The 57,671-nt window shown below is 49.9% G+C and carries 52 protein-coding genes and 1 pseudogene (1 of these 53 running past the window's edge); 7 read left to right on the top strand and 46 right to left on the bottom strand.

What is annotated here, in order from left to right:
* From AC0YNZ_RS24435 to AC0YNZ_RS24420, 4 genes are all read right to left on the bottom strand, one after another.
* A protein-coding gene (locus AC0YNZ_RS24435; protein ID WP_475829093.1) for an urease accessory protein UreF crosses the window boundary here: on the bottom strand, nt 1–424 show its 5' portion. The gene continues 269 nt to the left of window position 1, outside the view; the window shows 424 of its 693 coding nt (coding positions 1–424); its start codon is at nt 422–424; its stop codon lies beyond the left edge, outside the window.
* Nucleotides 425–464: 40 nt separating this feature from the next.
* Nucleotides 465–2,180 (bottom strand): urease subunit alpha, encoded by a 1,716-nt coding sequence (gene ureC, locus AC0YNZ_RS24430; protein ID WP_475829092.1) that lies wholly within the window; start codon nt 2,178–2,180, stop codon nt 465–467.
* A complete protein-coding gene (locus AC0YNZ_RS24425) occupies nt 2,177–2,545 on the bottom strand; it encodes an urease subunit beta (RefSeq protein WP_110771575.1) in 369 nt (122 codons plus the stop codon). Before AC0YNZ_RS24425 ends, ureC begins: the two co-directional genes overlap by 4 nt.
* 87 nt (nt 2,546–2,632) lie before the next feature.
* Nucleotides 2,633–2,938, bottom strand: a complete 306-nt coding sequence (locus AC0YNZ_RS24420) for an urease subunit gamma (protein ID WP_110771574.1) — start codon at nt 2,936–2,938, stop codon at nt 2,633–2,635.
* Nucleotides 2,939–3,345: 407 nt separating this feature from the next.
* Between AC0YNZ_RS24420 and ilvD the strand changes: the two genes are divergently transcribed.
* Entirely contained in the window at nt 3,346–5,031 is a 1,686-nt protein-coding gene (ilvD, locus tag AC0YNZ_RS24415) for a dihydroxy-acid dehydratase (RefSeq protein ID WP_475829091.1), read from the top strand.
* Nucleotides 5,032–5,270: 239 nt separating this feature from the next.
* Here the strand turns inward: ilvD and AC0YNZ_RS24410 are convergent, their stop codons facing one another.
* Entirely contained in the window at nt 5,271–6,674 is a 1,404-nt protein-coding gene (locus tag AC0YNZ_RS24410; protein WP_475829090.1) for a polysaccharide deacetylase family protein, read from the bottom strand.
* Nucleotides 6,675–6,840: 166 nt separating this feature from the next.
* Between AC0YNZ_RS24410 and ytvI the strand changes: the two genes are divergently transcribed.
* Entirely contained in the window at nt 6,841–7,992 is a 1,152-nt protein-coding gene (gene ytvI, locus AC0YNZ_RS24405) for a sporulation integral membrane protein YtvI (RefSeq protein ID WP_475829089.1), read from the top strand.
* A 192-nt stretch (nt 7,993–8,184) separates the two neighbouring features.
* On the opposite strand, the gene AC0YNZ_RS24400 is transcribed toward ytvI, so the two are convergent.
* The 15 genes from AC0YNZ_RS24400 to cymR form a co-directional block, all read right to left on the bottom strand.
* Nucleotides 8,185–10,104, bottom strand: coding sequence for a peptidoglycan D,D-transpeptidase FtsI family protein (locus tag AC0YNZ_RS24400; RefSeq protein ID WP_475829088.1), 1,920 nt, complete (start codon nt 10,102–10,104; stop codon nt 8,185–8,187).
* Between the two features lie 229 nt (nt 10,105–10,333).
* A complete protein-coding gene (locus tag AC0YNZ_RS24395) occupies nt 10,334–12,553 on the bottom strand; it encodes a methyl-accepting chemotaxis protein (RefSeq protein WP_475829087.1) in 2,220 nt (739 codons plus the stop codon).
* A gap of 203 nt (nt 12,554–12,756) precedes the next feature.
* Nucleotides 12,757–14,019 carry a peptidase U32 family protein gene (locus AC0YNZ_RS24390; RefSeq protein ID WP_475829086.1) on the bottom strand — a complete coding sequence of 421 codons (1,263 nt, stop codon included), beginning with the start codon at nt 14,017–14,019 and terminating at the stop codon, nt 12,757–12,759.
* Between the two features lie 96 nt (nt 14,020–14,115).
* A complete protein-coding gene (locus tag AC0YNZ_RS24385; protein WP_475829085.1) occupies nt 14,116–15,048 on the bottom strand; it encodes a peptidase U32 family protein in 933 nt (310 codons plus the stop codon).
* A gap of 55 nt (nt 15,049–15,103) precedes the next feature.
* Nucleotides 15,104–16,219 (bottom strand): endolytic transglycosylase MltG, encoded by a 1,116-nt coding sequence (mltG, locus tag AC0YNZ_RS24380; protein ID WP_475829084.1) that lies wholly within the window; start codon nt 16,217–16,219, stop codon nt 15,104–15,106.
* Between the two features lie 203 nt (nt 16,220–16,422).
* Nucleotides 16,423–16,734, bottom strand: coding sequence for a DUF1292 domain-containing protein (locus tag AC0YNZ_RS24375; RefSeq protein ID WP_475829083.1), 312 nt, complete (start codon nt 16,732–16,734; stop codon nt 16,423–16,425).
* Nucleotides 16,734–17,030, bottom strand: coding sequence for a DUF1292 domain-containing protein (locus AC0YNZ_RS24370; protein ID WP_110771566.1), 297 nt, complete (start codon nt 17,028–17,030; stop codon nt 16,734–16,736). The genes AC0YNZ_RS24375 and AC0YNZ_RS24370 overlap by 1 nt, the downstream gene beginning before the upstream one ends.
* Before the next feature lie 8 nt (nt 17,031–17,038).
* Nucleotides 17,039–17,455 carry a Holliday junction resolvase RuvX gene (ruvX, locus tag AC0YNZ_RS24365; RefSeq protein WP_475829082.1) on the bottom strand — a complete coding sequence of 139 codons (417 nt, stop codon included), beginning with the start codon at nt 17,453–17,455 and terminating at the stop codon, nt 17,039–17,041.
* A gap of 26 nt (nt 17,456–17,481) precedes the next feature.
* Entirely contained in the window at nt 17,482–17,742 is a 261-nt protein-coding gene (locus AC0YNZ_RS24360) for an IreB family regulatory phosphoprotein (protein ID WP_054028150.1), read from the bottom strand.
* A 50-nt stretch (nt 17,743–17,792) separates the two neighbouring features.
* Entirely contained in the window at nt 17,793–20,426 is a 2,634-nt protein-coding gene (alaS, locus tag AC0YNZ_RS24355) for an alanine--tRNA ligase (RefSeq protein ID WP_475829081.1), read from the bottom strand.
* 346 nt (nt 20,427–20,772) lie between these two features.
* Nucleotides 20,773–21,843 carry an AI-2E family transporter gene (locus AC0YNZ_RS24350; protein ID WP_475829080.1) on the bottom strand — a complete coding sequence of 357 codons (1,071 nt, stop codon included), beginning with the start codon at nt 21,841–21,843 and terminating at the stop codon, nt 20,773–20,775.
* Between the two features lie 153 nt (nt 21,844–21,996).
* A complete protein-coding gene (locus AC0YNZ_RS24345; RefSeq protein ID WP_110771562.1) occupies nt 21,997–22,194 on the bottom strand; it encodes a hypothetical protein in 198 nt (65 codons plus the stop codon).
* Nucleotides 22,195–22,197: 3 nt separating this feature from the next.
* Nucleotides 22,198–22,743, bottom strand: coding sequence for a PRC-barrel domain-containing protein (locus AC0YNZ_RS24340; RefSeq protein WP_475829079.1), 546 nt, complete (start codon nt 22,741–22,743; stop codon nt 22,198–22,200).
* Between the two features lie 17 nt (nt 22,744–22,760).
* Nucleotides 22,761–23,915 carry a cysteine desulfurase family protein gene (locus AC0YNZ_RS24335; RefSeq protein WP_475829078.1) on the bottom strand — a complete coding sequence of 385 codons (1,155 nt, stop codon included), beginning with the start codon at nt 23,913–23,915 and terminating at the stop codon, nt 22,761–22,763.
* Between the two features lie 13 nt (nt 23,916–23,928).
* The gene (gene cymR / locus AC0YNZ_RS24330) at nt 23,929–24,348 is read right to left on the bottom strand and encodes a cysteine metabolism transcriptional regulator CymR (protein ID WP_110771559.1); all 420 of its coding nucleotides are present in this window, start codon (nt 24,346–24,348) and stop codon (nt 23,929–23,931) included.
* 202 nt (nt 24,349–24,550) lie between these two features.
* Between cymR and mnmA the strand changes: the two genes are divergently transcribed.
* On the top strand, nt 24,551–25,678 hold the full coding sequence (gene mnmA, locus AC0YNZ_RS24325) for a tRNA 2-thiouridine(34) synthase MnmA (RefSeq protein WP_475829077.1): 1,128 nt from the start codon (nt 24,551–24,553) through the stop codon (nt 25,676–25,678).
* Between the two features lie 88 nt (nt 25,679–25,766).
* Here the strand turns inward: mnmA and AC0YNZ_RS24320 are convergent, their stop codons facing one another.
* Nucleotides 25,767–27,110 carry a hemolysin family protein gene (locus tag AC0YNZ_RS24320; protein ID WP_475829076.1) on the bottom strand — a complete coding sequence of 448 codons (1,344 nt, stop codon included), beginning with the start codon at nt 27,108–27,110 and terminating at the stop codon, nt 25,767–25,769.
* A 376-nt stretch (nt 27,111–27,486) separates the two neighbouring features.
* Here AC0YNZ_RS24320 and AC0YNZ_RS24315 point away from each other — a divergent pair, with 376 nt between their 5' ends.
* Together AC0YNZ_RS24315 and AC0YNZ_RS24310 are read left to right on the top strand one after the other, a co-directional pair.
* On the top strand, nt 27,487–28,056 hold the full coding sequence (locus AC0YNZ_RS24315) for a copper resistance CopC family protein (RefSeq protein WP_475829075.1): 570 nt from the start codon (nt 27,487–27,489) through the stop codon (nt 28,054–28,056).
* Nucleotides 28,056–29,141, top strand: coding sequence for a copper resistance D family protein (locus tag AC0YNZ_RS24310; protein ID WP_475829074.1), 1,086 nt, complete (start codon nt 28,056–28,058; stop codon nt 29,139–29,141). Before AC0YNZ_RS24315 ends, AC0YNZ_RS24310 begins: the two co-directional genes overlap by 1 nt.
* A gap of 65 nt (nt 29,142–29,206) precedes the next feature.
* Here the strand turns inward: AC0YNZ_RS24310 and AC0YNZ_RS24305 are convergent, their stop codons facing one another.
* The 14 genes from AC0YNZ_RS24305 to AC0YNZ_RS24240 all read right to left on the bottom strand — a co-directional run bounded on the left by AC0YNZ_RS24305 (nt 29,207) and on the right by AC0YNZ_RS24240 (nt 45,217).
* The gene (locus AC0YNZ_RS24305; protein WP_475829073.1) at nt 29,207–30,511 is read right to left on the bottom strand and encodes a replication-associated recombination protein A; all 1,305 of its coding nucleotides are present in this window, start codon (nt 30,509–30,511) and stop codon (nt 29,207–29,209) included.
* A 176-nt stretch (nt 30,512–30,687) separates the two neighbouring features.
* Complete coding sequence (locus AC0YNZ_RS24300; protein WP_475829072.1) at nt 30,688–31,359, bottom strand: YdeI/OmpD-associated family protein; 672 nt, start codon at nt 31,357–31,359, stop codon at nt 30,688–30,690.
* Nucleotides 31,356–32,111, bottom strand: coding sequence for a tRNA threonylcarbamoyladenosine dehydratase (locus AC0YNZ_RS24295; RefSeq protein ID WP_056632945.1), 756 nt, complete (start codon nt 32,109–32,111; stop codon nt 31,356–31,358). The genes AC0YNZ_RS24300 and AC0YNZ_RS24295 overlap by 4 nt, the downstream gene beginning before the upstream one ends.
* 29 nt (nt 32,112–32,140) lie before the next feature.
* Entirely contained in the window at nt 32,141–33,955 is a 1,815-nt protein-coding gene (gene aspS / locus AC0YNZ_RS24290) for an aspartate--tRNA ligase (protein WP_475829071.1), read from the bottom strand.
* A 46-nt stretch (nt 33,956–34,001) separates the two neighbouring features.
* Complete coding sequence (hisS, locus tag AC0YNZ_RS24285) at nt 34,002–35,249, bottom strand: histidine--tRNA ligase (protein ID WP_475829070.1); 1,248 nt, start codon at nt 35,247–35,249, stop codon at nt 34,002–34,004.
* Nucleotides 35,250–35,989: 740 nt separating this feature from the next.
* Entirely contained in the window at nt 35,990–36,160 is a 171-nt protein-coding gene (locus tag AC0YNZ_RS24280; RefSeq protein ID WP_475829069.1) for a hypothetical protein, read from the bottom strand.
* Nucleotides 36,161–36,252: 92 nt separating this feature from the next.
* Nucleotides 36,253–36,696 carry a D-aminoacyl-tRNA deacylase gene (dtd, locus tag AC0YNZ_RS24275; RefSeq protein ID WP_475829068.1) on the bottom strand — a complete coding sequence of 148 codons (444 nt, stop codon included), beginning with the start codon at nt 36,694–36,696 and terminating at the stop codon, nt 36,253–36,255.
* 54 nt (nt 36,697–36,750) lie between these two features.
* Nucleotides 36,751–38,931, bottom strand: coding sequence for a RelA/SpoT family protein (locus AC0YNZ_RS24270; protein ID WP_475829067.1), 2,181 nt, complete (start codon nt 38,929–38,931; stop codon nt 36,751–36,753).
* A gap of 196 nt (nt 38,932–39,127) precedes the next feature.
* The gene (locus AC0YNZ_RS24265) at nt 39,128–39,658 is read right to left on the bottom strand and encodes an adenine phosphoribosyltransferase (RefSeq protein ID WP_110771548.1); all 531 of its coding nucleotides are present in this window, start codon (nt 39,656–39,658) and stop codon (nt 39,128–39,130) included.
* A gap of 34 nt (nt 39,659–39,692) precedes the next feature.
* Nucleotides 39,693–41,720 (bottom strand): single-stranded-DNA-specific exonuclease RecJ, encoded by a 2,028-nt coding sequence (gene recJ, locus AC0YNZ_RS24260; RefSeq protein ID WP_475829066.1) that lies wholly within the window; start codon nt 41,718–41,720, stop codon nt 39,693–39,695.
* Nucleotides 41,721–41,752: 32 nt separating this feature from the next.
* Entirely contained in the window at nt 41,753–42,667 is a 915-nt protein-coding gene (locus AC0YNZ_RS24255; protein ID WP_475829065.1) for a cation diffusion facilitator family transporter, read from the bottom strand.
* Between the two features lie 91 nt (nt 42,668–42,758).
* The gene (gene secF, locus AC0YNZ_RS24250; protein WP_475829064.1) at nt 42,759–43,673 is read right to left on the bottom strand and encodes a protein translocase subunit SecF; all 915 of its coding nucleotides are present in this window, start codon (nt 43,671–43,673) and stop codon (nt 42,759–42,761) included.
* Nucleotides 43,663–44,895 carry a protein translocase subunit SecD gene (gene secD / locus AC0YNZ_RS24245; RefSeq protein WP_475829063.1) on the bottom strand — a complete coding sequence of 411 codons (1,233 nt, stop codon included), beginning with the start codon at nt 44,893–44,895 and terminating at the stop codon, nt 43,663–43,665. The genes secF and secD overlap by 11 nt, the downstream gene beginning before the upstream one ends.
* 82 nt (nt 44,896–44,977) lie before the next feature.
* The gene (locus tag AC0YNZ_RS24240; protein ID WP_475829062.1) at nt 44,978–45,217 is read right to left on the bottom strand and encodes a post-transcriptional regulator; all 240 of its coding nucleotides are present in this window, start codon (nt 45,215–45,217) and stop codon (nt 44,978–44,980) included.
* A gap of 255 nt (nt 45,218–45,472) precedes the next feature.
* Here AC0YNZ_RS24240 and spoVB point away from each other — a divergent pair, with 255 nt between their 5' ends.
* Nucleotides 45,473–47,041: a stage V sporulation protein B gene (gene spoVB, locus AC0YNZ_RS24235; protein ID WP_475829061.1), complete on the top strand. Its 1,569-nt coding sequence runs from the start codon at nt 45,473–45,475 to the stop codon at nt 47,039–47,041.
* Nucleotides 47,042–47,096: 55 nt separating this feature from the next.
* Here the strand turns inward: spoVB and AC0YNZ_RS24230 are convergent, their stop codons facing one another.
* The gene (locus tag AC0YNZ_RS24230) at nt 47,097–47,798 is read right to left on the bottom strand and encodes a YetF domain-containing protein (protein ID WP_475829140.1); all 702 of its coding nucleotides are present in this window, start codon (nt 47,796–47,798) and stop codon (nt 47,097–47,099) included.
* A 289-nt stretch (nt 47,799–48,087) separates the two neighbouring features.
* Here AC0YNZ_RS24230 and AC0YNZ_RS24225 point away from each other — a divergent pair, with 289 nt between their 5' ends.
* Nucleotides 48,088–48,480, top strand: a complete 393-nt coding sequence (locus AC0YNZ_RS24225; protein ID WP_475829060.1) for a TIGR04086 family membrane protein — start codon at nt 48,088–48,090, stop codon at nt 48,478–48,480.
* 67 nt (nt 48,481–48,547) lie between these two features.
* Here the strand turns inward: AC0YNZ_RS24225 and yajC are convergent, their stop codons facing one another.
* From yajC to AC0YNZ_RS24175, 10 genes and pseudogenes are all read right to left on the bottom strand, one after another.
* Nucleotides 48,548–48,859, bottom strand: a complete 312-nt coding sequence (gene yajC, locus AC0YNZ_RS24220; RefSeq protein ID WP_475829059.1) for a preprotein translocase subunit YajC — start codon at nt 48,857–48,859, stop codon at nt 48,548–48,550.
* A 14-nt stretch (nt 48,860–48,873) separates the two neighbouring features.
* Nucleotides 48,874–50,007, bottom strand: a complete 1,134-nt coding sequence (gene tgt / locus AC0YNZ_RS24215; protein ID WP_181426158.1) for a tRNA guanosine(34) transglycosylase Tgt — start codon at nt 50,005–50,007, stop codon at nt 48,874–48,876.
* 22 nt (nt 50,008–50,029) lie between these two features.
* Nucleotides 50,030–51,076: a tRNA preQ1(34) S-adenosylmethionine ribosyltransferase-isomerase QueA gene (gene queA / locus AC0YNZ_RS24210; RefSeq protein ID WP_475829058.1), complete on the bottom strand. Its 1,047-nt coding sequence runs from the start codon at nt 51,074–51,076 to the stop codon at nt 50,030–50,032.
* A gap of 10 nt (nt 51,077–51,086) precedes the next feature.
* Nucleotides 51,087–53,204 carry a SpoIID/LytB domain-containing protein gene (locus AC0YNZ_RS24205; RefSeq protein ID WP_475829057.1) on the bottom strand — a complete coding sequence of 706 codons (2,118 nt, stop codon included), beginning with the start codon at nt 53,202–53,204 and terminating at the stop codon, nt 51,087–51,089.
* On the bottom strand, nt 53,194–53,661 hold the full coding sequence (locus AC0YNZ_RS24200) for a thiol-disulfide oxidoreductase DCC family protein (protein WP_475829056.1): 468 nt from the start codon (nt 53,659–53,661) through the stop codon (nt 53,194–53,196). Before AC0YNZ_RS24200 ends, AC0YNZ_RS24205 begins: the two co-directional genes overlap by 11 nt.
* A gap of 3 nt (nt 53,662–53,664) precedes the next feature.
* The gene (gene ruvB, locus AC0YNZ_RS24195) at nt 53,665–54,669 is read right to left on the bottom strand and encodes a Holliday junction branch migration DNA helicase RuvB (protein ID WP_475829055.1); all 1,005 of its coding nucleotides are present in this window, start codon (nt 54,667–54,669) and stop codon (nt 53,665–53,667) included.
* Between the two features lie 19 nt (nt 54,670–54,688).
* On the bottom strand, nt 54,689–55,324 hold the full coding sequence (gene ruvA / locus AC0YNZ_RS24190) for a Holliday junction branch migration protein RuvA (protein WP_110771533.1): 636 nt from the start codon (nt 55,322–55,324) through the stop codon (nt 54,689–54,691).
* Nucleotides 55,321–55,824 (bottom strand): crossover junction endodeoxyribonuclease RuvC, encoded by a 504-nt coding sequence (gene ruvC / locus AC0YNZ_RS24185; RefSeq protein ID WP_475829054.1) that lies wholly within the window; start codon nt 55,822–55,824, stop codon nt 55,321–55,323. The genes ruvA and ruvC overlap by 4 nt, the downstream gene beginning before the upstream one ends.
* A gap of 289 nt (nt 55,825–56,113) precedes the next feature.
* Entirely contained in the window at nt 56,114–56,749 is a 636-nt protein-coding gene (locus AC0YNZ_RS24180; protein ID WP_475829053.1) for a BofC C-terminal domain-containing protein, read from the bottom strand.
* A gap of 189 nt (nt 56,750–56,938) precedes the next feature.
* A pseudogene (locus tag AC0YNZ_RS24175) lies at nt 56,939–57,671 on the bottom strand (hypothetical protein); the annotation flags it as partial.

The following is a 57,671-nucleotide window of genomic DNA, read 5'->3' as shown; positions in this document are numbered from 1 at the left end:
CATAGCCGTGCGTAAGCGGATGGGATGCGAAGCATTTACCGGCGCGCATCGCCTCCGTCAGCGGCGGCCAATCCAGCTGAGGATGAATGGCCGATGCCAGCTGAAGCAGGCGGCGCCCCATTTTCTCCACTCCGCTGCGGGTTTCCGATGCGACTCTCTGTAAATGGACAAACCTTTCAACCGACCAAAGCCGCTCCCAATCCGCTTGCGGAGCATCCCGGTAAACCGCCTTGATGACCATTGCATCCGAGCTCGCCCAGCTTTGCAGCAGCATAGCGGAAGCATAAGCGTAAAGCTGGCTGGAGTTGTTCATCCTGCCATCCTGAACCATCGTCTCCAGACCGAACGAATGCGAGAAGCCTCCGATCGGAAGAGCCGAGTCCAGCAGCTGCTGCATGGCCAGCCATCTAACCTGATCATTCATTTACGTTTGCCCCTCCTGTCTTCTGAGGCCGTAACCTTAGCTAGAACAAGAAATACCGCTGCGCCATCGGCAGCACCTCCGCCGGCTCGCATGTCACATGCTCCCCGTCCACCATAACATGGTAGGTTTCAGGATCCACCTCAAGCTTTGGCGTCGCATCGTTATGGATCATATCTTTCTTTGTCACCGAACGGCAGCCCTTCACCGGTTCAATTCGCTTCTGGAGCCCCAGTTCCTTGGCGATTCCGCGCTCGAAGGCTGCCTGCGAAACAAACGTGATCGAGCTGTTATACACCAGCTTACCGAAGGAAGCGAACATTGGACGGCCAAATACCGGCTGCGGCGTCGGAATCGAGGCGTTAGGATCGCCCATTTGTGCGAATGCGATGCTGCCGCCCTTCAATACGAGATCCGGCTTGACGCCAAAAAACATCGGATTCCAAATGACGAGATCGGCGAATTTACCTGCTTCCAGCGAGCCGACCAGATGAGAGATACCGTGAGTGACAGCCGGATTTATCGTATATTTCGCAATGTAGCGTTTAATACGGAAATTATCGTGCTGCCCGTTATCCGGCGATAGCGGTCCGCGCTGCTTTTTCATTTTGTCAGCCGTCTGCCATGTCCGAATAATAACCTCCCCGACACGGCCCATCGCCTGCGAGTCCGAGCTAATCATGCTGAAAACGCCTAGATCATGCAAAATATCTTCTGCGGCAATCGTCTCCGGCCTAATCCGCGAATCGGCGAACGCGACATCCTCCGGTATGCTGCTGTCCAAATGATGACAAACCATCAGCATATCCAAATGCTCTTCTATGGTATTAATCGTAAAGGGGCGCGTTGGATTCGTCGAAGACGGAAGCACATTCAGCTCGCCCGCCGCGACGATAATATCCGGCGCATGGCCGCCGCCCGCGCCTTCTGTATGGTAGGTATGAATCGTCCGCCCGCCGATTGCGGCCAGCGTATCCTCTACAAAGCCCGCTTCGTTTAATGTATCCGTATGGATGGCAACCTGGACGTCATACTGATCCGCCGCCTGCAGACAGGCATCGATTGCTGCCGGTGTCGTGCCCCAATCCTCATGCAGCTTCAGTCCGATTGCTCCCGCTTCGATCTGCTCAATGAGCGGCGCGGTAAATGAGGCATTGCCCTTCCCCGTAAAACCGATATTCATCGGAAAATGTTCCGCTGCCTCCAGCATGCGGCGCATATGCCATGCGCCTGGCGTTACCGTTGTCGCGTTCGTCCCCGTTGCCGGTCCGGTTCCGCCTCCGATCATCGTCGTTACGCCGGAGGAGAGCGCCGTCTCGATTTGCTGCGGGCAGATGAAATGAATATGTGAATCGATAGCTCCGGCAGTGACGATTTTCCCTTCTCCGGCAATGACCTCGGTGCTCGCGCCAACGATCATATTCGGATGCACGCCATCCATAATATCCGGATTGCCCGCTTTGCCGATGCCGACAATCATTCCGTCCTTAATGCCGATATCCGCTTTCACAATGCCGGAATGATCAATAATAACCGCATTCGTTATGAGCGTGTCCAACACGCCTTCATCGCGCAATGCGCCGCTCGATTGTCCCATCCCGTCGCGTATTACCTTGCCGCCGCCGAATTTGCATTCATCGCCGTAAACCGTATAATCATGCTCAATCTCCGCCCAAAGCTCCGTATCGGCCAGCCGAACGGCATCGCCGGCCGTCGGTCCGAACATAGCTGCATAGCTCCGCCGATCCATCTTGGTCATGCGTTCTCTCCCTCCCAAGCTGCCAGCCGCTCCCGAACCGCTTCAGGCATTGCGCCTGCCTCTGCTTTCCCGCGGCTTAATCCGTTTAATCCATAAGAAAGCTTCGCGCCGCCTAGCTCCACGACCGTAACGGGCTTCTCCTCGCCCGGCTCGAAACGGACCGCCGTTCCCGCAGCAATGTGCAGCCGCATGCCGAACGCTGCCTCGCGGTCAAATTTCAGGGCGCGGTTCACTTCGAAAAAATGATAATGAGAGCCTACCTGAACGGGTCGATCGCCTGTGTTCACGACGATCAGCTGCTTCGTCAGGCGCCCGGCGTTTAATTCAATTTCACCCGCAGCCGTTCGATATTCACCTGGTATCATCCTGCAAGCGCTCCTCTCTCTTATGTACTGGCCTATCACATTCATATACCATTATCGCTTTCCAGCGTTTATAACCGTTTGCCGTTTCTACCCCGTAATCGGGTAATGAATCGTGACGAGCTTCGTCCCGTCCGGGAAAGTCGCTTCCACCTGAACCTCGTGAATCATTTCCGGGATGCCGGGCATCACCTGCTCGGCCTTTAAAATTTGCGTTCCAAATTCCATTAGCTGCGCAACCGTCATGCCATCGCGTGCGCCCTCCATAATTTCAGAGGTGATGAGCGCTACACTTTCTGGATAATTAAGCTTCACGCCGCGTTTCATTCGACGTCTGGCCAAATCCGCAGCGATTGTAATGAGCAGCTTTTCTTTTTCACGTTCGGTCAACTGCATTGTTTCACCTCTTTCCCCGTAATAGTTTCATTATAGTCAGCAAATAATGGTAAGTAAATGTTACCGCGTCACATATTGTTACACAAAAACAAACAATTCAGAAAAATCATCCATCGTTCATTATGGATTTAACATCATATTTACACGATTAAATAGGTAGGAATAATCGACTAAAATCGACAAAATTCACTTTTTGTGCCCGCAGCGACTCGAGACGAAGCAAAGTGCAATTGATTATTCATCGCCGTATCCGTCATTTGCCATAATGACACTAAGCTCACATCATTCTTCATTATTTTTTAACGTTTACAGGTTATGGCATAACCGGCCGGCGTTATAGCCAACGCTTGTCCGTTGTGATAAAATCGAGAGTATTGAATTTATTTAAGCAAATAGGGGGCACTTAAATGGCGGCCAAAAGAATGCGTTCTGATATGATCAAAAAAGGATTCGACCGCGCACCGCACCGCAGCTTGCTTCGCGCCGCGGGCGTAAAAGAGGAAGATTTCGACAAGCCGTTTATCGCGGTTTGTAACTCGTATATTGATATTATTCCTGGTCACGTCCACTTGCAGGAGTTCGGCAAGCTGGTTAAGGAAGCCATCCGCGAGGCGGGCGGCGTTCCTTTCGAATTTAATACAATCGGCGTTGACGACGGCATTGCGATGGGCCACATCGGTATGCGTTACTCGCTTGCCAGCCGTGAAATTATTGCCGATTCGATCGAGACTGTCGTTAACGCGCACTGGTTCGACGGCATGGTCTGCATTCCGAACTGCGACAAAATTACACCGGGCATGATTATGGGCGCGCTTCGCGTCAACATCCCGACTATGCTTGTCAGCGGCGGACCAATGAAAGCAGGTAAAACCTCCGATGGCCGTTCGATCTCGCTATCCAGCGTATTCGAAGGCGTAGGCGCTCACCAAGCCGGCAAAATCAATGACGATCAGCTGATGGAGCTTGAACAATTCGGTTGTCCGACTTGCGGATCATGCTCCGGTATGTTTACAGCTAACTCAATGAACTGTTTGGCTGAAGGCCTTGGACTTGCATTGCCTGGCAACGGTACGATTCTTGCCGTTTCCCCAGAGCGTAAAGAGTTCGTTAAAGACGCGGCACGCCAGCTTATGAAGATCATTGAGCTTGGCATTAAACCGCGTGATATCGTTACAAAAGATACAATCGACAATGCTTTCGCGCTTGATATGGCAATGGGCGGCTCCACAAATACGGTTCTTCACACGCTTGCCATCGCGCATGAAGCTGGTATCGAGTACCCGATTGAGCGTATCAACGAAGTGGCTGAGCGCGTTCCGCATCTTGCGAAGATCGCTCCTGCATCGGATTACCACATTGAAGATGTACACAATGCGGGCGGTGTCAGCGCAGTTCTTAACGAGCTGTTTAAGAAGGAGGGCGCTTTGCACGGCGACTGCATAACCGTTACCGGCAAAACGCTGCGCGAAAATGTTATCGGCTGTGAGATCCAAGATACCGACGTCATCCGCACGATTGACAATCCGCATACGGAACGCGGCGGTCTTGCTGTATTGTTCGGTAACCTTGCTCCTAACGGCGCTATCATCAAAACGGGCGCAGTTGATAAATCAGTTGGCGGCTACCACAAAGGTCCTGCTATCTGCTTCGATTCTCAGGACGAAGCTTTGCATGGCATCGCTAACGGCAAAATTAAAGAAGGACATGTTGTCGTCATCCGATACGAAGGACCGCGCGGCGGCCCGGGCATGCCGGAAATGCTGGCACCAACATCCCAAATCGTCGGTATGGGTCTAGGCGCGAAGGTCGCGCTCGTAACAGACGGACGCTTCTCCGGCGCATCCCGCGGCATAAGCATCGGCCATGCATCGCCAGAAGCTGCTGAAGGCGGACCGATCGCATTCGTTCAAGACGGGGATATCATCGAGATCGATATGAACAACCGTACAATGGATCTTCTGATCAGCGACGAAGAATTCGAGAAACGCCGTTCCGAATGGAAAGGCTTCGAGCTTAAAATCAAACGCGGCTATCTAGCCCGTTACGCTCACCTTGTAACTTCCGCCAGCACTGGCGGCGTTATGAAAATGTAATTTGAGCTTAGCCATGCGTAAACGGCTGACTCCGTCCTTGGACGGACAAGGCTCGTTCCGCTTTGAAATATAAGCTGCGCATAAATAGTAAATTTATACATTCTTAATTTTTAGCAAACAGAGGAGTGCAAGCTGGATACAGCCTGCGCTCCTCTGTTGTATAGGGCCTCAATATAGAAAAACAGCCGTTCTAGGATGATGTCCTGAGCGGCTGCTATGGATTAAATCATTTATGATAGCTATATAGCTGTTGTTTTCGTGCCCAGCTGCGCAGCTTCGTCGGCTGCCGCGCTTATTGTCCGTTCCACCGCATCGCTTATGCGCTCAGCTTCCTCTTGCATCTTGTTCAGCTGCACCGTTGCATACCGCCTTATCGTTGCGACAGGCATGAGCAGCATTCGCGGTGAAATGGTTTCTCTTCTTTTCTTGCCCTTTGCCGTCTGCTGCGTATTGGTCAGAACCCTAATCAGAATGCGCAAATAGATGCGCGTCGACTTCGCGAACAGGCCTTCCGGCAGCTCGAATATTTCAAAACCTAATCGGTCAGCGCCGCGATGGATCATCGTGACGCCGTAGACCGCCTTAATATCATTCGCCTCGTTATCTTCCGCCAGCTGGTTGGCGAGCTGCGGCAGTGCCTGCTCCACTTCGCGAAGCATGCGGATGCCGGTAGCTACCGGCGATTTGGAGGTCGCCGCAATCGCCGACAGTTTTTTGTTATCAAAATGTAATTCTGCGACGCGGTCGCCCTTCATTACTCGGCCGCCTTCGGCAAATACAATATCTTGGCCGTTATATGTCGTCACGCGATAATGAAATGCGGCATCCTTCGCTTCCCCAACCGTTTTTAAGCGGAAGATGACATGAAAGGTCCTTTCCCACAGCAGCCACAGCGTAATGGCAGCCTTCTTCCAAATAGAAGAATGAACTGCGCGCGCAGCATCGGTCAGCTTCATCATTTCGTTGATCCCGACAAAACGATAGCCCCGTTTCATGCCTTCTTCTAAGTAGGCTTCAAGTGCGATAAGCATGTTTTTTGGAGCATCCTTATCCGCCCCGAAAGTCATGCCGCAATCATGTAATAGCATAACCTCGCCCGGTCTCAGCTTCCTCATCATCCGCTTCTTCAACCGCTCGGGACCAAGGCGCAAACGCCAATCGCCAAACATGGCCGACCATAAAATAATTTGCAAATAACCCAGATTCGCATAATCGAATACGTTTACGATCCCCCAGGGCGGCCGGTAATAAACCGAGCGTTCGCCTGTCGCATTCTCAATAATATCAATGGTACGTTCGATTTGCCGCTTGACTGTCCGGGGGCGCATGAGCCAATTCGATTTATGAACATAATTATGAATACCGATAATGTGACCTTCTGCCTTCATTCGCTGCAGCAGCGCTTCCTGCCCCTCCGCATGTGCGCCCACGACAAAAAAGGTCGCTTTCGCATTGTAGCGTGCGAGCAGATCAAGCAGCTGCGGCGTATAGACTGGATCCGGTCCGTCATCAAACGTCAGGGAAATCTCCTTCTCCACGCGCCCCTTCTTAAATACGCGAAAGCCGAAGGTCCGGCTAATGAGACCTGGAAGAAAGGCATAGAACGTCACGACGTAAAGTCCCCACAGCAGCAAATTTTCCATTTTGTTTTCCCCACCGTTATATGATTTAGTCGACGAATAAATAGCGGTACAAAACAACAACAATAGCTTTAATTGTAGCATACCGCAATAAAAAATAGGCATCTTTTTAAAAACTATAGTACAATCTTTATGGAAATATGAATATAGAAAAAGAAGGAGTAGGACTATGCTTCCATTTTACAAAAAGTACTGGCGAACAGCCTTTGACATCGCGCTAATTGCTCTCACTGTATATTTGATTATGTATTCCTTCAGCTATTTGTACCGCATTGCGACACCTATTTTCTTTTCCTTCCTCATTTATTTATGTATCGAACCGTTAGCGAGGCGGCTGAACAAGCTGGGGATGAAGAAATCGATCGCCTCCGGCATTTCCGTTCTGCTGTTCACGCTTATTATACTGGCCGCCTTCTCCGGCGCCGCGTATCTGCTGACGAAGCAGGGGACGGAGCTGGTCGCGAATTTTCCGAAATATCAAGAAATACTCGCCACTCAAATTGCCAATATTACCGAAGAGGTGCAAAGAAGATTCGGCACCCTGCCGGCCGACCTCGAGCTCGTTCAGCGCTCCAAAGATTTAATCGAAGGGGCATCGGCCACTTTGACTAAATTCGGACAAACGGTGCTTGTTAACATAATCGGTTACGTTTCGTCCTTCTCCACGTTCGTCTTTAATTTTGTGGTTGGCATTATATTAGCCTATTTCCTGAGCATCGAGATTACGACATGGAAAAAAACAGCCGAGGACAAAACGCCGAATACGTTCAAGAATGCGTTTTTCTTCCTTCGCAACAACGTATTTAAAGGGATTGCGCTTTACATTAAGGCTCAGGCAAAAATGATCAGCATCACCTTTTTTGTCATTTTGATCGCGCTTGTGCTGCTCGGCGTGGAAAATGCGTTCGTTATCGCGGTCGTATCCGCTATCTTCGACATTTTGCCGCTGCTCGGCGTCGGCACCATCTTTATTCCATGGATTATTTATTTGATCATCGTAGGCAAAATCACGCTGGCGATCTGGTTGTCCGCGCTATTTCTAGCTGTCGTGCTCACCCGCCAAATTCTTGAGCCTAAAATTACAGGCGACTCCTTAGGCGTATCCGCCTTCACGATGCTCGCTTTCATGATTGTGTCGCTCTCGTTGTTTGGCGTATCCGGCGTCATCTTATCGCCAATCCTTATGATCTTGATCAAGGCGCTGTACGATCAAGGCTACTTCCACCGCTGGATTCATGCGCCTCTTGGGGAATTCGATAATCCTCCAGCCGAATCCTACGTGGAAAGCCTGACGAAGCGTGAAGAAGACGATAAGAAATAACGGGCAGATAAGGAAGTGGAAGGAGTCTGACACCGCCCGGCGGAGGTGCAGCCTCCTTTCACGGTGAAATAAGAGCCATGTCTGCCGCAGCGTATTATTATTTCGCTGCGGCAGACATGGCTCTTGTGATTTCTGAAAGGCATTTTGTTGAGGCTTGACCAAGTGTGTCTGATCGACCGTTTGGTTACCGGGCTAGCTGCCATCGCCGCTCGGTAAGGCGGCGGCGATGTCCATGACGCCGCGGAAGAGCTTGGTCGCCTGATTCGCGCTGCCGGGCGGCTGGTTTTCCACGAGCACAGCAATAGCGTATCGTGGTTTTTTAACCGGGCCGTAGCCCGCAAACCACTGGTTGTTGCGGGCGATTCCGGCCCGGGTCATTTCGGCGGTGCCCGATTTGCCGGCTACCGCCCACAGCCCTTGGCGGATCGATCGACCGGTTCCATGGTCGACGACCGCCTTCATGCCGCGCAGCAGCGCATGAGCGGTGGCCGGCTTTATCCGGCCATGAATCGCTTGCGCACGCTGTGCGGGAAGCTTCACCATCCGCTGGCCGTTGGCATAGCGGATTTCACTGACAAGGCGCGGCTCCATCACGCGCCCCTCATTCAGCAGCGTCACAATCAGATTTGCCGCCTGAAGCGGCGACATCGTTACATCACGCTGCCCAATCCCGCTCTGCGCGAGCACGCCGCCATCGACGGATTCCAGCAATGCGGCCTGCTCCCTCGCCTTCAGCGCTGCCTCCCGCTTTCCGCTCCGCTTTCCGGGATGGCCGCCTGACTCGCCTCCAGTCTTAAAGCTGCTGACAGGCGCAAACAGCTGCCCGCTCTCCTCCTCTTCCAGAAGACGAAGCGGCGCTGCAAACGGTCCAAAGGCATCCTCACGATGCCAGCCCGCCTGCCGTCCTATGCCCAGCGCGTCCGCGGTACGCTTCAGCTCGGACGCCTTGAGCCGCTCCGCAATCGTTGCAAACACAATGTTGCATGATTGGGCTAGTCCTTCCTCAAGCGTCACGTGACCATGGCCGCCTTCCTTCCAGCAGGACAAGCCGTATTTTCCGTATTCGCCGTTACAAAAAAACGTTTCATGCCGGTTTACCGCTCCCGATTCTAAAGCGGCTGCCTCCGTAACCAGCTTGAACACCGAGCCGGGAGCTACCGCCTTGAGCGCATGATTGGCCCATTCGGAGCCATCGGAGCTTTGGAACTGTCCCGGCTTTAGCTGCGGTCTTGACACCATCGCGACAATATCCGCATTGCTCGTGTCAAGCACGACGATCGCTCCCTCCTGCATGCCCTGCGCATCCACGTAGTCTTCGATCTCATTTTGCAGCTTCAAATCGATGGTCGTAACCGCCTTCAGCGGATAGTAACGGTTGCCAGGCTGCGTAATGCGCATATCAAGCCCATGCATCGGTGCGTTTTGTCCATCTATGAAATAAGAGACAGAGGTAGCCCCTACACCGTGCAGCAGCTTATCCAGCGACTTCTCCAGCCCCGAGCCGCCAACCTGCTCGGCAAGCTTTCTTTTGCCGCTTGCCAGCTCATGCGCATGAACAGCTTGCAGCCACTCCGGATGCTGGCTCGTAAAGCCAATGACATGTTTAGCCTCAAACTGCGGCAAATACCGGTTGCGGTATGGAAGCACGCGCATTCCATTTAACTTCAGCTCCTTAATCCGCTTCGCTTGAGCAGCGGTTAGACGCAATGGACGCTGCTCTCCGTCAGCTTTCCAAAATACAGGCTCCCGCACAGCATCCCACTTCTGCAGCAATTTTTCCTCTGTTATGCCTAACAAACCGCTAAGCTTGGTTAAGTCCTCCTTTTGCCCCCGCATTTCCTTCCGGATAGGAAAAAGAGCGATAGCCGAATAGGTTTCACCTGTAATAGGTACGCCATGACGATCGTAGAAATCGCCGCGTCCGGTATCCAGCACCAAATTACGCTGACGCTGCTGAACCGACAGCCTTTGCCAGCCGCCGCGGCTAGCCTGCTGCGAAAGAACGGCCGCCGAAGAGCTGCCCGGCATTAGCTGCAGCCAGGCAAGACGCCCTATATAGACCAGCATGATTAAGCTGATCAGCCAGGCAGCTAACCATATGCGTTTAAACATGTCTATTCACCATGATGACGGTGCTCCTTTTTTGTCGCAGCTTGATGGTCTGTGCGCTTCAATCCATATAGGCCTATTATTTCCTTCACACGCTTCCCTTCAAACATCATCCATCATTTCCGCAAAAAAAAGAGCCTTCAGCAATAAATGCCTGAACAGCTCTTCCACAACCCCAATAATTCCTAAATGTTGATGAATTTATAATTGCTATTTCATTATGCTGCCGCTGCTATTCGATCTTAAACCGCGAAAGCGAATTTTTCAGTTCGCGTGATACCGTGTCCAGCTTCTCGGAAAGGCGAACCATGCCGTCGCTGATGCTAAGCTGCTCAGAGCTAAGCGATGCGACTTCCTCGGAGGTAGCGGACGACTCCTCTGCTACCGCGCTTACGTTTGTCATCGCATCCGCCAGAACGGCCTGCGACTCATCCAGCTGACCGATGGAATCCGTAACGAGATCCAGCTTTTGCGCAAGCTGACCCATTTGACCGGAAACCGTTAAGAAAATTTGATTGGCTTCTTTTACCGAACCGATCTGTTCTTGGAACAACGGGTATGCGTCCGACAATACATGCACCGTCTCGTCAATCTCGCCTCTAATTTTCTCAGTAATTTGTCCAACCACATCGATAGACTGACGGGATTGATCCGCGAGCTTACGGATTTCGTCCGCCACGACCATGAACCCTTTACCCGCCGCACCTGCGCGAGCTGCCTCAATAGCAGCGTTCAATGACAAAATATTCGTCTGCTTCGTTAAGTTGTTGAGCACGTCCAAAATTTTAACGATGGAGCCCGTGCTTTCCTTCAGCGCATCTACCTTCTCAACCATCGAGCGCGTCATTTCTTCCGTCATGCCGGTCTTCTGTATGAGCACGCCCATATAGGTCGTTCCCTGCTGGCTGGCTTTCTCGACCTCTTGAGCGGAGTGCACCATCTGCTCGTTCGCATCGATTACTTTTTTCATTTGAACATCGATGTTGCCGGTCAAATCCGTGCCTCTCTCAGCTTCAACCGCCAGGCTCGTTGCTCCGCCTGCGATCTCTTCTGTCGCGACGGCGATTTCCTTAGCGGACATAGCCGTTTTCCTTGATGCATCGCTTAGCTCGGTTGCCGTTATAAGCACTTCCTCGGCAGACCTTGTCGTCTGAACAGCTAATGCCGTAATTTGCGTCATCATGAGGTTAAAGCTTTCGCTCAGCTCGCCGATTTCATCCTGGCGCTTATTCATGACGGATCGGACAGTTAAATTGCCGCTGGCGCCTTCAGTCATCAAGTTGCGTATTTTCACAAGCGGCTGCGCAATGGTCAAAATAACGAGAATTCCGATTGCAACCGCAATTAGTGCGGCAACAAAAACGGTCAACCAAGTCAAGCTTTGAATCGCCTTGGCATCTTTAACCAGCTCTTTTACCGGTACTGTTCCGATCAGCTTCCAGTCCATCATTGCAAATGTTTTATAAGCGGCAAGCACGGATTCTCCGTTATTCGTTTTCACTTTCAAGGAGCCCTCAAGCGACTGGTCCCCTTCTTTTGGAAGACTGATGCCGGACGCTTTGCCGGTCATACCCGGGTCAGCATTCGTTATGTAATCACCGTTCGCGTTCACAATTGAAATCTGGCTGCCTTCGCCAAGGATGACATCATGGTAACGTTCCGCAATGGAGTCTGCTTCCACTTCCAACAGCAGCACATAGGATGGTTCACTGGACATCGTATCCTTAATAAGACGGCTTAGTCCTATCGTAGGAACGCTGCCTGGATTGGACAACCCTTCCGGCTGCGGTGGAATCCAGTTCGTTTTCCCTGCTTTTTCAACGGTTTCCATGAACCAGGCTGTTTTCATAAGTCTTTCTGCGCTGCTGCTTGTTGCCGATCCGGAGGTTACAACTTCCAGCTTCGGATTGACCGGCAAGAGCATCATTGAGACAATCGTATTGTTGCCCATAATATAATTTTGCATTTTGTCGCTTAAATTACGCGATGCTTCGAATTTAGCGTAATCATCGCCGCTGCTCAGCATTTTACGCACAAGCTCATGAAAGTCTTTATCGATTAATATTTGCAGAGTCAGATCCTCATACGTCTTATAAATAACGTCCAGGTTATTCGCAACCTGCTTGATCGTTTCAAAGCTGGCATCCGAAACCTTGCTCTCTACAATGGACTTCGTCTTTGCATATGCCAATAGACCTACTGTCAAAACGCAAGCAATAATGCTGCAAAAAATAATAAAAAACAATTTCATGCCAACCGATTTGACCGGATTGGACAGCTTCATTCCTTTCATTGAGGCTGAAGCCGCCTTCATCGCCGCCTGAGAAATAGCCTTCATTCCTGATTGCGCTTTCACAGCTGCACCGGCTTTCGCGTCATTTGAGCCTCCTAGCTCAGCTTCGTGTTTTTTCTGCTTCGACTTCTTCGCTTTTTGTTCTTCTGGATTTTTCATTGGGAAAGACACCGCCTTCAAAATTGTGAGTCAAAAAATAGTTCGAATGTTGCTAGCGAATCTTGCCGGAATATGTATTTGCAAATTTACATTATATTATTTTATATCGACAGAACCTTGTCAAATCATAATAATAAAATACAAAAAAAAAAGAGCCTTATTTTTTAAAAAAAATAAGACTCCAGTCATGCTATTTCTTTTTTTTACTTTTTTCCTATCTTCTTCCTCATCATATCCATGGGCTTAACAGGCTTCAGCGTACGGATTCGGATATGCTGCAGCGGATGGCGCGCTGCTTCAAGCGCCTCGCCATCGGCATCGGTAATTTCCGTTACCGTCTGCTTGAAAAATGTTCCCTCTGGGCCAACAAATTCGATTTCTTGCCCCAGCTTAAAATGATTCCGCTGCTGCACCGTCGCAAATCCCGTTTTCGCATCGTAAGCAAGCACGACTCCGGCAAAGTCATAAGGAGCCGCTTTATCCTCCGGCTCATAAATATGATCCTCTGCTCCCGGTGTATCTAGGAAAAATCCGGTATTTAGCGGACGGTTAGCAGCCTTATTGATCTCTTCCACCCATTGCTGCTTCAGCTCAAAATGCTCCGGATCCGCGAAATAAGCATCGATCGCTTGCCGGTACACGTTAACGACCGTCGCCACATAATGAATGCTCTTCATTCTGCCTTCGATCTTGAAGCTGTCCACGCCAACCTCAATGAGTTCGGGCAAGTATTCGATCATGCACAAATCCTTTGAACCCATTGTAAATTTATCTTCATACTCGGGATACAGAGGCATTTCATCAACAAACAGATCATACTTCCAACGGCAAGACTGGCAGCAGCCGCCGCGGTTGGAGTCCCGGTCCGTAAAATGGTTTGAGAGCACGCATCTGCCGGAAAACGATGAGCACATTGCGCCATGTATGAAGGCTTCGATCTCAATATCGACATGCTTCTTAATTTCAGCGATATCCTTAAAGCTTGTTTCGCGTGCAAGCACCACGCGCGGCAAGCCTTCATCCTTCCAAAATTGTACAGCCTGCCAATTGAGGGTCGATTGCTGCGTGCTTAAATGAACCTCAAGCTTCGGAGCCACGCGCTGCGCCGTTTCAATAATAGCCGGATCAGCCGCAATGATTGCAGAAATACCTGCTTCTTCCAAAGCACGCAAATATTCCTCAAGGCCTTCGACATCCTCGTTATGCGCATAAATATTCGTTGCGACAAATACTTTAGCGCCGTAGCGGTTCGCAAACTCTACGCCTTCCTTCATCTCCTCGAAGCTGAAGTTATCCGCATTGGAACGCAAGCCGTATTTCTGTCCGCCGATATAAACAGCGTCGGCACCGTAATGAACAGCAAATTTCAGCTTCTCCAGATTGCCTGCGGGTGCGAGCAGCTCAGGCTTATCCAGCCGGTTCCGTTTTCCTTGATAACGCGGAGTCGTTTTTTCTGTTGTGGTCATTTCGTGCACCTCCTTAAAGTTTTGCGAAGCAAAACTCACTTCGTAAGCATTCACTTAGTTTTGCGAAGCAAAACTCACTTCGTAAGCATTCCCTTATTAATACACTTGCTCCTTGTAGAAGAACCCGAAGCTTAGCTCGCGATTTGGATCCTGAACCCGTTTAATGGCTTCCAGCCATTCCTCTTGAAATGTATAGCCAGCCGGATCTGCCAAATACGCGTCGATTGCCTGCCGGTATGAGCGTACCACGATTTCGTTGTATTCGATTGATTTCATAATTCCTTCAATCTTCAAGCTGCCTACTTCAGCCTCCATCAGCTCATGAAGGTTTTCGACCATGCAGATGTCGTCCGAGCTCATAATATGAGTCCCGTTAGCATCTTCAAAGATCGGGTAACGCTCATCCTGCCGCTCCGCTTCCATCACGTACAGACCGCGGTCCTTATCCTTCTGAGGCAGCCGCTCCGGCTCCGCTTGATGCTCCAAGTAGCTTTCCAAAAGCGAACGCTTGGAATGATAAATGTTCGTCATGCCATGCACCTGAACCTCAACTACGAGCTCTGTGTTTGAAGTCGTTTCGATCACCTGCTCCATGTTCAGCTCCCGCGCCAGCACATATCTGGCAGCACCTCTGCGCCCCCAATAGTTAGCGGTCACATAGTTGGTTGAAGTCATCTCCGCATTCCAATGCAAGGCCATCCCGGGAGCATGCGCTCTAGCAGCCATAAGAACGGCAGGGTCGCCAAACACAAATGCATCCACGCCAGCTTCCGCAAGCGCACGCACGTAATCATTTAACGAATCTACCGCTTCATTGTCCATCAGGTTGTTAAGAGCCGCATAAATCCGGACGCCCTTTGGCTTTGCTATCTTTACCGCTTGTGCGATCATTTCCTTATTGAACTCTCCTGCTAACCGCATACCGTAACGCGCTTCGCCGATGACAAAAGCATCCGCACCTGCTGCAATGAGCCTCTCCAGCTCCTCTAACGTTGCGGCGGTAGCTAACAATTCCGGCTTGTACGCCATGCCTTAATCCTCCTCAAAAGCTTCGGGTTAACCGATTGACTGACTACGCAGCGAACTACCCAGCCGTCTGGTTACTCTTCTCAATGTTTCTCAAATGCTCTTTATAGGTTTTCGCGAACAAATGGGTCTGACTACCGTCTTTTTTCGTCACGTAAAAGAAATATTCCGTTTTCTCCGGATACAATGCCGCTTTAATCGATTCGAGGCTCGGGCTCGCAATTGGTCCCGGCGGCAGGCCTTCCACTTCATAAGTGTTATAAGGACTGTCTATAAGCAAATCCTTTTCATACAACCGTTCCTTCGGCTTATCAAGCGAATATTGAACCGTCGCGTCAATTTGGAGCTTCATGCCGTCTTCAAGGCGGTTATAAATAATGCCGGCTACAAGCGCTCTTTCCTCGTCGACGACGACTTCCCGTTCAACGAGCGATGCGATGGTCAGAAGGTCGTGGAAGGTCATTTTTTTCTCTTCCAGCACATCCATCCAGCCCTCTGGCAAATCGGCAAGCTTCCGGTCTAGCTCCGACACCATCCGCTTAATAATGTCCTCTTCCGTGCTCCCCTTCTTCATTTCATACGTCTCGGGAAAGAGGTATCCTTCAAGACGCTGGTGAAGCTTCTTGTTGTCTGGAATTGTCCGAACAGCCTCCGCGTCGCCCCATTTTTTTTGCGAGGCAACCAGTCCAATAAACTTTTTCTTATCGATCAGCTTCTCCGCCGCAAGTTTGTCAGCCATCTGCAGTACGGTAAAGCCTTCAGGTATCGTGAAGCGAATCGTTTCTGCTGCTACCGTATCGCCGGCGTTCAGCTTTGCTATGATCGCATCATTGTCCATTCCCGGGCTAAGCTCATATACACCCGCCTGAAAGCGGGCCCCTTGGTCATTCAGCTTCAAATAATATTTAAAAATAAACGAGTTCTTGATTATCCCTTGCTGCTCAAGTAAATCCGCAACCTCATTCGCCGAAGTTCCTTTAGGAATATCAAACTTTTGTACATCTCCTGCAGCAGTAGGCTGCAAGCTGTTCCATACGTAGAATGCGATGCTTCCTGCACCTACGATCATAATGCCTAGCAAGCTTAAAATTACCCATAGTGTTATGCGGCTTCGCTTCGGACCGGATGATGACAGCTGGTCGCGATGCTCATGCTGCTGCGGTGACTTGTCCAATCTTAGACCCCCTCTTTACTCTCTGTGAGCTGCCCTCTGCCTAATTGCGCAGGCAAAAACGGCTGAGACCATGCTCTGGCGGCTCAGCTTATTTCTCACGGTGAACGGTAAGTTAGATTCTCCGGTGAGAATGTCCCGTAACATGGAACAAAAGAGCGGTTATAAGCCGCTCTCTCGTTCCATACCTATAGAATTGCTGCACCTTACGGACGTTCGTCGGATGTGAACAGCAAATCGTCATAAGCTTCAGACGCCGCTTCCCACTCTTCATCGTCCTCGATGTTTTCCAGCTGCGGTTCTCCATCAACTTGGATCACGCGGAATAGCTCGACATCTTCCTCGCCGCGCATCGGGTCAGATTGTAAGGCTGCATAAATACGATCTCCCAGCTGAAATTCAGCCATAATATCGTATACCTCTACACTGCCGTCATCCGCTTCGAGTTCAATTTCATTGCCGAATGCGTTTCTTAAGCTATTGAGCTTCTTTGGCGCCTCATGCTCTGTGCCAGACATTAGTTCTCTTCCTCCATCTCGCCAAGGAGAGTATTGAACGTTTCCTCGACCATGTTCCATTCTTCTTCGTCTTCAATCGTGTACAGCTTCAGATCATCTTCTTCTTCTTCATAACGGAAAGCATAAACTTCATCTTCCTCGTCATTTTCGCCATTTAGCGGAACAACCATCATATATTTCTGATCGGAACCATCAACTTCAAACTTCATGATGACTTCGAATTCCTCTTCGTTGCCTTCTTCATCCGGAATATAAATAATTTCCGGCTCTTCGAATTCCAAGTCTTCTTTTGTCATGTTTACCCTCACCTTTTCGCTTTAGAATCGAGATAATTTTGCAAAATAAGCGTTGCCGCCATTTTGTCTATTACGAGCTTTCGCTTCTTCCGGCTGACGTCCGCTTCAATCAGCGTCCGTTCGGCAGCTACCGTAGTCAGCCTTTCATCCCAAAGGTGAACAGGTATGTTTAGTTTCTGCTTAATCTGTTCTGCAAATTCCATGCAAATTTCCCCACGTGGACCGATGGTACCGTTCATATTTTTCGGCAGACCGACAACGATTTCACTAACTTCATGCTCCTTTACCAGCTCAGCTATGCGGTCAAATTCGCTTCCGTCGCGTCTGCGTTCAACTACTCCGGTCCCTTGTGCGGTCCAACGAAAGGCGTCGCTGACAGCAACTCCAATATTGCGGTCACCGTAATCCAATCCCATCAATCTCATGTCTTGTCCGGCTCCTGCCTGCTTTGTTATTGTTTCTTATGGTTTAGATAAAACCGGACAAGCTCTTCAATTAATTCGTCTCGTTCTTTCTTGCGAATTAAACTTCTGGCGTTGTTATGCCGCGGAATATACGCGGGATCTCCGGACAGCAAATACCCAACGATCTGGTTAATCGGATTGTATTCTTTCTCCAGCAGCGCTTCATGCACGGATAGCAGAATGTCCTGAGAAGATTCAACCCCCTCCGCCTTCACGTTAAACTTCATTGTTTTGTCCATGGAACTCATCGCCAGCACCTCGCTTTCCAAACCACTTTTCAATGAGATATACATTTATATCATATCACATTTGTTTGATTAAGAACTAGTTCTTCCGCAAGTTTCAAAGCTTCATCCAATTTTGATGTATCTTTTCCGCCCGCTTGCGCCATATCCGGACGTCCGCCGCCGCTTCCGCCGCAGTGAACAGCAGCCTCTTTTACGATTTTGCCTGCATGGAAGCCTTTTTTAACAAGATCCGCCGAAACCGCAGCGGCCAGGTTAACTTTGTCATCAGCGATCGCTCCAAGCACGATAACACTTGACTCAAGTTTCAGCTTCAGCTCATCGACAATCCCCCGCAGCGCGTCCATGGAAGGCGCGCTTACTTTTGCGCAGAGCACCGTAATGCCGCCAACTGTTTTCGCGTTTTGCTCGAGCGAGCCCGCTTCGATGCGGCTTAGCTTCGCTTGCAATGACTCATTGTCGCGCGAGAGTTCCTTCATCTGGCCGTACAAGGCCTCAATTCGTTTCGGCACATCATTCGTATTCGATTTCAGCAGGGAAGCCGATTGCTTAAGCAGCTCAAGCTGGCCTTCCAAGAAGTTATAAGCATGCTTACCTGTAACAGCTTCAATTCTCCGAACGCCCGAGCCGATACCGCTCTCGCTGAGCAGCTTGAAAAGTCCGATTTGCGAAGTATTGCTTACGTGACAGCCTCCGCATAGCTCTAAGCTGTAGCTGCCAACCTGTACGACGCGCACCTCATCGCCATACTTCTCGCCAAACAAGGCCATAGCGCCCATCGCTTTCGCTTCATTCAAAGATTTCGTATCGATCGATACGGCCGTACCCAGCCAAATTTGCTCGTTCACACGGCGCTCGATGGCAACAAGCTCTTCAGCCGTAATGCTGCCAAAATGCGAGAAGTCGAAACGCAGACGCTCAGCCTCAACGAGGGATCCCGCTTGATTGACATGGTCGCCAAGCACCTCTTTAAGCGCTTTGTGAAGCAAATGCGTTGCCGTGTGGTTCTTGATCACATCATCGCGTACTGCTCTCGTAACAACCGCCTCAGCAACTTCGCCCGTACGCACGGTGCCTGCCGTAACTACGGCATGATGAACGCTTTGACCGTGAGGCGCCTTCGTCACATCTTTGACCTGGAGGGTAAAACCCTTACCCGTAATCGTTCCTTTGTCGCCGATCTGTCCGCCGCTTTCTGCGTAGAAAGGCGTGCGATCCAAAATAACAACTACTTTGCTGCCTTCAGCTGCAGCATCAACCAGTAAATCGTCGTGTACGATTGCAATGATTTTAGACTCAGTTACCAGTTCATTATAGCCAACAAACTCGCTTTTAATCGTAAAATCGCCAAGCGGACCGCCTTGAACCTTCATGCTTCCTGTGTCTTGGCGTGCTGCGCGCGCACGATCGCGCTGTGCTTCCATAGCTGCGTCAAAGCCTGCGCGGTCAACCGTCATTCCGTTCTCCGAAGCATAGTCTTCTGTCAAATCGAACGGGAAGCCGTAAGTGTCATATAAACGGAATGCATCGTCGCCGTTAATTTCTTTGTTGCCTGCTTTCGCTGCTGCAGCCACCAGTTCGGACAGCATAGCTAGGCCGTCCGACAACGTCTCATGGAAGCGTTCTTCCTCCGTGCGGATAACACGCTCGATAAACTCGCGCTTCTCTACAACCTCCGGGTAATAAACGCCCATTACCTCGCCAACGACGGATGTCAGCTCATGCAGGAACGGACGGTCGATACCGATTGTCTTTCCATAGCGCACTGCGCGGCGGAGCAAGCGGCGGATAATGTAGCCGCGGCCTTCGTTCGACGGCATTACGCCGTCGCCAACCGCGAACGCAACGGTACGGATATGGTCGGCGATGACTTTGAGCGCAATGTCATGCTCTTCGTTTGCTTTGTAGCTGACCTTAGCAATTTCGCAAGTACGATCTATAATCGGACGGAACAAATCCGTATCGAAGTTTGAATCCACATCCTGCAAAATCGAAGCAAAACGCTCGAGTCCTGCGCCTGTATCGATGTTTTTGATTGGAAGCGGCGTATAGCTGCCATCCTTATTATGGTTGAATTGCGAGAACACGACGTTCCATACTTCAAGGAAGCGCTCATTTTCTCCGCCAGGCCAGCATTCCGGATCATTCAGGTCGCCGTACTTGTCGCCGCGATCGTAAAAAATTTCCGTACAAGGTCCGCACGGGCCCTCGCCGATATCCCAGAAGTTCTCATCCAGCTTATAGATGCGCTCAGCAGGAATGCCGATTTTTGTATTCCAGAACGTAAATGCTTCCTCATCCTCAGGATATACCGTTACCGACAAGCGATCCGGATCAAAGCCGATCCATTGCGGCTCGGTTAGAAACTCCCATGCCCAAGTAATGGCTTCTTCTTTAAAATAATCGCCGATCGAGAAGTTGCCCAGCATCTCAAAAAACGTATGGTGACGGCGGGTCTTGCCGACGTTCTCAATATCATTCGTACGGATACATTTTTGCGAGTTCGTAATACGCGGGTTCTCCGGAATAACGCGGCCGTCAAAATAAGCCTTCAATGGCGCCATGCCTGCATTGATCCATAGCAAGGAAGGATCGTTATGCGGTACGAGGGACGCGCTCGGTTCAATTTTATGGCCTTTGCTTTCAAAAAAAGCAAGCCATTTTGCACGAATTTCACTAGCTTTCATTAATATAAGCCCCCTTTAATTGATAAAACACAAAAACGCCCCTGTCATAGACAGGGACGAATAAATTCGCGGTACCACCCTGGTTATTGCACAGCATGCGCAATCGCCTTCATTGGACGATAACGGGTCCACCCGGTGAAGTTCTTTCACACTCCGAAAAGAGCTTTCGGCCACTCTTCGTTATAAAAGCTTTCTCAACCAACGCTCAAAAGCTCCACAAGGAACCATAGCGAAGAAGCTTTCTCTCTGGCTAACGGGCTATGACGTACTTCATTTCGTCAACGTTTTATCCAAATATGATAAACACTTGATTAATTAAAAATTATAGCTACACCCCTTACGCCTGTCAAATAATCTTTCGCCGCACGTAATAAGCAAACATATGCTGAATAATGACCTTGCAGGCGGCAAAGATGGGAACGGCTAAAATCATGCCGACGATACCCGCTATTTCGCCGCCGACAAGCAGGGCAAAAATAATCGACAAAGGATGCATATGAAGCGTTCGTCCTACGACCTGTGGAGAAACGACGTTTCCTTCAAGTATTTGGCATACAGCGTTTACGATGCCGACTAGGATAACCATTTTTATGGATACGGTTGAAGCCATCAGCAGCGCGGGAGCAGCCCCAAAAAACGGCCCTAAGTATGGAATAACATTCGTAATGGCAACGATTCCCGCGAGCAGCAAGGCATAGGGCATTCCAATAAATAAGTAACCGAAATACGCAAGCACTCCCACGATAACGCAGACCAAAAATTGACCGCGAATATAGCTGCCGAGAGCCGTATCAATATCCTTTAACAGCCTGACTGTATTTTTACGATGCGTCTTGGGCACGTACGTAATAACGGTCCGTTCAAATACGTCAAAATCTTTTAATATATAGAAAGCAAGAAACGGAATAATGAATGTGATAAATAGGACATTCACCATCGATCCGATATTATTCACAAAATTAAACAGGCTGTCCGAAAGCTTCTTCTCCATATGCATCAACGATTTATTCACGCCGTTGCGAATGCTCTCCGGCAAAAACGAAGTATTATTTATGTCGGTTACGATATTTTGGGCGCGCATCGACAGCTCCGGCGCATGACGGTTCAATTCCTGCACCTGATTGATGAACATCGGAATCAAATTAACGAGCAGCACCGTAATGACCGCGCAAAACACAGCATAAATAAGCAGGACGGCGATCGTCCTTGGCACTTTCCGGTCATGAAGCATCGTAACGATCGGGTTCAGAACATAGGATATTATCATCGCGATGATGAAGGGAGCAAGCACGGATTTCAAAAAATCATAAACGTTAACGATAAGAGGTTTTATAAGCAGCATCAGATAAATGGCGAGCAAGCCTAATATCATATAAATCAGCCAAACAAACAGACGGCTTTTGGTAAAGCGTTCCACCGCCCTCACCCCCGAACTTTCTTATTCCGGCCAGCCTCAAATAGGATAAGCGGAACTAGTTCAGTATATGTACAAGCGGTGAATTTCATCCTCGAACAACAAAAAAAACGGCCAAAGACCGTTTTTCGATTTTCGTTTCTATTGCAAATCACATTAGTTGGCGTGAATCTGCGGTATTTCCTCTTCAAAGAACAAGTCGTCGAGTGAGCTAAGCGTGCCATCCTCTTCCACTTGGTAAACCGACATTTTGTCGCCGTTAACCGTCAGTTCAATGAAGCAGCCCCAGCAATAAAACTGGTGTGAACCGATCTTTCCGATATCTTTCGAATTACAGTTCGGACATCTCATCATCTTTCATTTCTCCCTATCCTTGAAATTGGAAGCTGCGACAGGCTCCAATTCCGCTTCACTGACAGCAGGAACAATAATCGCGTCTTCCCCGAGTAACACACTATCCGGATCACTCGGCGCCTTCAGCCATTTGCGCCCTTCCATCAGATCCGAAACAAAACCGTCCGTAAGCTCGTATCCTATTATTTGTGTACCCTGTTTTGGGTAAAAATAAACATCCGATATACGGCCAAGCTGCAAACCTTGGACAGTCACGACGGGCAAATCCTTTATTTTAACTAATCCTGTGTAAAAAGAACGCAGCAATAGTTTCGATTTCATCCGAACAATCACAGCTTCGCTTTCTATAATAACGGTGTCCTCGCCGCAGGATAACACGTGAGACCACTCCACTGTTTTCACAGATGAAGCAAACCACTTAGCACAATCGAGTATTAGGCCCTTAAGCAGCCAATGCTCATCGAACCAAGCATCCTTGACTGTTCCGACTAGCTTCCCGGAGTGGATCACGATAACGGGAAGACCAATAAGCTGTTGAAGTTTGATCACGCTCAGGCAGAGGCCTCCTAGTAGTTATTACGAATACGCCTCACGATTGTTCCAACTTTTTGTGCGGCATCTTCTAATTCCTCCAAAGTATTCCCCAAACCGAAGCTAAATCTTACAGCGGATTGAATTTGCTCCTGCGGTAAATCCATAGCGCGCAACACATGCGAGCGCTCAAGCGCACCGGAAGTACAGGCCGAGCCGCTTGCTGCCGCGATCCCTTCCATATCCAGGTTCATCAGCATCGTCTCCGTATCAACACCGATAAAGCTGATATTTACGATATGCGGCAAATATTGATGCTCGCTGCCATTTATAACGATGGGCACGTCAACATGCGTTTGCAGCAGCTCTATCCATCTCTTACGAAGCTTGTCCATAAAAAGTTGCTTATTTTCCAGCTCGTTCACACAAATGTCAACAGCAGCCGCAAATCCGGCAATGCCGGCGATATTTTCCGTTCCCGCACGGCGCTTTCTCTCCTGAGAGCCGCCATGCTGAATCGCGTCGAGCGGCGTCCCGTTAGCCAGGTATAGCGCGCCAACACCTTGCGGGCCGTTGATTTTATGTGCGGAGAAGCTCATCAAATCAACAGGCAGCTCACTGAGCCGATATCGGGTCCAGCCCAAGGATTGAACGGCATCAACATGAAAAATAGCGCCGCCCGCCTTAGCGATTTGTCCAATTTCTTCGATAGGCTGCAGCGTACCAACCTCGTTATTTCCGTGCATAATGCTAATGAGTCCCGTTTCCGGCGTCATTGCAGCTTGAACCAGCGCAGGCGACGTTCGTCCGGTGCTGTCAACCGGCAGCACCGTTACGGTGAATCCTTCTTCCTTGGCAAGCCATTCGCATGTATGTAGAACGGCGTGATGCTCGCCCGCTGATGTGATGATATGTGTTTTACCCCGTTTGCGCTGTGCTCTGGCCGCACCGGTCAACGCCGCGTTATCGCTTTCGGTTCCGCCGGAAGTAAACAATAATTCTGCCGGCTTGCAGCCTAGGGCAGCAGAAATAGAATCGCGCGAACGGTTCAGCTGCTGCTTGGCAGCTCTTCCGTAAGCGTGCATGCTGGACGAGTTGCCGCCAGGCCCCTGCATAATCTCAAGCATCGCTTTCGCAACGTCAGGATGCAAAGGCGTAGTGGCAGCATGATCAAAGTAGTATGTTTTCATAAGTCAACTTCCTTTAAATGTAGAACATGTAGCTGTCAGGTTTGCCTTCATCCTCAAAGTTGATGAGGTCAGCGAGCGTCGTTGAATCAAGCACTTCAGCGATGCTGTCGCGGATTCGCAGCCACAATTGACGTTTAGCAGGATCATCCTCTTCCGTAAAGTCAACAGGAGATATCGGGCCCTCAAGAATACGGATAATGTCGCCTGATGTGATCGTTTCCGGATCTTTGGATAAAACATAGCCGCCATATGCGCCCCGAATGCTCTTCACTAGACCTGCGTTACGCAGAGGTGCTACTAATTGCTCCAAATAGTGTTCGGAAAGCTGATTTCGTTCAGCAATGCTTTTGAGCGAAGTCGGGCCTTCACCAAATTTAGCCGCAAGTTCCATCATAATAGTTAAGCCGTAGCGGCCTTTCGTCGATATTTTCAAAGTGGCACCTCTTTTATTAGTTGTTATGTTCGAATAATGAAATTTCTACTCTATTAGCTCTTTAAACCTCTGTATTCCCATTTCACTTATATGTTAACATATCACGCGAGCATCGTGTGCAAAAAGGTATACAACTTCATGAAAAAGTTTTCAGCCTATGTTACAATAATAGTTGTTTGATTCGAGCAAGGTGGTGTTTACGATGGATAAACCAAAAGCTTCGACAAGGGTGGTCGTCGGCATGTCAGGCGGCGTCGATTCCTCCGTCACTGCGCTGCTGCTGAAGCAGCAAGGCTATGACGTTGTCGGCATTTTTATGAAAAACTGGGATGATACAGATGAATTCGGTCATTGCACGGCGGAAGAGGACTCGGAAGACGTTCGCCGCGTATGTGAACAAATCGGCATCCCCTACTATACCGTTAATTTTGAACGGCAATATTTTGACAAGGTATTCACTTATTTTCTGGATGAATACAAGCGCGGACGGACGCCAAACCCGGATGTCATGTGCAATAGGGAAATTAAGTTCGGCGATTTCCTGAAGCGTTCGATGGAGCTTGGCGCCGATTATTTGGCAACAGGCCATTATGCAAGGGTCGAGCGTACGGAAGACGGCTTGACGAAGCTGCTTCGAGGAGTAGATTCGAACAAGGACCAAACGTATTTCCTAAGCGCCCTCAATCAGAAGCAGCTGGCGAAAGCCATGTTCCCGATCGGGCATCTTCCGAAGCCCGAGGTGCGCCGCATCGCTGAGGAAGCTGGCCTCTATACCGCTAAAAAGAAGGACAGCACCGGCGTTTGCTTTATCGGGGAGCGAAACTTCAAAACTTTCCTAAGCGGCTATCTGCCTGCTCAAGCAGGCGATATGGTTGATATTCAGAGCGGCGAGAAGAAAGGCCGTCACGACGGCCTGATGTATTATACGCTCGGTCAGCGCCAAGGACTCGGCATAGGAGGATCAGGCTCCGGTGAGCCATGGTTTGTGGCTGACAAGGATTTGGAGCGCAACATTTTGTACGTGGTGCAGGGCGAGCGCCATCCTAGCCTTTATTCCGAGAGCCTGACGGCGAGCGGCATGAATTGGATCATGCCGGTAACGGATACCGGTACGTTCCGCTGCACAGCTAAATTCCGCTACCGCCAGCCTGATCAAGGCGTTAGCATTACAATCTTGGAGGACGGCTCAGCACATATCGCATTCGATAAGCCGCAGAAGGCAATCACTCCCGGACAAGCGGTCGTCCTCTATGACGGAGAGGTTTGTCTTGGAGGCGGCACGATTGAAACCGTCCAAAAAATTGACACTGCCGCAGCTCTCGCGAATTAAGCCTCACAAGCGACCTGCCCAACAAGGCTGCCTTCACGCGTCCATCCGATGCGTGAGAGCAGCCTTGTTTTTTTCGAAATTTCCGTTTTCAACCCAGATATTGACCGGCATGCCCTTCATTCCGTTCTCCAATTCTGCGGATAATTAGCCTGGAGATCCGCAGATGGTCCATCTCTTCGATTATGAATTCAAACTCGCCCGCGTAATCGACTCGTTGGTTATTGACGGGGGGAATTTCAATTTTGGAATAAATCCAGCCTCCGATCGTATCGTAATCGTCCGTCTCAATATCAAGGCCGAAGAAGCTGTTCACTTCCTCAATAAGCATAAGGCCGCTGACCGAGTAGGTATCGTCGTCTTTTTTTTCAAGATGCTCTCGTTCCTCGTCGAATTCGTCTTGAATCTCGCCCACAATTTCCTCCATGATGTCCTCTAACGTCACTAAACCCGAAGTGCCGCCGTACTCGTCGATCAAAATTGCGATTTGCGACTTCCGCTTCTGCATCAGCTTCAGCAGCGTGCTAATTTGCATCGACTCGGGCACGGTCGTAATCGGCCTCGTAATTTGCCTAATATCATGGAGGCTTTGCGACGTAATATCCTTCAGTAGGTCCTTAATATGGACGAAACCGATAATATTGTCCTTGTCGTTCTCGCAAACCGGATAACGCGTTAACATTTGTTCCAGTGCGAGTCTTTTATTGTCAGCAAGTGTATGACTCGTATTTAGACAAATCATTTCCGTCCGGGGGATCATAATCTCGCGGGCATTCGTTTCGGTAAAATCAAAAATATTATCTACGAGCGTAAGCTCTGTGTTATCAATTAGTCCGTTTTTGTGGCTTTCCTTCATCAGTATCCTAATTTCGTCCTCGGTGTGCGCGGAGTCCTTCTCGGTCGCAGGCTCGATTCCGATTCGTTTGAGAAGCTGATTGGCCATTCCGTTCAACACCCAAATGAAAGGATACATAAGCTTATAGAAGTAAACGAGCGGCCCTGCCGTTAACAGCGTAATCGATTCGGCCTTGCGGATTGCTACCGTTTTGGGCGCCAATTCTCCCAGTACGATATGAAGCAGCGTAATAAAGGAAAAGGCGAGAATGAAGGAGAGCGTATGAATGAATACCTCGTTACGAACGCCTATATAGCCAAATAAAGGCTCGATCACTTTGGATATGGCCGGCTCTCCGATCCAGCCAAGACCAAGCGAGGCTAGCGTAATGCCCAGCTGGCAAGCAGACAAATAGACGTCCAGATTGCCTGTCACATGAGAAGCCAGCTTTGCCCGCGAATGTCCGTCGGAGGCGAGCGTATCAATTCGGCTTCCTCTCGCCTTCACCATCGCAAACTCGGCTGCTACAAAAAAGCCGTTCATAAATACTAAAAATAAAATAAGTGTAAGGGACAGACTAATCGGTAATGGGTCATTCAACGATTTCCTGTCCTTCGCAATATGGGCAAACCAAATGCGATGACAGGCGCACCTCCTTTTTGATACAAAGATACGGCGATCTTTGTGTAATGTAAGAGCTCTCCAAGATGCCGGGCCGCCGCGTCAAATGGTAACGTCTCAAGGTAGGCTCACTCAAGACTGTAATTATGTGTATTCGTCATAGGCTAGCCTTTATACGCTTAATTCCTGCCTATTCCCGCGTTTTTTATACAGCTGAAAGAGGCAGCCTTCAACAAATGTTCATAAAGCCGCAACGAATTACACCTTTAATGATAAGCTAACGCTTCACGGAATCTGTTATAATGCAATCAGCTTAAGATGCAGGTTGTCACAATAATATGTAGGAGGCTTACAAATGAAACGGATATTGCTAATTTGCCTTGCAGCTTTGTGGCTCGTGCCGGGCGTTGCGATGGCTCATTCCAGACTAGAAAACGCTGTTCCGGCGCAGGATGCGACGGTTGCCGTCTCGCCAGAGCGCATTGAGCTGACCTTTAACACAAAGATCGAGAAGCTGAGTAATTTTAAAATATGGAATGCAGCCGGCGAGGAGATGGAAAAAGGTACAGTCGAAGTTGACGGGACGACAATGAGCGGAACTGTTCCAGCTGTTCTGCCGAATGGCATTTACACTGTGAAATGGGCCATTATCGGTGCCGATGGCCATTCCGTGGAAGGCGATTACGCTTTTACCGTCGAAACGCCCGTCGTGACGAACGAGCCGTCGCCAGAACCGGAAGCGACAACTGAAGCGCCTGCTGTGACGTCTTCCCCATCGCCTTCGCCCGAAGCAAGTGCCGATGCAGGCGGTAAAAATAACGAATCGGCTACGGGTCAAGCCGGTACTAACTACACGCCCGCGATTATTATCGGGGTCATTATTGTGGCGGCTGCTCTCGTAATGTTCTTGCGGAGGCGCAAATAATGATATATGTCAGCGAAGGCCTTCTATACGTCTGCTTCGCTATTCTGACGGGGTCCTTGCTGCTGCGGCTTGTGCCGGAGGACAAGAGACCCTCCGTTTCGGTGCCGAGCGGCTTGCTGCTGGCGTGTGTAATAGCGATTCCGGTTTTGTCTTACGTCCCGATCCATAAGCTCGCCCTCGTATTCGCCAAAGACTTTGATATGACATACAGCTCTATTCTTAAGAGCATCCTGCTCGATATCAATACCGGAAAGGCTTGGCTGTGGACTACGATCGGCTCAGCAGGGCTCGCTTTTCTGCTGGGGCTTAAAGCGTTCCGGGGCGACAAGCATATGCCTAAGGTAGCTTTGTTTGTCACATTTTTGCTGATCGTTTGGTTTGGCTATGCCGGTCACGCTTCGTCGCTTTACGGGTTTAGAGGACTGATCACGCATGCTTCCCATTTCCTCGCCGTCAGCGTATGGATCGGCATATTATTCGTCGTAAGCTGGTTTTCCAAGGACAATGCCAATTGGGAAGCATTTCTGCGGTGGTTTTCACCCGTCGCGATTGCTTGCGTGCTGGTGACCCTTCTAGCCGGCTTTGTCCTTATGTCGTTCACGACGCCGGAATATGTGAACGCCTGGATGCTGCCTTACGGGCAAATGCTCCTTATCAAGCATTTATTGATTTTGCCTTTGCTGCTGTTTGCCTACTCGAACGGCTTCATCTATAAAAAAATGGCAAAAAGCAATCCTGCCTTCAACCCGAGGCGATGGCTGCAAGCGGAAAGCATCATCGCGCTGCTTGTGCTCGCGGCTACCGGTGCGCTTGGACAACAAACGCCGCCGCACACCGTGAAAGAAACGCTGCAGACCGTCTCGCCTTCGCCGCTTTTCACATCGGTCTACAAAGGCAGCTTCAGCCCCGACATCGCCTTGCAATTTACGCTGCATATGGAGAGCATACTCATGCTTGCCGCAGCTGTGCTGATGGCCGGAGGATTGATCTGGATGTACCGTGCGAATAAGCTTATCCCCGCTTTTATCATGGGGTTATTGACTGCCGTTTTCGGTTATTTCGGTCTTATGTTTTCGATTGCGTAAAGTATGTAAAAGGGACTGTTCCTAGACATCTAGGAAAGTCCCTTTTTAGATTTGCAGCAGGATCATTAGCCTCTGCGTTTCTGCTGGTTTTGCTTGATTTTATCTTCCATCCCCTGCTCCGTTGCCTTGTAAAAGGTCATTCCGCCAAGCCTGTCGGGCAAATACTGCTGCTTCACATAATGATTCGGGTAGTCATGCGGATATTTGTAGCCTTCATGCCCAAGCTGCTGCGCGCCTTTGTAATGAGTATCACGCAGATGAAGCGGCACCTCCGCTCCGCCCGCACGTTCGATAGCCGCCTCCGCATTGCCAATCGCGATTGCCGTCGCATTGGACTTCGGGCTCTCTACCGCAAATAAAATCGCCTGCGATATATTGTATTTGGCTTCCGGCCAGCCAATTTTATGATAAGCATCCATCGCGGTAACCGCCTGTATCATCGCTTGCGGATTCGCAAGTCCAATATCCTCGCTGCATGCAACGATCAGCCTGCGGATAAAGGTCATCGGATCCATGCCCAGCTTCTCGACCGCATATAAAAACCAGAACAGCGCCGCGTCACTTGAACCGCGCACGCTCTTGTGGAACGCCGAAAGCACATCGTATTGCGTCGACAGATCGGCGCGTATCGACGGCTTCCGTATCGACTCCTGCGCCACCTCCAGCGTCAAGCGTACCGAGCCGTCCTGCTCCGACGGCGTTGTCACTGCGGCCAGCTCAAGCGCATTGAGCGCACGGCGAATATCACCGCCCGCCATAGCAGCAATATGCTGCAGCGCATCCTCATCGACTTGTAAATCCATAAAGCCGAGCCCCCGCTCGCGATTGGCTAACGCTCTCCTCATCGCTTCATAGGCATGCGCCTCGCCAAGCGGCTCCAATTGAAACAGCGTCGATCGGGACAATAGTGCGCCGTTCACATGATGAAACGGATTTTCCGTCGTCGCTCCGATAAAGATAATGATTCCCTGCTCGACAGCCGGCAGCAGCGCATCCTGCCTTGCCGTATTAAAGCGGTGCACTTCATCTAAGAAAAGAATCGTCTTCTTGCCATACATCGCTTTATTCGTGCGGGCCTGATCAATAACCTCGCGCACATCCTTAACGGATGCGTCCACGGCATTCAGCTTCACGAACTCGCCGGCCGTCCGCAGAGAAATGATGTGGGCTAACGTCGTTTTGCCGCAGCCCGGAGGTCCGTATAACAAAATAGACGACACCTGATCGCCTTCGATCGCCCTGCGCAGCAGCTTTCCCGTACCTACTATATGCTCTTGCCCAATATATTCATCTAGTGTCTGCGGCCGCATGCGGTCCGCGAGCAGCCTTGCGCGCGGCAATTCGGCTTCTTGATATGAAAATAAGTCCATCCTGCTCCCCAACCTTCTACCGTCTGTTAACCCGATCATAGCATACAAGCACATTTGTTCGCCAGACAGCGGTTAAATCTCTTTAATCGTTGGATATCCTGTCCCATAAGAAAAAATAGCCGCATCGCAGAAAAAAGCTTTTAAGCTTTTTTCCCGATACAGCTATTTTCTCGTTCTTATTTGTCGGATGGAGATTTAAGTCCTCTCTCCAGCTTATCAACCGCAGCCGCAACCCGATTCGCGCGCGTTTCCTCACGCTTCGCATCCATAATCCACTTCACAAAGTCGCGTCTCTTCGCTGTAGTCAGACTTTTTTGGAAAAATTGCTCAGCCGCAGGAGATGCTTGCAAAGCAATTGCAAAGTCTTCCGGCAAAGGAGTCTCCTCTGCTTTAGCAGCGGCAGGACGCGGGCTTGTCGTTCCGGCCACGGCTGCCGAAGCTGTGCGGCGGCTTGCACCGCTCTTTGCAGCACCAGCAGGCCGGTAACGCATAGAAGACCATGTATCGTCCATCGCGATCAAAGCGACACCTTCCACATTCAGTGTCAGCATATGCTTCCAGCCCGTATCGCGGTTAATATCAGTCTTGATTTTGGACGATCCCTTCGGATAAGTGATCCAGAGCATGCCGTCTTCCTTAACAGCCCGAACGGCGGCCGGCGCATGCTCTGCCAGCTCGGCCATATTTAGAACGAATAGCAGTACGAAATCATACTGCTCTTCCCCGTCAATGACCGTTGAATCGGCGCTTAAGCCCAGCTCCGCCAAGTAATGGCCAGAAGGCGGCTTTAGCACGAGCGCCTTCATCTCCGGCGTTAATCTCAGCTTTTTGACAAGCGCTTCATTCATAGCTCAATACCGCCTGCAGCAAGCAGATCGTTCACAACGACGCTGACCATGATCAGACCGGCAACCGGGGGAACGAACGCATTGCTGGCCGGAGGCTGCTTGGCCTTACGAATCTCTGGCGCATTTTCCGGAACAATCTTCTTCGTTACATCCTCGCGCGGCTTCATCGGAGTCTCTGTCGAGAATACGACCTTCACGCCGCGCTTAATCCCTTCCTTGCGCAGCTTCGTACGGATAACCCGCGCCAAAGGATCGGTATGCGTCTTCGAAATATCGACGACCTGGAACTTCGTAGGGTCCATCTTGTTCGCAGCGCCCATACTCGAAATAATAGGTATTTTCCGCTCCAGGCATTGTTTGATCAAATGAATCTTATACGAAATCGTATCCGATGCATCTAACACATAATCGAGCGGATACTCAAAAAACTGCTCGTACGTTTCCTCCGTATAAAACATCCGCAGGGCTACTACATCGCATTCGGGATTAATGAGCTTGATCCTATCGCGCATGAGCTCTGCTTTTGGCTGTCCGACAGTTGTCGTGAGCGCATGAATCTGACGGTTGACGTTCGTAATATCCACAACGTCCTTGTCTACGAGTATAATACGCCCAACGCCGGTACGTGCAAGCGCCTCAGCAGCAATGCCGCCAACACCGCCGATGCCGAGCACGGCAACCGTGCTCCCCTTCATTAGCGCAAGCCCTTCTGGCCCGATAGCCAGCTCTGTACGTGAAAATTGGTGAAGCATCAGGCTGCCGCCTCCTTAGCATTGATCGCTTATTTTTCGTTTGTTTCCGCAGATGCAGCTGCAGCGGCAACCGGCTGCTTTGGCTTAATCACGGTACGGATATGCAATTGCTCAAGCTGCGACAGCTCGACCTCGGAAGGCGCATCGCAAAGCAGATCGGTCGCGCTTGCCGTTTTCGGGAATGCAATCGTTTCACGCAGGTTTGTACGGCCGGTAAGCAGCATGACCAGACGGTCGAAGCCGAAGGCAATACCGCCGTGCGGAGGCGTTCCGTATTCAAATGCATCCAGCAGGAAGCCGAATTTTTCTTGCGCTTCCTCCATGCTGAAGCCAAGCGCCTTGAACATTTGCTCCTGCACTTCACGCTTGTAAATACGCATCGAACCGCCGCCTACTTCGTAGCCGTTCAGTACGAGATCATACGCTTGCGCGCGAATTTGTCCCGGATCCGTATCGAAGAAGTGAAGATCGTCCTCGTTTGGACGCGTGAACGGATGATGTTCCGCAACGTAACGCTTCGCATCCTCATCCCAGCCGAGCAGCGGGAAGTCAACCACCCAAGCGAATTTGAATTTCGATTCGTCGATCAAGCCAAGATCCTTGCCGAGCTTCGAGCGGAGGTTGCCAAGTACATCTGCAACGACCTTTTTCTTATCCGCAGAGAATGTGAGCAAATCGCCATCTTCAACTTGCAGACGTTCTGTAAGCGCGGCAATCTCTTCCGGTTTAAGGAATTTAACGATCGGTCCGCGCCATTCGCCATCCTTCACCGTAATCCATGCAAGACCTTTACCTCCGTAACGCGCAGCGAACGGCTGCAGGTCGTCAAGCTCCTTGCGGCTCCAGCTCGCGCAGCCCTTAGCGTTTAACGCTTTTACAACTCCGCCGCTTGCCGCTACGCTTGCGAACACTTTTACATCGCTGCTTGATACGATATCCGTAATGTCTTCAATCTCAAGACCGAAACGCAGATCCGGTTTGTCAGAGCCGTATTTGTTCATAGCATCCGCGTAAGTGATACGTTGGAATGGAAGCTCCAGCTCTACGCCAACCGTCTCTTTAAGCAGCTTAGCCGCAAGCTCTTCCATCATAGCAAGCAATTGATCCTGCGACAGGAAGGAAGTCTCGATGTCGACTTGCGTGAATTCCGGCTGACGGTCTGCACGAAGATCCTCATCCCGGAAGCAGCGGGCGATTTGGTAGTAACGCTCAATGCCGCCAACCATCAAGAGCTGCTTGAAAATTTGCGGCGATTGCGGCAGCGCAAAAAATTCGCCTTCATGCACGCGGCTCGGCACCAGGTAATCACGCGCGCCTTCTGGCGTGCTTTTCGTTAAAATCGGCGTTTCAACATCGATAAAGCCTTCACCGTCCAGGAAATCGCGGAATACCTTTGCTGCCTTCGAACGAAGGAACAGCGTTTTTTGCATTTCCGGGCGGCGCAGGTCCAGGTAACGGTATTTCAAACGCAGCGACTCATCTACCTCTACGCCGTCTTCGATCGGGAACGGAGGCGTTTTTGCGGCGTTCATCACTTCGATTTTCGTTACGCGCACTTCAATTTCGCCAGTAGCCAGGTTCGCGTTGTAAGTTTCCGCATCGCGCTCTACAACTGTGCCTTGAATAGCAAGAACGAACTCGTTACGGGCACGGTCTGCGATCGCTAAAGCATCGCCGGAGAAATCCGGGTTAAATACCGTTTGAACAATACCCGAGCGGTCGCGCAAATCGATAAATAGTACGCCGCCAAGGTCGCGACGACGCTGCACCCAGCCGTTTAGAATAACCGTTTGACCAACGTCCGCTTTCGTTAAGCGGCCGCAGTGATGTGTTTTTAACAACATAGTTTTCATGCTCCTCATTTAGTTAGATTGTTTGGAGAGGTGAAGATTAACCTTTAATTTCATCGGCAAGCTTATCTAACGCCACAATGCGCTGCTCGCCCCTCGACATGTCCTTGAGGGATATCTCGCCGCGCTCAAGCTCATCGTCGCCGAGAATAGCCGTATAACGCGCCTGAAGCCGGTCTGCCGACTTCATCTGCGCTTTCATCTTACGACCAAGATAATCGCGCTCTGCCCGGATGCCGTTCTGTCTCAGCTGGTAAACCAGCTTCGTCACCTCGCGCTCTGCCGCTTCGCCAAGAGCAACGACATAGACGTCGACTTGGTTAAAAGCCGGCAATTCCGTTTCTTGATGCTGAAGCAGTAAAATCGTTCTTTCGAGGCCCAGGCCAAGACCGACTCCCGGCTGATCGGGGCCGCCGATTTCCGAGACGAGACCGTTATAACGGCCGCCTCCTCCGACGGTATCGATCGTACCTATGCCCTCAGCCTTATATTCAAAAGCCGTATGGGTATAGTAGTCGAGCCCGCGAACGAGCCGGTGATTAATTTCATAAGGAATGCCCATGTCGCTCAAGTACATTTTGACCTTGTCAAAATGGTTTTGGCATTCCTCGTCCAAGCTGTCCAAAATCGATGGCGCGTCTGTAAAATGCTCCTGATCGACCTTGCAGTCAAGCACGCGAAGCGGATTGCGGTCCATCCGCGACTGGCAATCCTTGCAAAGCAGCTCGCGCTTCGGCTCAAGGAATGCAAGCAAGCGCTCGCGGAATACCGCGCGCACCGCAGGTGTGCCGACCGAGTTGATTTCCACGCGCACGCCCTTTAGTCCTACCTCCGTATAAAACGTATAACCAAGTGCGATAACCTCTGCATCAATAGCCGGATCAACTGATCCTAAAGCCTCAACGCCAAACTGATGCAGTTGGCGGTAACGGCCTGCCTGCGGCCGCTCGTAACGAAACATAGGTCCGATGTAGTACAGCTTAGACACGTCAGGCTCGCCGTACAGCTTATTCTCCACATACGACCTTACAACGCCTGCGGTTCCTTCCGGACGCAGCGTTAGGCTGCGGTTACCGCGGTCTGTGAAGGTATACATCTCCTTCTCAACGATGTCGGTCGTTTCACCGACTCCGCGTTGGAATAGCTCCGTAGATTCAAAGATCGGTGTGCGAATTTCACGGAAGTTGTAACGCTGGCAAATATCCCGCGCCTTCTGCTCGACATACTGCCATCTCTCTACCGCGCCAGGCAAAATATCCTGTGTGCCCGGCATTTTCTGAAATGCCATTGAATAAAACCTCCTGTCTGCGTGATAAACTCGTTAAAGCCGGAAAACGCAAAAAACTCCCGTTCCTAACGGCTTGCGCCATAAGGGACGAGAGTGAATCTCCCGTGGTACCACCCACATTTCGAGCCTGCATCCTATGCATCAGCCCGCTCCAAGACGGTTAACGTCCGTCATCCGCAGTCCAGCTACTTTACGCTGATAGCCGCAAGCCCATTGCCTGCTATCTTCATCTGTTCACTGACTGTTCTCCGGGAAGTCTGTTCATTCAGCCGATATAAGGACGCTTGCAGCCAAGTGGCGTCCCTCTCTGGATATAGCGCGATGAATTACTTTGTCCCATCCGCGAATCGCTATTATAAATATAAGTATGTAAAAAGCTATCCTTTTGTCCCATGCTTATATTTCACCGCATAGCGGGATCTCATCCACATCAAATGGATTCATCCGTTAATGCTGGTCATACTGAGGATTAATTTTACCTCTGACAAAGGTTAAAGTCAAGATCGATCTAAGCCCGCAGCAGCCGCTGCCGAAAATGGGCAGAAAAAAACCTACAAAACGTGTTTGTAGGTCCAAAAGTAAAATATATTTTTAAAAAGGGGGTCGAGATTTATTATAGGTTAACGATGTTAAAAGAAAGTTAGAGATTGATTACAGTAATATTACAATTTCGTAAGCGTTTTTACGGCATGACTAGAAAACCGTCCGGGCATAACGCTCAGACGGTGATCATGTTAAAGCTACAAATGACCCGGATTGTCGCGGCGAGGCTGGTGCGGAAAGCCCGCCCATTCTTCAGCCGCTTCAATATCATCCTCCAGCTCTGCAAATACCTTGGCTTCTCTACGGTCCATATGCAGCAGCCTCCGGGAAGCCCGTTCCATTCCTTGCTCCTTACGTGATTGATGCATTCGTGGTATTCCTCCAATATGGCATACTGCTCGCGCATGGTCTGTTGCTCACCCGCACAGCTTAATGTATATTGTTTCCCACGAACGCCATATTAAGCGCCGCTCTCCAAAATTAACGTAACTGGACCTGAATTAATAAACTCCACATCCATCATCGCACCGAAGCGGCCGGTCTCCACAACAAGGCCCGCAGAGCGAAGCGTTTCGTTAAACTTATCGTAAAGCCGCTCCGCTTGCTCAGGTCTAGCCGCTGCCATAAAGTTCGGCCGTCTTCCTTTTCGGCAATCGCCATATAACGTAAACTGCGATACAGACAGCAGCTGACCGCCGATATCGGTAACCGAATGATTCATTTTGCCGGACTCGTCCTCGAAAATGCGCAGGTTAGCCACCTTGTCCGCCATCCATACAATGTCCGCTTCTGTATCCTCGTGAGTTATACCGACCAGCAGCACAAGTCCAAAATCTATGGCTCCTGCCGTTTCGCCCTCAATGACGACCTTTGCCTGCTTGCTGCGTTGTACGACTACCTTCACTGCCTTTAACCCTCCGATATACAACTCGCCCGTTATGCGCCTTGAACCAAATGTCTATTGCATAATACGTTGGACGGAATAGATGTCCTGAACACGTTTGATTTTCTCTACGACCGAAGTCAGATGCTCGATGTTGCGGATGAGCACCGTCATATGAATAAGCGCCATTTTGTTTTTGACCGAACGTCCGGTAACAGCAGAAATGTTGGTTTTGCTCTCCGACACAGCCTGCAGCACTTCATTTAGAAGGCCTCTGCGGTCATTTCCTGTAATCTCGATATCAACGCTGTAATTGGCCTCAATGGAATCTTCCCACTCGACCTCTATGACGCGATCGCCCTCTTCACCTTGATCGCCGAACGGTATGTTCTGGCAATCCATCCGGTGGACGGAGACGCCGCGGCCGCGCGTAATATAGCCGATAATCGAATCTCCCGGTACAGGGTTGCAGCAGCGCGCGAATCTGACAAGCAGATTGTCGATACCCTTCACTGTCACGCCTTGATTCGGTCTCGTCTTCCGGTTGCCGGGCGATTTAATTTCCTTTACTTCAGCCGTCAGTTCCAGCTGGCTGGCGAGCTCAGCTTCCTTGCGCATCTTCTCCGTAAGCTTCGTACAAATTTGCGCCGCTGTAATACCGCCAAATCCGATTGCGGACATCATATCTTCAATGTCGTTAAAGGCGAATTTGGCTGCTGCCTCCTGCAGCTTATCATCATGCAGCCAAGCAGACGGCTCAAGCCCGAGCCGCTTTAGCTCCCGTTCCAGCAGATCCTTGCCTTTCGCAACGTTCTCCTCGCGCCGCTCCCTCTTGAACCACTGCCTGATTTTGCTGCGGGCATGGGAAGACTGAGCGATTTTCACCCAATCCTGGCTTGGTCCGTAAGAATGCTTCGACGTTAAAATCTCGACGATATCCCCGGTTCTCAGCTTATGATCAAGCGGTACGATCCGACCGTTCAGCTTCGCACCGATCGTCCGATTTCCGATCTCCGTATGAATCCGGTATGCGAAATCAAGCGGCACTGAGCCGGCAGGCAGCTCAATAACTTCGCCGCTCGGCGTAAACACGAATACGAGATCGGAAAAAAAGTCCATCTTGAGCGACTCCATAAACTCAGACGCGTCGCGCGCCTCATTCTGAAGCTCCAATATTTCACGGAACCAGGACATTTTGTCCTCGAAGCTGCCGCCCGGCACGAGCGATCCCTCTTTGTACGCCCAATGCGCCGCGATACCGTATTCCGAGGTCCGGTGCATTTCCCAAGTTCGAATCTGTACCTCCGTAGGCTCTCCATTCGGCCCTATAACCGTCGTATGCAGCGATTGATACATATTCGCCTTCGGCATTGCGATATAATCCTTAAAGCGGCCTGGCATCGGTTTCCAAAGCGTATGAATAATTCCGAGCGTCGCATAACAATCTTTAATATTATCCACGATAATGCGAATCGCAAGCAGATCGTAAATTTCGGTGAACTGCTTGTTGCGGTCGGTCATTTTTTTGTAAATGCTGTACAAATGTTTCGGGCGTCCGGAAATATCACCCTCTATGCCCATTTCCTCAAGCTTCTCCGTAATGCGGGAGATGACATCATCAATATACTGCTCGCGTTCCGCACGCTTCTTCTTCATCAAATTAGCGATGCGATAGTATTGCTGCGGATTCAAGAAACGAAGCGCAATGTCTTCCATTTCCCATTTGATAGCCGAAATCCCGAGGCGGTGTGCGATCGGGCAAAAGATTTCCAGCGTCTCATACGCGATACGGCGCTGGGCTTCCTCCGATTGGAATTTAAGCGTACGCATGTTATGAAGACGATCTGCTAATTTAATTAATATTACGCGAATGTCCTGCGCCATAGCGACAAACATTTTACGATAATTTTCGTTCTGCTGCTCTTCCTTCGAACGAAACTGAATTTTTTCAAGCTTTGTTAGACCGTCTACCAGCATCGCACAGGTTTCGCCAAATTTTGCGCGAACCGTCTGCAAATCTACCGTCGTATCCTCAACAACATCATGAAGCAATGCTGCAATTATCGACAGCACGTCCATTTGCATATCAACAAGTATATCCGCAACCGCTACAGGGTGCAGAATATAAGGCTCTCCCGATTTCCTAACTTGTCCATGATGGGCTTGCTCCGCAAAGTTATAGGCTTCCTGGATGCGTATAAGGTCCTGCTCTTTCATATAGGCGGATGCCTTCTCGAGTAAATGCTCAATGCCCATGAAACGTCCCTTTCTGATTACACTCCTGGCGGATCCCATTCATGCGTTTTCCGATTTTTATAATATTATGCCTGTAATAGCGGTACCACGTCAACTACCGGAGGCCTCCAATAATAAAATAAAACCGCCTGCCCTTATCGCTTTGCGCGATTTAAGGGACTGGCGGTTCATTTAGAGACGGATCAAGCCGCTCTCTTTATTCGTATGTCATTAATGAAAACACGTCGATGCCGTCAAGCTTTTCACGGCCCGTTAAGTAAGCAAGCTCAATCAGAAACGCCGCTCCGACCACTTCGCCGCCAAGCTGGCGAACCAGATTAATTGAAGTTGCAATCGTTCCGCCCGTTGCCAGCAAATCATCGGCAATCAATACGCGCTGGCCAGGGGCAATCGCATCCTTGTGCATAGCCAGCTGATCCTTGCCGTACTCCAAGTCGTAGCTGGCGGTAATTGTCTCGCCAGGCAGCTTGCCGCTCTTGCGAATCGGAGCAAAGCCTACGCCAAGCGCTAGCGCAAGCGGAGCGCCGACTACGAAGCCGCGCGCTTCGGGTCCGGCAATAATGTCGATGTTCATATGCTGTACAGCTGCGCGCATCTCTTCAATTACAGCACGGTACGCTCCCCCATCCTTCAGAAGCGTTGTAATGTCTTTGAAACGGATACCTGGCTGCGGGAAATCTGGAATTACCCGGATATAATCTTTGAAGTTGTATTGTGTGTTTGACACGAGAGGTCAACCCTTTCCATTTCAAGATATTTAGTTAAGTTCTTACGCTGAGCACCGATATTTGCAATGATTCAAATTGCTGCTTTGCGGCACGGTAACACTCCGAAGCAGCTAAATCCCGTTTCTGCGGCGACGATGCCGCAGTCATTAGCCCATTGCTGCGTTCAATAAATTGCAATTCCTCAAATACGTCCAGCATAAGCTCCACCGTGTTTAAGGATAGACCGCTTTGCTGCGATAAGCGGTCGTTTAATCCTTGAAGCGGAACTTGTCCGAGCTGCTTAAGCAGCTGATAAACTTTACCGAAATGCTCGCGCTCCGGAAAATCTGCCGCATCAGGATCAAAATGAACATCATGCAGCTGCAGCTGCGGCTTGCGCTGTCCGTTCCATTCATTGACGGATAATTCGCCGATGATATCGATTTTGCTGCCCGGCTTTAGCCGGTCCGCCAGCATACCCATGCTGAAGCCAATCCCGTCTAACAATCGGCGTCCGCTGCCGAGAGACAGCTTCAGATGCTTGGATTCCTTGCCAATCGTACGCCGGTCCGCCAGCTCGGTCCGCTGGAATAGCAGCCTGGGAGACGGATTCCCCATCCCGAAAGGCTCCAGCTGCGAAAGCTCGGTAATCGTATCCAGCGTAGCCTCGCTTACCGAGCATACGAGATCCACCGATGTTTTCGGAATCCAGTCGTCGGCGGTCAACCACTCGGCAGCCAGCTCGCCAAGCCGCTGTTCAAATAGCAGCAGCCGGTCACGGTGCAGGCTCATGCCGGCTGCCGCCTGATGACCGCCGTAATGATCGAGCAGTTCATCGCAGGCTGTAAGCGCCGCATGCAGGTCAAAGCCGTCTATAGAGCGTGCAGAGCCTTTACACATCCCTGTCTGCCCATCTATTCCAAGAATAATAACCGGTTTATAATTCCTCTCAAGCAGCTTAGAGGCGACGATGCCGATGACACCAACGTTCCAGCCTTCACCCGCAAGCACGATAACTGGCGGCGGCTCCGCGCCAGCCGCTGCAGCTTCCTCGCATTTGGCCTGCCATTGCAGTTCCGCTTCCTTCACGATGCTTTCTACTACTCGCTGCCGTTCCTTGTTTAAGCTATCAAGCCCGATTGCCGCCAAAATCGCATTATCGTAATCCTCAGTCGTAAGCAGTTCAACTGCCCGCTTCGCATGATCCAGCCTGCCGGCCGCATTGACGCGCGGCGCCATTCCAAATGCAATTCCTGTAGCGGTAAGACCTTCCAGCTCTATGCCGCCAGCCTCTGCTAAGGCCCGGAACCCGACGCTCGTATGGCTGCGCAATCTTTCCAGACCGTAACGCACCAAAATTCGATTCTCGTCCTTTAGCGGCATTAAATCGGCGATCGTGCCCAAGCTGACAATATCAGCCCATTCGAGCGGCGGACGCTCCAGCAGGGCGTGCGCCAGTTTGAAAGCTACGCCAACGCCTGCAAGCCCTTTAAACGGGTAGCCGCAGCCCTCCTGCTTCGGATTAACGACCGCGCTTGCATTCGGAATTTGCTCAGGCGGCTCATGGTGATCGGTTACTACGACATCGATGCCAAGCTGCTTCGCATATTCAATCTCATCAGCGGCACTAATGCCCGTATCCACCGTAACGATTAAGCCGATGCCCTCTTCAGCTGCAAGCTCGATTGCTTTTCTGTTCAATCCATACCCTTCCAAAGCGCGATGAGGAATATAATAGTCAAAATTAAAATGTAATGAGCGAAATAAATGCACAAGTAACGCTGTACTGGATACGCCGTCAGCATCATAATCGCCATAAATCCGAATTTTCTCGTTATTAACTGCAGCCAATCTTATTCGCTCGACAGCCGCCTTCATTCCTAACAATAAATACGGATCATGAAAATGCTCCAGTCCGCCCCGTAAAAACCGTTCCGCCGATTCCACATCGCCGTAACCGCGCTGCACGAGCAGCCTTGCTACCAACGGCGGCACGCTTAGGCTGGAAGCCAGATTTTTCGCCTTATCCTCATCGGTTGCTGACCATGGCGCAACTGCCCACCGTGTCTTCCTTTGAATCATGTTGCTTTCCCCTCTCCTGCTGTTTGCAGTTCTTATTGCAGCAGTGTCGGCATCTGCTCCTGATTCGGATCATGATTGGACTTATACGGATAACCAGGATCATATGGCTCGACATAAATCGAAACATCCGTAACATGTATAAAACGTTTCATAACAAGCTGCTTTACCCGTTTTGCAATCTCCTGACCCTCAAGAACAGAAATACGCGGATTAACGCTAATAACCATTTCTGCTATGACATAATGTCCATGCTCTTTTGCTCGCAATGATTGCACGGTGACGACTCCTTCAACGCGCTGAACAAGCTGCATCAGCTCATCGGGATTTTCCTCTATCACCGTTCCATTACTGTCTTTGCGCAGGTTGACAGCCATTTTGTAGCCGTTAATGACAACGATTGCAGCTATGACAATCGCCGCGGCCGGATCAAAATAATAGAGCACCGGAATTGACAGCATTTTGCCGATTATCGCTCCGCTTGTTCCTATCAACGCCGCCGCCGAGCAATAAAGGCCGGTCAAACGATCTTTCGCAGGAAAAAACAGCTGCTGAACGATTAAAGAGAGAGCAATTGCCGCTACCGAGCTCCAATGCGGCGCGCCCGTCACACGGTCGGAAATATCACGAATGGCAGAAATACCGATTTCAAGCCCAATGATGAGAAGGACGACAGACAACAGAATCGTTGACGCCGCCTCTCCTCTTGTATCCTCTGTTTCCGCAGCAGCATTTGATTTTGCCAATTTACGCTGACGGCTTGCCCTCAAACCTGAAATAGCTGCTATCCCCGAAACGGCCTCAGCTCCCGTTCGAAACGCATCCGCGAGCAGCGCCTTGCTTCCTGACAACCAACCAATTGCGCCTTTAAATAGTGCCAGCAGCATGTTCCCCCATAAGCCGGCCCAACTTGCGGACTCTGCTTTTGCATATCGCTGTGTGGTTGACATTTGTACCTCCTAAAGGTTTTGCAATTGCAAAACCTACTTCGTAAGCGTGTGCTTAGGTTTTGCGAATGCAAACCTACTTCGTAAGCGTAAATTAAGCTGTAGTTTTAACGGCAGCCTTCGGCTTTTGTTTTCCTTTAAGAAGCAGCCAGAGCGGGCTCGCGATACAGATAGATGAATATGCTCCGCTTGATAGTCCAATAATTTTGGCAAGCGCGAACAGTTTGATCGATTCGCTTCCGAAAATGAACAAACAAACCGCAACGATAAGTACCGCTAAGACGGTATAAATGTTCCTTGCCATCGTTTGCCAAATACTCGCATTAACCATTTCAGCCAGCTGTTCACGGTTTTTGAATTGACCGAAGCGCAGGTTTTCACGAATCCGGTCAAAAATTACGATTTTATCATTGATCGAATAGCCGATGGTTGTGAGTACAGCCGCGATAAACGGCAGGTCTACTTCAAGTCGGAAAATCGAGAATACAGCAACTACGACAAACGCGTCATACAAAATCGCGATGTTCGCGGCAAGCGCAAAACGCCATTCGAAACGAAACATGACATAAATCATTATCGCTACGCTAGCAATAAGGATCGCCCAAATCGTTTTGATTCCGAGCTCCTGCGCCATATCAGGAGATACAACGTTAACTTCGGCCGATACTTGATCGCCGTATTTCGCTTTAAAAGCGTTTTGAATTTCAACGATTTTGGCTTGCGTGAGCACCTCGTCAAAACGGGCGGAAACGCGCTCGTTACCTGTGCCGCCTACCGTAGGCGTAATGCCTTCAATTCCCGCTTTGACAAGAATCTCTTTGGCATCCTTCTGGGTTGCTTGCTTGCCTACCAAAATATCCATATTCGTACCGGCCTTGAAATCAACGCCGAAATTAAGATTGAAGATAAGCAAAGACAATATGCCCAGTACAGTTAACGTGATCGAGAACAGAAAGAACTTGTTGCGGTTCCCGACAAAATCATAACGGATTTTTGTATTAAAGTTCACGGATTTCTGCCTCCTTTACGCCATAGTAGCTTGGTTTTGTAAATAGGTTACTTTTAATGAGCAGCATAATTAACAATCTGGACAGGAAAATGTTCGTCAGCATACTTACGAGAATACTGAAGATCATCGTCAGCGCGAAGCCGCGGATCGCGCCATTGCCAATGTAATACAATACGGCGCTCGCAATGATGTTCGTAATGTTCGCATCCATAATGGTACGGAAGGAGTTTTTCGAGCCTGACTTCAAAGAGGAGAGCAAGCTTTTTCCGCTGCGGATCTCTTCTTTAATACGTTCGTACATAATGATATTCGCATCTACCGCCATACCGATACCGAGTACAAAGGCTGCTATACCCGGCAAGGTGAGGGTGGCATTCATTAAATTGAATACAACGATCAAGAGCCACGTATAAGTAATGACCGTTATACCCGCTACAACACCTGGAATACGGAACAAAATAATTAAAAACGCCAAAATAATAGCCGTACCGATAAGGCCCGCTTCAACTGTATCCTTCAAGGATGCAAGTCCAAGCTTAGCGCCAACGCTTTGTGTATACTTCTCAACCAGCTTGAGCGGCAAAGCTCCAAGGTTGATCATATCTGCCAATTCTTTCGCTTCATCTACCGTGTAATCGCCCGAAATTTGAGCAGATCCGCCGGAAATAGGAAAGTTAACGGACGGTTTGGAAAGCTCTTTATCATCAAGATAAATAGCTAAATATTGGCCCGTTAAACGAGTAGTAATCTCTTCGAATTTTTTCGCGTCTTTGAGTTCAATCGTAACGAATGGCTTACTTAAGCTGTCATAGCCGATACCCGCTCCATTTTGCTTAAAGTCGCTGCCATCAAGCTCGATCTTGCCATCCGGTCCGCGGAAAGTCAGGTTGATCGGCTTAGCAAGAATATCTCTTACTTCTTCCTCGTTCGCAACACCGGCCAGCTTTAAGCGAATCCGGTTCGTACCTTCGGTCGTAATTTCAGGCTCCACAATGCCGAGCTCATCAATCCGTGATTCCAAGCTTTTTGCTGTTTCCTTCAATGATTCCGGTGTTACTGCTTCTCCGCCCTCAAGCGGCTGCGCCTCGTACAAAACCTCAAATCCGCCTTTTAAATCAAGGCCTAGCCTTACATCTTTTACTAGCGATGGGCTTGTCCAAGCGATAACGCCAAACATAATGACTACGATCGCAAGGAAGGCAATAATTCTCTTCCCGAACATACGTCTAAATCCCCCTTATGATCTCAATATTCCTATTATACAGACGCGGTAAAATCGAGTCAAAAAAAAGAAACCCGCAGATTCATAATGGGGTTCCTTTGTATGCGCTAATCGTCATGAAATTCATAAATTTCATAACCTTTAGCGATAAAATATCATTAACTATTTCGTGAAGCTCGGGTTGTCCCGTTTTAATATACTTATCGCTTACGCATTCCCAAACCTCTTGGCCTGTCACATACTCATAGCCAATGAGATGAAATTCCTCCGCCTTGCTGTTGCATAGCTCCTCGATCATACGGCTTAACTCTTCGTCTGTCATGCTGCGCCTCCTAAAAGCTTATGACATTAAACTATTCTCAAATCTATTTTTAAGCCGATATCGCATGTCTATTCCATCTATTCGCTACGTCTTCTCCATATTCCTGCAAGCTGTTTTTGTATTCCACAAAATGACTGACATGGAAACGGACATGCACCGCATAAACATGATAGTACCGGCCTGTCTCATAGCTTCGTCTATCGATCAAGCAGGAGCGGATTTGCTATTTCACGAAAGAGAAGAGGGTATTCTATTATGACGAAGCAAACCAAACAAACATTTATAAAGGGCGCTATGATTCTGCTTGCCGCTGGCATTATTAACCGTCTGCTCGGCTTCGTGCCCCGCATCGCGCTCCCGCGTATAATTGGCGCTGAGGGCGTCGGCTTGTACCAGCTTAGCTACCCGTTTCTAACCGTTATGCTTACTATAATTACTGGAGGCATTCCGCTTGCGGTCGCCAAATGGATTGCAGAAGCTGAATCGCAAGGCGATTCCATTCGTGTAAAGTACATTTTCCGGACAGCAATGGCGCTCGTTACGCTGCTTGGCATACTGATGACCGCTGTGATGCTGCTCGGTGCTCCTTGGATCATTAAGCATGTGCTGCCGGATGCCCGTGTATACCGCACTTTTATCGTTATGACCCCAATGCTGCTCATTATTGGCATTTCATCGGTTTATCGCGGATACTTTCAAGGGAAACAAAACATGATACCTACTGCTGTTTCGCAAATTGTGGAAACCGTGCTGCGTATTGTAGCATCGCTTTCTTTTGCGTACATGCTTCTGCCGTATGGTCTGGAATGGGGTGCTGCAGGCGCAATGCTCGGTGCCGTCGTGGGAGAAATCGGGGGTTTGGCAGTACTGCTGTGGAAATATTACCGTGACAAGCAGCTCTTGAAACAAGCATCATCACAACTTCCTGACCAGCACGCTCCCAAAAACGTTCCTGTATTTCGCAGGCTCCTTGGTTTATCGATACCGGTAACCGGAAGCCGCTTGGTCGGTTCCTTCTCGTATTTGCTGGAATCCATTCTTACCGCCCGAAGCCTAGCTGCTGCCGGTATTGCAACTGGAGTTGCCACCGCGCAATATGGCGCGCTGCAAGGGATGATCGTTCCGCTTCTGCTATTGCCGACGGCCTTGACCTATTCACTTGCCGTATCGCTCATCCCTTCCTTGTCGGAAGCTGCTGCACGGGGGGATAATTCTTTAATTCATAAACGGCTGCATCAATCGATGAGACTTGCTCTTGTTTCGGGTGCTCCCTTTGTCGTCATCATGTCTTTATTCGCGGAACCCATCTGCCGGATCCTCTATAATCACGCTGAAATTGCGCCGATGCTGCAGCTCATTGCTCCAGTCGGTATTTTCATTTATTTGCAAGCTCCTCTGCAAGCCGCTCTTCAAGCGCTCAATAAGCCAGGCACGGCTTTAATCAACACATTAATCGGTGCAATCGTCAAGCTGTTTCTTATCGTGAAGCTGGCATCCGATCCTGACTTTGGCATATATGGCGCCTTAATCGCTATCAACGTCAACATCGTTCTCGTCACCGTCTTACATGGTATTAGTGTGCTCCGGTTTATCGGCTTTCACATGAAGCTCTCAGACTTTGCGAAAGTAGGCGCAGCCATGATCATTATGGGAGCTGCCGCCCGGTTCACGATGAACCAGCAGCCGCTGACTGCCGAGTGGATTAACCTGCTGCTTGCATGTGCAGCGAGTGTAATCATTTATTTGATACTGATGGTTGGCATGAAAATCATTGACCGTCATGATATGATCCGCATTCCTTTGTTTGGCAATTGGTTTAAATAATGCTGGCCGGTTAGTTAAAGCAAAAAACCGCGGATAAGAAAGGGGATTCCCTTTCCTATTTCCGCGGTTTTTTGTCAAGCATATCGATAAATAGTTTGCCTTTATGGTCAATCGTGCAAAAAAATACGTCCTTAAAATCGGTAACGCCTTTTTCCTGCAGCACATTTTTAAGCCAAAACCTCGTTTTCTCAAGCTTTTCCAGGTTTGCATCCTGTACCTTGCCATCCATAATAAGCGGGATTGGCAAAATTTCGAACCGGTATTTCGGAGGAATAATTTTGGACAAGTTGTATGGATTAAGCTTTTTTTCAGATGCCGGACTTTCCGTCCCTTGGTCATTATTGTTGTTGTCATCGTCTGAAGCGGAGTTTTCCTTAGGTATAACAGAGAGCTTCCCGCTCGTTTCCAATATGGCAAATTCCACATCTGACACAGCACTGATTTTGTTCTCTCGCAGCTGCAGCATTAAGTCATCCAAATTGTAGCGCTGCTTACGCATAACATCGCTATTTAACTTGCCTTTGTCAATAATTACGCTAGGCTTGCCGTCAAACAGCAGCCTTAGCTTCCGGCTTTTCATCGTCAGAAAGGCACTGCCTACTTGAATGAGCAGCAGGACGGCCATTGGCAAAATACCGCTCCACATCGAACGATCCATATCTTCGATTACGATGACGGCAATTTCCGCGATCATGACTGAAATCACGAGATCGAACACCGATAGCTTACCGATTTCTCGCTTACCCATAAAGCGCATGATCAGAAATACGACGAAGTAAATAATTACCGTCCGGATTAACAGGCCCCAAAATTCCAACGGAAACCGCCTCCTCGACTTTGTCATACGAGCTGCTGTCAGCTTTTTTTTGTCCGTACAGCTATTCTGACCTGCGCGCAGATACATCATACCCCGCATCTTACACGAATATATGGCAATGAATAATTGCAGCACAATAAAATTTGCTTGCCAAGCATATAGTTGTACTATTCCGCATGGCCTGGCCATATGGATAAGTAATACGTACCTATCGCTGGGGGGAAATTTGATGAGTTCGGTTAAACCATCTCCTAAACCGCCATTAATTGCTTCACCTTTGCTTGCCGGAGTGCTGTTTTCAATTATTTGGCTGGCAGTAGGCGCTTTGCTGCTCTCCCTGCTTTTGCATTTTACCGCTATGAAAGAAAGCAGCTTATCAACAAATGCCTTACTTGTTCACGGCTTTGCGTCGCTTGCGGGTGGATTTACCGCCGGCCGGCGGTCAGAGAGCAAAGGGTGGTATAATGGCGCGCTGCTTGGATTGTTGTACGGCGCAATCATCATTATAATCAGCTTCCTTGCTTCTAACGCTTCACTCTCGCTGCACAGTGCCCTCCTTCTTGGAGCAGCTCTTCTTTCAGGCGCTTTTGGCGGCATGATTGGTGTCAATTTGAAAAAATAAAAATTGATGCTTAAACAAAAAAACGGCTGACATGTTGGCATGCCAGCCGTTTTCTATTCCATTGTCCTTATTCCGATACTGCCGGTGCGGAGTTAATGATCGTGCTAATCGCACTGCGCTCGAACGTCATTTTTGTTGTATCGTTTACGCGAAGTACAACCGTATCATCAGTGAGCTCTACGACCGTACCGTGCAAGCCACCAATTGTTGAAATTTTATCGCCTTTTTTCAATTGGTTAAGCATGGAAGTACGTTGCTTTTGTTTCTTCTGCTGCGGACGGATAAGTAAGAAATAAAATACCGCAAACATAAGCACAAACGGCCAAATCATACTAATAATATTACTTGAACCTGCTGCATCACCTGCTGCTAGCCACATCGAAATCCCCCCTTTCAAAACCCTTTCTCATTATCGAACAGGCCGTAGGCTGCGAAGAAGGAATCCCGGAAATCGAGCAGCCTGTCCTCCATGATCGCTTGCCGAACGTCCCGCATGAGTTGAAGCAAGAAATGCAAATTGTGATAAGTTGTCAGTCTCATACCGAATGTCTCATCCGCTTTAATAAGATGACGGATATATGCTCTCGAATAGTTCGTGCAAGTATAGCATGAACACTCGGGATCCAATGGACCAAAATCTTCGGCGTATTTCGCATTGCGAATGACGAGTCTGCCTTGGCTGGTCATCGTTGTACCATTACGGGCAATTCGTGTCGGCAAAACGCAATCGAACATATCGATGCCGCGGATAGAGCCTTCAATCAGCGCATCCGGAGAGCCGACTCCCATAAGATAACGAGGTTTATTCGCCGGCAAAATGGGAACCGTATAATCGAGCACATCATACATCAGATGCTTAGGCTCGCCTACACTCAGTCCACCAATAGCATACCCCGGGAAATCCATGGAAGTCAAATCATTTGCGCTCTGAATGCGCAAATCTTTGTACATTCCCCCCTGTACGATCGCGAACAGCCCTTGATCATGAGGCCTTGCATGCGCTTCAAGGCAGCGTTCCGCCCAACGCGTCGTGCGCTCCAGCGATTTCTTCACATACTCGTGCTCTGCCGGAAACGGCGGGCATTCGTCGAATGCCATCATGATATCCGAGCCAAGCGCGTTTTGAATTTCCATCGCAACCTCAGGAGAGAGAAACTTCTTGTCTCCGTTCAGATGCGAGCGAAAGTGAACGCCCTCCTCGGTAATTTTACGCATTTCACTTAAGCTGAACACTTGAAAGCCGCCGCTGTCCGTAAGTATCGGCCTGTCCCAGTTCATGAACTTGTGCAGTCCGCCGGCATTCCGTACAATCTCATGTCCCGGTCTTAGAAACAAATGATACGTATTGCTCAAAATAATATGGGCATCCATCGTCTTAAGCTCTTCAGGACTCATCGTTTTGACGGTAGCTTGCGTACCTACCGGCATAAAGGTTGGCGTCTCGATGATGCCATGCGGAGTATGCACGCGTCCGAGCCGTGCTCCTGATTGCTTGCATTGTTTGATTAATTCATATTTTACAGCCACAATTCACGCTTCCTATTCCTAATTAGTAAATAAACATGGCGTCGCCGAAGCTGAAAAACCGATATTCATGAGCTATCGCTTCTTCGTAGGCTTGCATGACAGCGTCGCGTCCAGCCAGCGCGCTTACAAGCATAACGAGCGTAGACTTTGGCAAATGAAAATTGGTGAGAAGTGCGTCAACGAGTTTAAACTCGTAACCCGGAAAAATAAAAATCGATGTCCAGCCGCTGCACGCTTCAATTAATTTTCCTTCAAAGCGCGCGGCCACAGTTTCAAGCGTCCTGGAAGAGGTTGTCCCGACAGCAATAATACGCGCTCCGCTCCGTTTGGCTTCATTTATTATTTCCGCATTTTGCTCGTTCAGCTCATAGTACTCGGCATGCATTTCGTGATCCTCGACCAAATCAACGGACATGGGACGGAACGTACCCAACCCGACATGCAGCGTAACATAGGCAAGCTTAACGCCCTTCTCTTGCAGCTTCGCCAGAAATTCATCGGTAAAATGCAGGCCGGCTGTAGGCGCAGCTGCAGACCCCGCATGCTTCGAGTATACGGTTTGATACCTTTCTCTCTCCTCCAGCCTTTCCTTAATATAAGGCGGCAACGGCATTTCACCAAGACGGTCCAGCAGCTCTTGAAAAATACCGTCGTAAATAAACCGAACCGTTCTTCCGCCCATCTCGCCTTCCTGCTCGATGACGGCGCGCAGCAATGGATTGCCTTCGCAATCGTCTCCGAAGGAAAGAGCCGTGCCGACCTTCAGTCGTTTGGCCGGCTTGCCCAATGCTTCCCAGCTGTCTCCTTCGAGCTGCTTCAACAGCAGCAGCTCAATCTTAGCCCCGGTGTCGCTCTTCATTCCCGTTAAGCGGGCAGGAATTACTCTAGTATCATTTAGTACCAGCACATCCCCGGATTGAAGATATTGCTCCAAATCCGTAAATTTATTGTGCGTCACTTCGCCTGTTTGCTTGTTTAAGGCGAGCAGTCTTGAAGCCGTTCTGTCCAGCAGCGGCGTCTGAGCAATTAACCGTTCCGGCAATTCAAAATCAAACCATTCTACGTTCATATCGATTCAATCATTCCTTAGCGATGGTTACATCTTTGTAATAGTATTTCAAAATATATTGATAGTCATACCCTTGCTGGGCAAGGCTTAAAGCGCCATACTGCGACAAACCGACTCCATGGCCGTTTCCTGATCCTGTAATGCGGAAGGAAGGCTCCTTCGTTGCCGCACGCAAATGATTGCTGCCATCGAGAATAAACAGATTAGCATTAGCCGCCTCAGCAACTCCGCCTCCAGCGCTAATGGTAAATACAGGAGCCGTGTCCGATGGCTTTGTCCGCGTCGCCGAGCCTGCACCGAGCATAGCGACCTTAGCTGTCTCCTCAATCTGGAACAACGTACTCGGCAAAGAGCCTTGTACGCCTAATGCAGCGCGTAAATCAATTGGATAGGTTACAGCCAGCTTCTGGCCATTTGCCAAAATTTCCGTTGCGCGTCCTGATGCGCCGCGCTGACTGACTTCTAAAGTGCGAATTGGCCCCGATACCGGTGTCTTCACTTTAGCATTAATGGCCGTTAGCATTTCCTGGGGCGTATAAGGACCCCGCACCCAAGACATCGAATTGGATTCAACGGTTTTCTCCAGCACAACAACCTGTGTCCCGATGTCCGCCTGCGCGATGACAGGAATTGTATCTTGGATTACCGGATGCTTGCGAACCATCGTGCCATTCGTATTGACTTGCATGATACTGCTTCCAGCTGCTGTCGTTTGTCCCGTTTCATCGAGCAAATCCTCGCGAATATAACCGATGGAACCGCTAGGAAGCACAACGCGATACCAGCTGTGTAATCCAGCCTCTGACGAAGTATCCGGACTCTTCACCGCTTGCAAATAAGGAATCGAATTGTTCCATATTTCTTTGGCATCAGCCGTAACTCCTCCGCCATTCGCAGAAAATAACGCTTCTATTGCTTTCCCGTTGTACAAAGCGACTTCGCCTGCCGTCTCTTCTACGGCGGCTATCGTTGATGGACGCTCCGAGCCTATGCCGTAGTATGCCTGGCTTAAAGTAGTATCCACGACATGAGCGATTTGGAAACCAAAGCCCTTATTCAAAGCAAACGTGCGCGCGGCTACAGCCTGCGCCTTCAAAGCCTCCTCTGGCCATGAAGGATACATTTCCACACCGACAACCGAGTAAAGGTATTGCTCGAACGGAAGCTCGTTTATGACTGCCATTCGTCCATTAAGCACGCTTAGCTCGAATAGCCCCCGATAGCTGCGGTTGCTCCGTTCCGTTAGCTTGATCGGATCCGTGCCTGCCGGAGATACCGCTATTTTCGTATCGCTGCCCGCAAACATATATAGCTCAGCGCTGCTCTCCGCTTTGGCGCTAATGGAGTGATCATTCCTGACTAATAAATATGCGGCCCCAGAATCGGCATCGTTAAGCGCGCCGCCGCCCGATACTGCAGCAGCCGCCGCTTTAACAATTTGGAGCTCTGCCTCCGTTACAGCAGCACCTACCATAACCGAGTAGCTGGCTGAACCATTTACTGAGCGAACGGCTGCAAAGGCATCCAAACCAGCCGCGCCAAAGTTGCTTGCAGCCGCGATAGCAGCCGCTTTACTCGTTAACGGACCGCTTTCCAGGTGAAGCGGGCCTTGGAGCACAGATTTAAAACTGCCGGCCAGCTTTGCCAGCTCGCTGTCGCCATTCCATTTCGTTTGCGCGGCGGTTGCCTCAGCCGCTGTGTTATATGTACCTTCTATAACCTGATAGACGATAGCCCCGTTTTTGGAAAGCGATGTCAGGAATGCTGCTCCTTTCAAAGCTTGCAGCCTTTTGTAAACGGCTAGCGCAGAATTGAAATTAGACGATTCAAATACTTTCACCTTAAAGCTATCCACCGCAAAACGAACCGTGGACGCCCCTTCAACACTAAACCAATGATTGACACCATCAGGTTGTCTTTCGCCGATGCTCATGCCGCCTGCTGACGAGAACGTCGCCGCAGCTGTCGTATCGGTATATTTCCCAGGCAATTGCATAAATAAAGCAACGCGGATCGAATCCAGCTTCGGAACCGCCGCCTGCGACGGGGAACCTGTCCATGCCGATGCGAGCAGTAAAATCGTTACTGCCAAAATGATATATCGCTTAATTGACGGTTTAATTGCCATGCTTGTTATTCTCCCCTCTGCCCTGCGACTGCTCGCACCCATGAATGGAACAGCTTTGCTCGGTAGAACCAAACCATTCATATCTTCTATCGGCTACAAATCTATAAATATGATCAGCCGCGCGCTTCATCCCTGGTATGCGGTAAAAAGCGGATAGCCAGCGCAGGCCCTTAACCGTTCTTAATATGCGGATAACCCCGTCCGCCCCGGCAAACAGCTGCCCCTTCTCGTCGATAACATGCATTTTCTCATACAGTTCTGCGTAGTTCAGCTGACGAAAAAGAGGAATAGGCTGCTCCGTTTCAGCTGAAGCTTCCAATTGCTGAATCTGTACGTAATGCAGATCCGCATTAGAATTTAAACCCTTCAGCTTTGCTACAGAAGCCAGGCAGAGATTGCAATGGCCGTCATAGATAATATAGAGCTTCTCGGGTGAACTTTTAGCTGCCCGGCTCATGGACTATTGTCTCCCCGGTATCGGGAGGCCTAAATGCCGATAGGCATTATCGGTGGCAATCCGTCCGCGCGGCGTTCGCTGCAAGAAGCCGATTTGCATTAAATAAGGTTCGTACACATCTTCGATCGTTTGGCTTTCCTCGCCGATCGTCGCAGCTATCGTATCAAGTCCCACTGGTCTGCCTGCAAAAGTAGTCATCATCGCTTGCAGCATTTTGAAATCGATATGATCGAGGCCCATCTTGTCGACCTGCAGCAGCTCAAGCGCTGAACGGGCAATGTCATGCGTTATGACTCCATCCCCGCGAACCTGAGCGAAATCGCGTACCCGCTTAAGCAGACGGTTCGCGATACGCGGCGTTCCGCGCGACCGCATCGCTATCTCGGAGGCAGCCTCCCCTACTATGCCGACATTCAATATCTCAGCTGTTCTAGACACGATAAAAGCAAGCTCATCAATCGTATAGAACTCCAGCCGGCTAACGACTCCGAAGCGGTCGCGAAGCGGCGCCGACAGCAAGCCTGCCCGTGTAGTCGCTCCGATCAGCGTGAAAGGCGGCAAATCCAATCGCACCGAACGGGCGCTTGGTCCTTTACCGATCATAATGTCGAGCGCAAAGTCTTCCATCGCCGGATATAATACTTCCTCTACCGTCCGATGCAGCCGGTGGATTTCGTCGATAAAGAGTACGTCGCCCTCCTGCAAATTCGTTAGCAGCGCAGCAAGATCGCCAGGCCGCTCAATAGCCGGTCCGGATGTCGTGCGAAGATGGACTCCGAGCTCGTTGGCGATAATGTTCGACAGCGTCGTCTTCCCAAGTCCGGGCGGTCCATACAGAAGCACGTGATCAAGCGCTTCTTTGCGTAATTTTGCCGCTTCGATATAAATTTTCAAATTTTCCTTAGCCTTCGTTTGCCCAATATACTCGGCCAAATAGCGGGGACGCAAGCTGAGCTCAACCGCCTGGTCTTCCATCATCAGGTTGGCGGAAATGATTCTATCGTCCATCTGCGTTCAACTCCTTCCGTTAACCTTTAAACAGCTGCTGCAAAGCCCGCTTCATTAAAGAATCAACCGTTTCCTCCGCCGTTACGCTCTGCTGCAGCCCATTCCAAGCTTTATCCAGCTCCGCAGCGGTGTAGCCTAGTGCGGCTAGACCTTCACGCGCCTCCTGCCATGCCGTGCCTGCACCTTGTCCCGTATGTCTGCTCGATGCGAGATCAAGCGCTACGCCTGCCGCTGTCAATAAACCTCCGTCAAGACCCGCACCGATCAGCTTATCCTTCAGGTCAAGAATCATCCGCTGTGCGGTTTTCTTTCCTATGCCGGGCAGCTTAGTGAGAAATGCTATGTTTTCCTGCTGAATCGCCGCAATTACAGCATCCGGCCGACCGCCTGACAAAATGCCTAACGCGACGCGCGGCCCAATACCGGATACCTCGAGCAGCTTGCGGAACAATGTCTGTTCTTCCCTTGTCTCGAATCCGAACAACAAAATAGCATCCTCGCGGACATTATGATGAATATAGACCGTTACGGGCTCCTCTTTTTTGGCAAATGCATACGGATTAGGAGTAAAAACGCGATATCCTGTATCTCTTACGTCCAGAACGATATATTCGGATTCCAAATGTACGACAACGCCTCTTAAAAAATCGATCACGAACGCTTCACCTCATTAGTTTTCTGGGTTAATACGAAGGAATGGGCATGACAAATGGCCACTGCAAGCGCATCGGCAACATCATCCGGCTTAGGCACCGCCGACAGCTTCAGAAACATTTTGACCATCTCCTGCACTTGCTTCTTCTCCGCTTTCCCGTAGCCGACAACGGCCTGCTTCACTTGCAGCGGCGTATACTCTCCAATGGGCAAACCGCGCTGCGCTGCGGCCAAAATAATAGCGCCTCTTGCCTGCGCTACATCAAATGCCGTCGTTACGTTCCGGTTAAAAAACAGCTTCTCTACGCCAACGGTATCCGGTTTATATTTATCCATCAAAGATCCCGCAGACTCGTAAACTTGCAGTAAACGCTGCTCGGGAGGCGTATGGGCTTCCGTTTGAATCGCTCCGTATTGCACAGGCGTAAGCTTGTGTCCGACCTTATCTATAAATCCAAATCCAACGATCGCATAACCGGGATCAATGCCAAGAACGCGCAAATTGCCATCTCCTCAAACGTTTTACAACGTAAAACTTGCTTCGTAAGCCTATGCTTGGTTTCCCAGCGTAAAACCTGCTTGCTCAGCATACTCTCTGAAAGTTGCTTCATCCATTATAGCAAAAGATGGAGTGAATGAGAACGCGCGTTTGATATTTCAGCTAACAGACAAAAGTTTGACCAGCAGTCGCCTGCCTTTGGTTGCAAAAACTCGCCTTGCGGATGAATAGAGCATCATTTTAAATAAAAAAGACCGCACTGTAAAGGTGCGGCCTCTTACAGCCTGCCGGTTAATAGGCTGGCTTCATTACTTTTTGATTTTGCTCCACTGCTGCATAATCACTAAAGGTCGACAAAACGCTGTTATATTCTTCAATGTCGCTTATCCGAATCCCATTGGTAAGCTGGTCCAGCTTATCCTGAGGCAAACTGCTCTCCATGTAACGGACGTCCAGCTGAAAAAAGGTTCGTACGACCTTTTCCTTTTTCGGGACACCGTCATAAAGCGTAAGATTCCCGTTTTTGTCGACGCCCATATAAGCATTTGCTTTACAATGCTCAGACAAGTCTTCAATATGCTGTTCAAAATGCACCGTGCCTTGCTCTTGATCAAGCATCGCCTTCCATTCCGGATGAACGAGCATAAGCTGCACAATTTGCTTGCTCATCATACGTCCCAGCGGCTTTGCTTCCTGGCCGCATACGTAAATGCTGTGCAGCATAACGGATAGCGGTTCAGCCTGCTTCTCCAGCGTTTTAATGAAGGTGCTTTGTTGCTCGGTTGGCTCAACCGCAGCTGTTTCAGCTTTAGCAGGGGCGGGCCAGCAAGCGAGCAAGCAAATGATAATAGCACCCAGTGTCCACATCGGGCGGCGCTTGCTGCGAAGACGCTTCTTTAAGTTTTTCCAAAGGGTGAATGGCATCATGGGGAAGACCCCTTCTTCATATTTTTTGATAGTATGCGCCAATATTACATAAATATTCAAGCACGCTCTCCTTATCGCATATGTAAAATCATCTAGCAGTCTCTATCCAGCGGCACTGCGCAAGGATATAGAAAACGAAAGGGATGTCCGGGAGATTTTTTGATCTCCGGGACATCCCTATTTCCTACCTTAACGATTGATCCATGGCAAATTGCTGCGTTTCGTTCTGTTCGGCCGAGGCGTGACGGTTCTGATAACTGCTTTTTTACCTGTTTTCCGTGGCACTGCCGTCTTTACTGTTTTTGGTGTTTCTTCCGCATCTGCCAGCTTCGCAGAAGCTTGATCGGACCTGTTTCCTTTACAGCCGCAATCTGCTTGGTTCGATTCGCCTACACCTGCCGTTTGCGGCCAACCCGGGTATGAAGGATACGAAGGGAAACCTGCTGCAGGATACCCGTAGCCGCCATCATGATGAACATTAGCTGGCGATACCATTCCATGTCCGCTGTAACCATAACCGTAATCAGGCTGCACATTCGACGGCGATACCATGCCATGACCGTAGCCGTATCCATACTCTGGCTGCATGCTCATTGGGGAAACCATGCTCTGGTTTGGACTCATCGCCAGCGGCGATACCATTCCCGCATTCGGCTGGGCAGCCATCGGCGATACCATTCCCGCATTCGGCATGGATGCCATCGGCGATACCATTCCCGCATTCGGCATGGATGCCATCGGCGATACCATTCCCGCATTCGGCATGGATGCTATCGGCGATACCATTCCCGCATTCGGCTGGGCAGCCATCGGCGATACCATTCCTGCATTCGGCATGGATGCCATCGGCGATACCATTCCCGCATTCGGCATGGATGCCATCGGCGATACCATTCCCGCATTCGGCATGGATGCCATCGGC

This window comes from Paenibacillus sp. J2L1-98, from assembly GCF_056269405.1.
The sequence above is the reverse complement of the archived record's forward strand: the minus strand, read 5'-3'. Positions and strand labels throughout refer to the sequence as shown.

Coding starts and splice junctions, on each gene's coding strand:
- ureC (WP_475829092.1), bottom strand. CDS start 2,180: ATGACCAAGATGGATCGGCGGAGCTATGCAGCTATGTTCGGACCGACG.
- AC0YNZ_RS24425 (WP_110771575.1), bottom strand. CDS start 2,545: ATGATACCAGGTGAATATCGAACGGCTGCGGGTGAAATTGAATTAAAC.
- AC0YNZ_RS24420 (WP_110771574.1), bottom strand. CDS start 2,938: ATGCAGTTGACCGAACGTGAAAAAGAAAAGCTGCTCATTACAATCGCT.
- ilvD (WP_475829091.1), top strand. CDS start 3,346: ATGGCGGCCAAAAGAATGCGTTCTGATATGATCAAAAAAGGATTCGAC.
- AC0YNZ_RS24410 (WP_475829090.1), bottom strand. CDS start 6,674: ATGGAAAATTTGCTGCTGTGGGGACTTTACGTCGTGACGTTCTATGCC.
- ytvI (WP_475829089.1), top strand. CDS start 6,841: ATGCTTCCATTTTACAAAAAGTACTGGCGAACAGCCTTTGACATCGCG.
- AC0YNZ_RS24400 (WP_475829088.1), bottom strand. CDS start 10,104: ATGTTTAAACGCATATGGTTAGCTGCCTGGCTGATCAGCTTAATCATG.
- AC0YNZ_RS24395 (WP_475829087.1), bottom strand. CDS start 12,553: ATGAAAAATCCAGAAGAACAAAAAGCGAAGAAGTCGAAGCAGAAAAAA.
- AC0YNZ_RS24390 (WP_475829086.1), bottom strand. CDS start 14,019: ATGACCACAACAGAAAAAACGACTCCGCGTTATCAAGGAAAACGGAAC.
- AC0YNZ_RS24385 (WP_475829085.1), bottom strand. CDS start 15,048: ATGGCGTACAAGCCGGAATTGTTAGCTACCGCCGCAACGTTAGAGGAG.
- AC0YNZ_RS24375 (WP_475829083.1), bottom strand. CDS start 16,734: ATGTCTGGCACAGAGCATGAGGCGCCAAAGAAGCTCAATAGCTTAAGA.
- AC0YNZ_RS24370 (WP_110771566.1), bottom strand. CDS start 17,030: ATGACAAAAGAAGACTTGGAATTCGAAGAGCCGGAAATTATTTATATT.
- ruvX (WP_475829082.1), bottom strand. CDS start 17,455: ATGAGATTGATGGGATTGGATTACGGTGACCGCAATATTGGAGTTGCT.
- AC0YNZ_RS24360 (WP_054028150.1), bottom strand. CDS start 17,742: ATGAGTTCCATGGACAAAACAATGAAGTTTAACGTGAAGGCGGAGGGG.
- alaS (WP_475829081.1), bottom strand. CDS start 20,426: ATGAAAGCTAGTGAAATTCGTGCAAAATGGCTTGCTTTTTTTGAAAGC.
- AC0YNZ_RS24345 (WP_110771562.1), bottom strand. CDS start 22,194: ATGATGAGATGTCCGAACTGTAATTCGAAAGATATCGGAAAGATCGGT.
- AC0YNZ_RS24335 (WP_475829078.1), bottom strand. CDS start 23,915: ATGAAAACATACTACTTTGATCATGCTGCCACTACGCCTTTGCATCCT.
- mnmA (WP_475829077.1), top strand. CDS start 24,551: ATGGATAAACCAAAAGCTTCGACAAGGGTGGTCGTCGGCATGTCAGGC.
- AC0YNZ_RS24315 (WP_475829075.1), top strand. CDS start 27,487: ATGAAACGGATATTGCTAATTTGCCTTGCAGCTTTGTGGCTCGTGCCG.
- AC0YNZ_RS24310 (WP_475829074.1), top strand. CDS start 28,056: ATGATATATGTCAGCGAAGGCCTTCTATACGTCTGCTTCGCTATTCTG.
- AC0YNZ_RS24305 (WP_475829073.1), bottom strand. CDS start 30,511: ATGGACTTATTTTCATATCAAGAAGCCGAATTGCCGCGCGCAAGGCTG.
- AC0YNZ_RS24300 (WP_475829072.1), bottom strand. CDS start 31,359: ATGAATGAAGCGCTTGTCAAAAAGCTGAGATTAACGCCGGAGATGAAG.
- AC0YNZ_RS24295 (WP_056632945.1), bottom strand. CDS start 32,111: ATGCTTCACCAATTTTCACGTACAGAGCTGGCTATCGGGCCAGAAGGG.
- aspS (WP_475829071.1), bottom strand. CDS start 33,955: ATGTTGTTAAAAACACATCACTGCGGCCGCTTAACGAAAGCGGACGTT.
- hisS (WP_475829070.1), bottom strand. CDS start 35,249: ATGGCATTTCAGAAAATGCCGGGCACACAGGATATTTTGCCTGGCGCG.
- AC0YNZ_RS24280 (WP_475829069.1), bottom strand. CDS start 36,160: ATGCATCAATCACGTAAGGAGCAAGGAATGGAACGGGCTTCCCGGAGG.
- AC0YNZ_RS24270 (WP_475829067.1), bottom strand. CDS start 38,931: ATGGGCATTGAGCATTTACTCGAGAAGGCATCCGCCTATATGAAAGAG.
- recJ (WP_475829066.1), bottom strand. CDS start 41,720: ATGATTCAAAGGAAGACACGGTGGGCAGTTGCGCCATGGTCAGCAACC.
- AC0YNZ_RS24255 (WP_475829065.1), bottom strand. CDS start 42,667: ATGTCAACCACACAGCGATATGCAAAAGCAGAGTCCGCAAGTTGGGCC.
- secD (WP_475829063.1), bottom strand. CDS start 44,895: ATGTTCGGGAAGAGAATTATTGCCTTCCTTGCGATCGTAGTCATTATG.
- AC0YNZ_RS24240 (WP_475829062.1), bottom strand. CDS start 45,217: ATGACAGACGAAGAGTTAAGCCGTATGATCGAGGAGCTATGCAACAGC.
- spoVB (WP_475829061.1), top strand. CDS start 45,473: ATGACGAAGCAAACCAAACAAACATTTATAAAGGGCGCTATGATTCTG.
- AC0YNZ_RS24230 (WP_475829140.1), bottom strand. CDS start 47,798: ATGCGCTTTATGGGTAAGCGAGAAATCGGTAAGCTATCGGTGTTCGAT.
- AC0YNZ_RS24225 (WP_475829060.1), top strand. CDS start 48,088: ATGAGTTCGGTTAAACCATCTCCTAAACCGCCATTAATTGCTTCACCT.
- yajC (WP_475829059.1), bottom strand. CDS start 48,859: ATGTGGCTAGCAGCAGGTGATGCAGCAGGTTCAAGTAATATTATTAGT.
- queA (WP_475829058.1), bottom strand. CDS start 51,076: ATGAACGTAGAATGGTTTGATTTTGAATTGCCGGAACGGTTAATTGCT.
- AC0YNZ_RS24205 (WP_475829057.1), bottom strand. CDS start 53,204: ATGGCAATTAAACCGTCAATTAAGCGATATATCATTTTGGCAGTAACG.
- AC0YNZ_RS24200 (WP_475829056.1), bottom strand. CDS start 53,661: ATGAGCCGGGCAGCTAAAAGTTCACCCGAGAAGCTCTATATTATCTAT.
- ruvB (WP_475829055.1), bottom strand. CDS start 54,669: ATGGACGATAGAATCATTTCCGCCAACCTGATGATGGAAGACCAGGCG.
- AC0YNZ_RS24180 (WP_475829053.1), bottom strand. CDS start 56,749: ATGATGCCATTCACCCTTTGGAAAAACTTAAAGAAGCGTCTTCGCAGC.